Annotated in this window: 50 protein-coding genes (2 of these 50 cut by a window edge); 21 read left to right on the forward strand and 29 right to left on the reverse strand. The window is 51.0% G+C overall.

Annotated elements, in window-relative coordinates:
- The 3 genes from gatB to H8K47_RS02460 form a co-directional block, all read left to right on the forward strand.
- Positions 1-321: the final stretch of an Asp-tRNA(Asn)/Glu-tRNA(Gln) amidotransferase subunit GatB gene (gatB, locus tag H8K47_RS02450; RefSeq protein ID WP_408057814.1), read on the forward strand. The gene continues 1,146 nt to the left of window position 1, outside the view; 321 of the gene's 1,467 nt are visible here — the last part of the coding sequence; its start codon lies beyond the left edge, outside the window; the stop codon is at positions 319-321.
- A gap of 12 nt (positions 322-333) precedes the next feature.
- On the forward strand, positions 334-999 hold the full coding sequence (gene pyrE / locus H8K47_RS02455) for an orotate phosphoribosyltransferase (RefSeq protein ID WP_186879841.1): 666 nt from the start codon (positions 334-336) through the stop codon (positions 997-999).
- A 367-nt stretch (positions 1,000-1,366) separates the two neighbouring features.
- Positions 1,367-2,365, forward strand: a complete 999-nt coding sequence (locus H8K47_RS02460; RefSeq protein WP_186879842.1) for an acyltransferase family protein — start codon at positions 1,367-1,369, stop codon at positions 2,363-2,365.
- Positions 2,366-2,451: 86 nt separating this feature from the next.
- Here the strand turns inward: H8K47_RS02460 and H8K47_RS02465 are convergent, their stop codons facing one another.
- The 4 genes from H8K47_RS02465 to H8K47_RS02480 form a co-directional block, all read right to left on the reverse strand.
- Positions 2,452-3,498, reverse strand: a complete 1,047-nt coding sequence (locus tag H8K47_RS02465) for an acyltransferase family protein (protein ID WP_186879843.1) — start codon at positions 3,496-3,498, stop codon at positions 2,452-2,454.
- A 175-nt stretch (positions 3,499-3,673) separates the two neighbouring features.
- Positions 3,674-6,793: a glycosyltransferase gene (locus tag H8K47_RS02470; RefSeq protein WP_186879844.1), complete on the reverse strand. Its 3,120-nt coding sequence runs from the start codon at positions 6,791-6,793 to the stop codon at positions 3,674-3,676.
- Position 6,794: 1 nt separating this feature from the next.
- Positions 6,795-8,153 (reverse strand): ABC transporter ATP-binding protein, encoded by a 1,359-nt coding sequence (locus H8K47_RS02475; protein ID WP_186879845.1) that lies wholly within the window; start codon positions 8,151-8,153, stop codon positions 6,795-6,797.
- On the reverse strand, positions 8,143-8,973 hold the full coding sequence (locus tag H8K47_RS02480; protein ID WP_212681806.1) for an ABC transporter permease: 831 nt from the start codon (positions 8,971-8,973) through the stop codon (positions 8,143-8,145). Before H8K47_RS02480 ends, H8K47_RS02475 begins: the two co-directional genes overlap by 11 nt.
- Before the next feature lie 461 nt (positions 8,974-9,434).
- On the opposite strand from H8K47_RS02480, the gene H8K47_RS02485 reads away from it, so the two are divergent.
- Positions 9,435-10,211 carry an exodeoxyribonuclease III gene (locus tag H8K47_RS02485; RefSeq protein ID WP_186879846.1) on the forward strand — a complete coding sequence of 259 codons (777 nt, stop codon included), beginning with the start codon at positions 9,435-9,437 and terminating at the stop codon, positions 10,209-10,211.
- Positions 10,212-10,273: 62 nt separating this feature from the next.
- On the opposite strand, the gene H8K47_RS02490 is transcribed toward H8K47_RS02485, so the two are convergent.
- From H8K47_RS02490 to H8K47_RS02545, 12 genes are all read right to left on the reverse strand, one after another.
- Positions 10,274-11,944: a bifunctional metallophosphatase/5'-nucleotidase gene (locus H8K47_RS02490; protein ID WP_186879847.1), complete on the reverse strand. Its 1,671-nt coding sequence runs from the start codon at positions 11,942-11,944 to the stop codon at positions 10,274-10,276.
- A 106-nt stretch (positions 11,945-12,050) separates the two neighbouring features.
- The gene (locus H8K47_RS02495) at positions 12,051-14,483 is read right to left on the reverse strand and encodes a TonB-dependent receptor (RefSeq protein ID WP_186879848.1); all 2,433 of its coding nucleotides are present in this window, start codon (positions 14,481-14,483) and stop codon (positions 12,051-12,053) included.
- Between the two features lie 643 nt (positions 14,484-15,126).
- Entirely contained in the window at positions 15,127-16,035 is a 909-nt protein-coding gene (locus H8K47_RS02500; RefSeq protein WP_186879849.1) for a M48 family metallopeptidase, read from the reverse strand.
- 131 nt (positions 16,036-16,166) lie between these two features.
- Positions 16,167-16,775: a methionine biosynthesis protein MetW gene (gene metW / locus H8K47_RS02505; RefSeq protein WP_186879850.1), complete on the reverse strand. Its 609-nt coding sequence runs from the start codon at positions 16,773-16,775 to the stop codon at positions 16,167-16,169.
- On the reverse strand, positions 16,772-17,923 hold the full coding sequence (gene metX / locus H8K47_RS02510; RefSeq protein ID WP_230410137.1) for a homoserine O-succinyltransferase MetX: 1,152 nt from the start codon (positions 17,921-17,923) through the stop codon (positions 16,772-16,774). Before metX ends, metW begins: the two co-directional genes overlap by 4 nt.
- A 244-nt stretch (positions 17,924-18,167) precedes the next feature.
- A complete protein-coding gene (gene ptsP / locus H8K47_RS02515; protein WP_186879852.1) occupies positions 18,168-19,922 on the reverse strand; it encodes a phosphoenolpyruvate--protein phosphotransferase in 1,755 nt (584 codons plus the stop codon).
- A 97-nt stretch (positions 19,923-20,019) separates the two neighbouring features.
- On the reverse strand, positions 20,020-20,289 hold the full coding sequence (locus H8K47_RS02520; RefSeq protein WP_162019144.1) for an HPr family phosphocarrier protein: 270 nt from the start codon (positions 20,287-20,289) through the stop codon (positions 20,020-20,022).
- Between the two features lie 36 nt (positions 20,290-20,325).
- Positions 20,326-20,724 carry a PTS sugar transporter subunit IIA gene (locus H8K47_RS02525; RefSeq protein ID WP_186879853.1) on the reverse strand — a complete coding sequence of 133 codons (399 nt, stop codon included), beginning with the start codon at positions 20,722-20,724 and terminating at the stop codon, positions 20,326-20,328.
- 114 nt (positions 20,725-20,838) lie between these two features.
- Positions 20,839-21,780 carry a glutathione synthase gene (gene gshB, locus H8K47_RS02530; RefSeq protein ID WP_186879854.1) on the reverse strand — a complete coding sequence of 314 codons (942 nt, stop codon included), beginning with the start codon at positions 21,778-21,780 and terminating at the stop codon, positions 20,839-20,841.
- A gap of 87 nt (positions 21,781-21,867) precedes the next feature.
- Entirely contained in the window at positions 21,868-23,166 is a 1,299-nt protein-coding gene (gshA, locus tag H8K47_RS02535; protein WP_186879855.1) for a glutamate--cysteine ligase, read from the reverse strand.
- A gap of 139 nt (positions 23,167-23,305) precedes the next feature.
- Positions 23,306-23,608: an antibiotic biosynthesis monooxygenase family protein gene (locus H8K47_RS02540; RefSeq protein ID WP_186879856.1), complete on the reverse strand. Its 303-nt coding sequence runs from the start codon at positions 23,606-23,608 to the stop codon at positions 23,306-23,308.
- A 135-nt stretch (positions 23,609-23,743) separates the two neighbouring features.
- A complete protein-coding gene (locus tag H8K47_RS02545) occupies positions 23,744-24,775 on the reverse strand; it encodes an AI-2E family transporter (protein ID WP_186879857.1) in 1,032 nt (343 codons plus the stop codon).
- 279 nt (positions 24,776-25,054) lie between these two features.
- Between H8K47_RS02545 and H8K47_RS02550 the strand changes: the two genes are divergently transcribed.
- A complete protein-coding gene (locus tag H8K47_RS02550; protein ID WP_230405230.1) occupies positions 25,055-25,621 on the forward strand; it encodes a glycine zipper 2TM domain-containing protein in 567 nt (188 codons plus the stop codon).
- A gap of 268 nt (positions 25,622-25,889) precedes the next feature.
- Positions 25,890-27,350 carry a sensor domain-containing diguanylate cyclase gene (locus H8K47_RS02555; RefSeq protein ID WP_230405231.1) on the forward strand — a complete coding sequence of 487 codons (1,461 nt, stop codon included), beginning with the start codon at positions 25,890-25,892 and terminating at the stop codon, positions 27,348-27,350.
- Here H8K47_RS02555 and H8K47_RS02560 read toward each other — a convergent pair.
- Positions 27,335-28,165, reverse strand: coding sequence for a Rossmann-like and DUF2520 domain-containing protein (locus H8K47_RS02560; protein ID WP_186879859.1), 831 nt, complete (start codon positions 28,163-28,165; stop codon positions 27,335-27,337). The two genes, H8K47_RS02555 and H8K47_RS02560, sit on opposite strands and share 16 nt — an antisense overlap.
- Positions 28,162-28,860 (reverse strand): Crp/Fnr family transcriptional regulator, encoded by a 699-nt coding sequence (locus tag H8K47_RS02565; protein ID WP_186879860.1) that lies wholly within the window; start codon positions 28,858-28,860, stop codon positions 28,162-28,164. The genes H8K47_RS02560 and H8K47_RS02565 overlap by 4 nt, the downstream gene beginning before the upstream one ends.
- A gap of 309 nt (positions 28,861-29,169) precedes the next feature.
- Between H8K47_RS02565 and H8K47_RS02570 the strand changes: the two genes are divergently transcribed.
- From H8K47_RS02570 to H8K47_RS02615, 10 genes are all read left to right on the forward strand, one after another.
- Positions 29,170-31,116: an AMP-binding protein gene (locus tag H8K47_RS02570; protein ID WP_186879861.1), complete on the forward strand. Its 1,947-nt coding sequence runs from the start codon at positions 29,170-29,172 to the stop codon at positions 31,114-31,116.
- A 9-nt stretch (positions 31,117-31,125) separates the two neighbouring features.
- Positions 31,126-31,914, forward strand: a complete 789-nt coding sequence (locus H8K47_RS02575; RefSeq protein ID WP_186879862.1) for an ABC transporter ATP-binding protein — start codon at positions 31,126-31,128, stop codon at positions 31,912-31,914.
- 27 nt (positions 31,915-31,941) lie between these two features.
- Positions 31,942-32,838, forward strand: coding sequence for a branched-chain amino acid ABC transporter permease (locus H8K47_RS02580; protein WP_186879993.1), 897 nt, complete (start codon positions 31,942-31,944; stop codon positions 32,836-32,838).
- 157 nt (positions 32,839-32,995) lie between these two features.
- A complete protein-coding gene (locus H8K47_RS02585) occupies positions 32,996-34,054 on the forward strand; it encodes a branched-chain amino acid ABC transporter permease (RefSeq protein WP_186879863.1) in 1,059 nt (352 codons plus the stop codon).
- A gap of 95 nt (positions 34,055-34,149) precedes the next feature.
- Entirely contained in the window at positions 34,150-35,451 is a 1,302-nt protein-coding gene (locus H8K47_RS02590; RefSeq protein WP_186879864.1) for an ABC transporter substrate-binding protein, read from the forward strand.
- A 111-nt stretch (positions 35,452-35,562) separates the two neighbouring features.
- Complete coding sequence (locus tag H8K47_RS02595) at positions 35,563-36,408, forward strand: ABC transporter ATP-binding protein (protein ID WP_230410138.1); 846 nt, start codon at positions 35,563-35,565, stop codon at positions 36,406-36,408.
- Between the two features lie 90 nt (positions 36,409-36,498).
- Positions 36,499-37,746, forward strand: a complete 1,248-nt coding sequence (locus tag H8K47_RS02600) for a phenylacetate--CoA ligase family protein (RefSeq protein WP_186879865.1) — start codon at positions 36,499-36,501, stop codon at positions 37,744-37,746.
- 353 nt (positions 37,747-38,099) lie between these two features.
- Positions 38,100-38,558 (forward strand): (2Fe-2S)-binding protein, encoded by a 459-nt coding sequence (locus H8K47_RS02605; protein WP_329604132.1) that lies wholly within the window; start codon positions 38,100-38,102, stop codon positions 38,556-38,558.
- Positions 38,559-38,568: 10 nt separating this feature from the next.
- Positions 38,569-40,809, forward strand: coding sequence for a xanthine dehydrogenase family protein molybdopterin-binding subunit (locus H8K47_RS02610; protein ID WP_186879867.1), 2,241 nt, complete (start codon positions 38,569-38,571; stop codon positions 40,807-40,809).
- A gap of 123 nt (positions 40,810-40,932) precedes the next feature.
- Positions 40,933-41,274, forward strand: coding sequence for a hypothetical protein (locus tag H8K47_RS02615; RefSeq protein ID WP_186879868.1), 342 nt, complete (start codon positions 40,933-40,935; stop codon positions 41,272-41,274).
- Positions 41,275-41,449: 175 nt separating this feature from the next.
- On the opposite strand, the gene H8K47_RS02620 is transcribed toward H8K47_RS02615, so the two are convergent.
- Both H8K47_RS02620 and H8K47_RS02625 read right to left on the reverse strand, forming a co-directional pair.
- Positions 41,450-41,923, reverse strand: coding sequence for a hypothetical protein (locus H8K47_RS02620; RefSeq protein ID WP_186879869.1), 474 nt, complete (start codon positions 41,921-41,923; stop codon positions 41,450-41,452).
- 356 nt (positions 41,924-42,279) lie between these two features.
- Entirely contained in the window at positions 42,280-43,347 is a 1,068-nt protein-coding gene (locus H8K47_RS02625; RefSeq protein ID WP_186879870.1) for a carbonic anhydrase, read from the reverse strand.
- Positions 43,348-43,674: 327 nt separating this feature from the next.
- Between H8K47_RS02625 and H8K47_RS02630 the strand changes: the two genes are divergently transcribed.
- On the forward strand, positions 43,675-44,529 hold the full coding sequence (locus H8K47_RS02630; protein ID WP_186879871.1) for an enoyl-CoA hydratase-related protein: 855 nt from the start codon (positions 43,675-43,677) through the stop codon (positions 44,527-44,529).
- A gap of 58 nt (positions 44,530-44,587) precedes the next feature.
- Here the strand turns inward: H8K47_RS02630 and H8K47_RS02635 are convergent, their stop codons facing one another.
- The 9 genes from H8K47_RS02635 to H8K47_RS02675 all read right to left on the reverse strand — a co-directional run bounded on the left by H8K47_RS02635 (position 44,588) and on the right by H8K47_RS02675 (position 51,887).
- On the reverse strand, positions 44,588-44,878 hold the full coding sequence (locus tag H8K47_RS02635) for a hypothetical protein (protein WP_186879872.1): 291 nt from the start codon (positions 44,876-44,878) through the stop codon (positions 44,588-44,590).
- A gap of 61 nt (positions 44,879-44,939) precedes the next feature.
- Positions 44,940-45,881: a hypothetical protein gene (locus H8K47_RS02640; protein WP_186879873.1), complete on the reverse strand. Its 942-nt coding sequence runs from the start codon at positions 45,879-45,881 to the stop codon at positions 44,940-44,942.
- Between the two features lie 232 nt (positions 45,882-46,113).
- Entirely contained in the window at positions 46,114-47,052 is a 939-nt protein-coding gene (locus tag H8K47_RS02645; RefSeq protein WP_186879874.1) for an MBL fold metallo-hydrolase, read from the reverse strand.
- 11 nt (positions 47,053-47,063) lie between these two features.
- Positions 47,064-47,270, reverse strand: a complete 207-nt coding sequence (locus tag H8K47_RS02650; protein WP_186879875.1) for a DUF1289 domain-containing protein — start codon at positions 47,268-47,270, stop codon at positions 47,064-47,066.
- 5 nt (positions 47,271-47,275) lie between these two features.
- Complete coding sequence (locus H8K47_RS02655; RefSeq protein ID WP_186879876.1) at positions 47,276-47,770, reverse strand: YbaK/EbsC family protein; 495 nt, start codon at positions 47,768-47,770, stop codon at positions 47,276-47,278.
- 73 nt (positions 47,771-47,843) lie between these two features.
- Positions 47,844-48,170 carry a PilZ domain-containing protein gene (locus H8K47_RS02660; RefSeq protein WP_186879877.1) on the reverse strand — a complete coding sequence of 109 codons (327 nt, stop codon included), beginning with the start codon at positions 48,168-48,170 and terminating at the stop codon, positions 47,844-47,846.
- 132 nt (positions 48,171-48,302) lie between these two features.
- A complete protein-coding gene (locus H8K47_RS02665) occupies positions 48,303-49,556 on the reverse strand; it encodes a TIGR03862 family flavoprotein (RefSeq protein WP_186879878.1) in 1,254 nt (417 codons plus the stop codon).
- 283 nt (positions 49,557-49,839) lie between these two features.
- Positions 49,840-51,216 carry an ATP-binding protein gene (locus tag H8K47_RS02670; protein ID WP_186879879.1) on the reverse strand — a complete coding sequence of 459 codons (1,377 nt, stop codon included), beginning with the start codon at positions 51,214-51,216 and terminating at the stop codon, positions 49,840-49,842.
- The gene (locus H8K47_RS02675) at positions 51,213-51,887 is read right to left on the reverse strand and encodes a response regulator transcription factor (protein ID WP_186879880.1); all 675 of its coding nucleotides are present in this window, start codon (positions 51,885-51,887) and stop codon (positions 51,213-51,215) included. Before H8K47_RS02675 ends, H8K47_RS02670 begins: the two co-directional genes overlap by 4 nt.
- Positions 51,888-52,067: 180 nt before the next feature.
- Here H8K47_RS02675 and H8K47_RS02680 point away from each other — a divergent pair, with 180 nt between their 5' ends.
- The 4 genes in view from H8K47_RS02680 to H8K47_RS02695 are tightly spaced (at most 2 nt apart) and all read left to right on the forward strand, a layout consistent with a single transcriptional unit that may run on beyond the window.
- Positions 52,068-53,216 (forward strand): efflux RND transporter periplasmic adaptor subunit, encoded by a 1,149-nt coding sequence (locus tag H8K47_RS02680; protein ID WP_186879881.1) that lies wholly within the window; start codon positions 52,068-52,070, stop codon positions 53,214-53,216.
- Positions 53,216-56,302 carry an efflux RND transporter permease subunit gene (locus H8K47_RS02685; RefSeq protein ID WP_186879882.1) on the forward strand — a complete coding sequence of 1,029 codons (3,087 nt, stop codon included), beginning with the start codon at positions 53,216-53,218 and terminating at the stop codon, positions 56,300-56,302. The genes H8K47_RS02680 and H8K47_RS02685 overlap by 1 nt, the downstream gene beginning before the upstream one ends.
- A gap of 2 nt (positions 56,303-56,304) precedes the next feature.
- The gene (locus tag H8K47_RS02690) at positions 56,305-56,625 is read left to right on the forward strand and encodes a DUF3240 family protein (RefSeq protein ID WP_186879883.1); all 321 of its coding nucleotides are present in this window, start codon (positions 56,305-56,307) and stop codon (positions 56,623-56,625) included.
- Positions 56,622-57,671, forward strand: the 5' portion of a protein-coding gene (locus H8K47_RS02695; RefSeq protein ID WP_186879884.1) for a TolC family protein. Its footprint extends 207 nt past the window's final position; only the first 1,050 of its 1,257 coding nucleotides appear in the window; the start codon lies at positions 56,622-56,624; its stop codon lies beyond the right edge, outside the window. The genes H8K47_RS02690 and H8K47_RS02695 overlap by 4 nt, the downstream gene beginning before the upstream one ends.

Below are 57,671 nucleotides of genomic sequence, written 5' to 3' on the forward strand. Positions count from 1 at the left end.
CTGCAACGTATTGCCGATGGCACGATCTCCAATAAGATCGCCAAAGAAGTGTTTGCCGGTATGTGGCAGGCTGGCAGTACTGACCTGAACCTGGCCGATCAGATTATCGACGCCAAAGGTCTCAAGCAGATTTCTGATGTCGGCGCGCTGGAAAAAATTATTGATGAAGTCATGGCGGCGAATCAGCAATCGGTCGATGAATTCCGCGCTGGTAAAGAGAAGGCATTTAATGCACTGGTCGGTCAGGCCATGAAAGCGACTAAAGGCAAAGGGAATCCTGCCCAGGTCAATGAATTACTGCGTAAGAAACTCGCAGGTTAAGAGGAGATATTGATGAGTCACTTACGTCAGGAATTTATTCGTTTTTCTGTTGATGCTGGTGTAATCCGCTTTGGCGAATTCGTCACTAAGGCAGGTCGCCTGTCGCCGTATTTTTTTAATGCCGGACTATTCAATGATGGCGCGAATCTGGGTAAGCTCGCGGCCTTCTATGCCGATACGCTGATTAACTCCGGCGTGGAATTCGACATGCTGTTTGGCCCGGCCTATAAAGGCATCACGCTGGCCAGCGCGACCGCTGTCGCACTGGCCGCACGGGGCCGCAATGTGCCTTTCGCGTACAACCGCAAAGAAGCCAAAGACCATGGCGAAGGCGGCACTATCGTCGGCGCCCAGTTACAGGGCAGGGTCGTGATTATCGACGACGTGATTTCCGCCGGAACCTCGGTACGTGAATCGGTAGACATGATACGTGCTGCCGGTGCCACGCCAGCAGCTGTACTGATCGCACTCGACCGCATGGAACGGTCGGGTAAGGACGATGCGCTGTCGGCACACTCAGCGGTGCAGGAAGTCAGCCAGACCTACAACATGCCTGTTGTTTCCATCGGCAATCTGAACGATCTGTTTGACTACCTGTCCGCAGCAGGTGCCGGCGCAGAATTGACCCAGCATAAGGATGCGGTAGCGGCGTACAGGGATAGGTACGGCTCGAAATAATTGAGCGATCTGTTTGCCGGGTCAACTTCACGCAGAGTTTAGAAATTGAATTTCAGCCCTGTCTGGATGTGTGTATGGGCAAGCTACTTAATTGTGGACCGTTCGGTGTAAAAATTAAGTAGCTGCCTTACCTGACTTTCGTGGCTGATAGTTGGCCTTACATCTATCTGCGTGTTAGTCTGGTTTTATCTATTAATCGAATAATGCCTGGTTCACAGGCATTACCAAAGTTTCCAGAAATTCAAATATGTAGCAGATATGTCTATATAGCATCTGTATGTATTTTGTTTTACCTGGTTACAGTAAATATCTCTCACTCATTCTGAGTAGCGAAATAAGTCGATCAATTACAATTTGGACGTTTCTTGTGAATCATTACAATAATTTAACTGCACTCCGGTGGTTTTCAGCAGGACTGGTGCTGTTTGGCCACAGCTTCACCTTATTGGGATTGCCTGAACCCGTTTTCATGAATTACACGAGACTAGGTCCTTTAGGCGTTTCGATATTTTTTGCCGTGAGCGGATATCTGGTCACCCAGAGCTGGGAACGTGACCCTCATCTTTATCGTTTTTTAGTGCGCAGGGCACTGCGGATATTCCCCGGACTAGCCGTTTGTCTTGCTGTCACCACTTTTATCTTAGGGCCGCTGTTAAGCACATTACGTTTCACTGACTACTTCACGCACTCGCAACCATTTCGTTATTTTTTTGAAAATTTATTTTTATACATAACGTTTAGCTTACCAGAAGTATTTACAACAAATATTTATCCGCATGCAGTCAATGGGTCCATTTGGAGCTTGCCCGTTGAATTTTTTATGTACCTGATCGTTGCACTGATAGGCATCACAAAATTACCACGTTTCTTTTGGCTAATTATTGTGGCGCTGTTAATGTATTTTTCAGCGAGCTGGTCGACAGTCTCGGTCGATCCAATAATTGTTTATCGCTCCGATCTGAGGGCCGTCGTTACTTGCGGCGTCTATTTCTGGATCGGCTCTGCATTGTGCCGTTATAAATTTAATCCCTCATCGGTCACCACACTTGGTGTCACGATGATAGCGTGGATCAGTATGACTCGATGGCCAGAAGTGTTTGCAATAGGTGCAGGACTCGCAATTCCCATACTGGCTTTAGGCTTTGGGCTCGCCACCAGCAATTGGCTAGGTAAGCTTTCGAAATACGATTACTCGTACGGAATTTATATCTATGCATTCCCAGTTCAACAGACCATTGCGCATTTCTTCCCAAAGATGAGCATACTGCCGTATTTACTTGTCGTCAGTGCAATCACGCTCGTACTGGCGGCCGTATCATGGCACTTAATTGAAAAGAAAGCTTTAGCGTTAAAACCTAAGCGTTAGATCAATGAAGAGATGATGCCATTTTTGGTGTGGCATCATCAATCAAACTCCGCTTTGTACCGCGTGTCTGTAACTTTGAACGCGGTTTATTGTGCTTGTTTAATTTTTCCAACATAGGCTGGAAAATATTCCGATAAAAATTTAACCACAAAATAATTACACAGCAGTAAGCACAGGAAAGAAAAGATTATTGTTAATAAAGGGTTGGCTAAATTAATTTTCAAACCGACCAACACTAACAATTGAGTCAATACTATTTTAAAAATATTTTCAGTTCCGCAAAATATCAGTGTCTCCCGCCCCAATTTTTGCAGAAGAGAAATTTTCTGCAGAAGCATAGCAAGCAAAATATTTCCAAAAATCAACACCAATATCGTAAAAATATAGATCACTTCAGTTAATGGCTTAAATGTCTGCAGTGAAGGAGCTACGGTGCCAATTATTCGTATTAACCAGTCACTTCCATTGAAATAATTAGCAAGTACAAATAATACTGTTATTAAAATTAATATTTTTTTAAGCCAGCATTCAGAAAAGAATAGACTCTGCTCTTTCAGCAAAGGAAACATGGCCTTACCGAGCACGTAATATAAATAATAATACATTGCGCTGTCGATATTCATTATCCATGATGGATTCACAACTGGATTGTTTGGCAAAATGGTTTGACTGGCAACATATGCTAGCAGTGCCAGTAAATATGTTGCTACGCGCGACTTAAAAAGAACCAGGAACAGATAATCTATAACGACGACGATGTATAGACAGGGAATGAACCAAAGCGATGCTGCATATACTTTATTTCTGATCCCCAAAATAAACGACTTGAATGCTTCGCGAAAATCGATAAATCCCCAGTCATTTAATATCGTAAAAACGAGCAATGCAATCAAACTAAAAAAAACATACGGAAGCAATAACTGGGCCGTCTTTTTCTGTGCAAACGTAAGAAATTTTTCATCTGCTTTGCCCGGCGCAAAAAAACCAGCCGCAAAAAAAAACATTGGTACATGATAAGTAAATACAAACGGATATAATTTCCCTGCAGAATTACCAAAATGTCCTATGTAAATTGCAAATATCCCTAAAAATTTAAGTACATCAACCCAAGCAACCCTTGCTTTATTATTCATTTCTTATTTCTTTCTTAATTGGTGTCAAGCAATGTTTCTATTATAGCTATTTAACATTTGACCATTAAGAATTGCTTCAATTTAAATTTTTAGTATGTCTTTTTTCAGCTCCTATTTAGCATCAAATTTCCTGTGCAAATTTGATATTAGTGGTGCGATACTATCAAACACACCTTCATACATTTAACTTACTCTTATCTACGCCGAACTGCTCGTCAAATATCTGTGTCCTCGAAATATTGCGGGCTAAAGCAACTGGATAGGCCGCGCTAAATGCGTCACTTCTCCTCTTTATTTGCTCTGGATCTACTGGAGTCCGATACATAGATGTCAGTTTCGGAACGTAGACAAATTCATTATTGTGTGCGTAGCGTACCCATAAGGTCCAATCTTCCAACGCTTCCATATCCTCGTCAAATCCACCGCGTTGCTCAAATAATGAACGCTCAAATAGAACTGACTGTATCGGAAAAAAGTTATGGTGACGCAAAACCTGATAGTCGTAGTTTTGGCGCAAAGCATCTGGCACTTGGTAAGTACACTCTTTGTATCTACCGTCCTGAATCTGACTACTATCGGTCATTATTTCCCATGCCAGACTGTAGGCAGCACAGGCCTTAGGCTGCTCCGTCAACGCATGCATCAAAACTTCGACATGATCAGCAAAAAGTAAGTCATCGTCATCTAAGAATAAGCACCAACGCCCATTTGCCTGTTGTAATCCATAGTTACCAGTAGCCGAACGTCCGCACTTTCCCAATCCAAAATAACGCAAAGGCAAATGGACGTAATCACGCATACTTGTGACCAACTCCTCCTGAGTTTGACCTCCATCCTCAACAATAATATGTTCTAAGTTGGGATAGGTCTGGCGCGCTACAGAAACAATTGCCTGACGCAGATAGTTTTCACGACCACGATAAGTACGGGTAATAATACTGACCAAGGGCGGTGGCTCTGGCAGGGCATGTTGTTCAATAAAAGCACCGTCACGTATCATTTCAAAATCCCATGCGCGAAAAGGGAAGTTGACCTTACTCGAAGAACGGGACAATAAAACTTTTGGCGTTAGTAACACCAAACGCAAGATATTTTTGAATACGTCAAAGCGCGATCCGGGATAGGCCTCATTTGCCATCAATAATCTCAGGCTTAATATGGGAACTGCCATCACGTCCCAAAAATTCCCATACTTCAACCTTAAATACAAATTAGCAAAAGTACTGCCCGTGTATTGCAATTTTTTAACTTGACCAGCACTTTCATAGGTGTAATGCCAAACAACTGCTTGAGGGCAATATCGCAATACGTAACCAGCCCTGCGCAAACGATAAGATAATTCTACGTCCTCTCCATACATAAACAGAGTTTCATCGTAACCTTTGATGCGTTCCAACGCAGAGCGGCGCAGTAACACACAGGCATGGGAATTCCAACTGGTACTACCGGTAATCGGGTCGTAGTACTTGGGGTGTTCATAAGGCTTTTGCCTCAATTCCCAGGCTGCAGCACTATCGGTATCAGCCTGTGCTGACGAGACAATATTCAATAAAGCATTTGACTCAAAGGTTAAGTCAATGTTTGTAACCAGACAGTAAGGCGCTTTGCCAGCACGAATACCCGCATTATGTCCAGCACCAAATCCTTTGTTTTCCCGCTCTAAAATTTCAACTGTCAGGCCTTGCTCTACCAATTTCCTTGAGAAAATATGTAGTTGCTTAACGGTATCATCCGTCGACGCATTGTCGACAAAATACAAATTAATGAGCTTTTTGTCGTAATTGAGTGCTAGTAGTGAATTGGTAAACGCCTCTATCCATCGGCCATTATTATGGGTAACGATACTGATATCGACACGTGGTAACTGTTCCGGTTTAAGCTTAGGGGGCAGGCAAATTGTCAGTGGTTGTTGCATCGCTTCGCAACGTTCTTTGACGATATCGGCAATTGTTCCCTGATTCATACTTGAATGCGGCACAACTGCAGTTAAGTTCATCAGCTTAGACCAAGACTCATCCATCAGTTTATAAATTGGCTTGGGTATTAAGTTACTCGCACGGCTACCAATAAACTTAATGCCATTCCAAAGAGGAGTGACATCTCCTTTGATCAACTGCATTAACCAGCGTAGGGGAGCAGTTAATTTCCAGGCTGTACTGGCACGAATTTTAACTATTTGCGCGAAAGCAGCATCTCTTTCAGTTTTTATAGATAGTAAGCTACGCTGCAATTCTTCACTTTGTTCAGTCAGAAGTGAGACCTGTGCAAGTGCCGCATCTCTCTCACTTTGTAGCGATGAGAGACTACGTTGTATATCGTTAATTTGTTCAGTTAGGAGAGAAATTTGTTCTAACACTGCGTCTTTTTCTTTCTTTGATAATGAAAGATTATCCTTTAGCTTCTCATTTTGACTTATCTGTACTGAAATTTCATTTTTGTGCTCTTCCAACCTGGATTCCAGCTGCCGATTGAGTGCTGCAATATCCTGCTCCAGATGAGCTACCCAGTTCTTGTGGAGAACAATATCTTCCACACGATGATCCAAAGCTATTTTTATAGACTGATAGGCATCAGAATGCTCAACTTCTTGCTCAAGGAAACTTGCTGCAAATTCAGGGAGACTCGCATCGGAAGCCAATGCGATCCAATACAGTGGACCTTGCATGCCACTTTGAGCCTGCAACACACCATCTTCCCGACGATGACTGATCAGACCAGTACTGTCTGACTCAGAGAAAATCCCAGAACCATAAATAAGCTTCTGTCCAAAAAATCTGCTATGCGTAAAATGCTTACCTAATAACGCTTTAAATTCATGTTCATATAATTCTTTAACATGGTATTCATTCTGGATACCAGTCAAATCAGTGTAGAAATGCTTGTCAGGGCTAGAAATCAATAGAAGACCGCCTGGACGCAGAACCCGCCGAATTTCAAGCATCATCTCTTCATGCTGATCATGGTGTTCTATAGTCTCGAAGCTGACGACCATGTCAACGCTGGCATCGTTCAGTGGGATTGCAGCACAACTTCCTACACGGTACTCCAGATTCCCTTTGTGGTATCGCGCACTGGCGTGCTGAATCGCTTCACTGGATATATCAACACCATATACCTGTTGTGCGTGGTCAGCCAGCAGAGCAGATCCATACCCCTCTCCACTGGCAATATCAAGCACAATTTTTCCCTGCACCAGTGTGCTGGCTTGTATATATCGATGTACATGTTCCAACTCAATATTGCCGTTCACTTCAGGCACATACCGCTCACCAGTAAATTTAAGAATATTTTCCATTTCATTCTTCTCTGGTCGTCAATTTGATATCTTGCATGGGAATTCCCATCAAGCCAGTTGCCACTGAGCTCGCTTCCGATTTAAAAATCAGCGCATCATGCAGCCAATGGTGCTGTACATGCATTTCCTGGGTCCCAGTTGCAATTGCAACACCCACGCTATAATCGCCGGCAGGCAGTATAGGCATAGCGAACCTGAATTCAGCGTCCAGACCACTTCCCGCTTCACAAGAAAGAGATGCGTCTGCGTAGCTCAAATAGGTGTTATCGCCGAACAACGCCTGCCCTCTGTGATCTTTAATGGAAAACCCTATGATAGGGTTGACTAATTCCTGATGCGCCTGCGCAAATATTTTTAAAGTGACGACTTCGCCACCCACTACCCAATTTAACGGATTGCCATGCACATCATTAAACTCGACATTCTTTATTTGTGCTCCACCTTGCCCAAACGCAGATGCATCATGATCAAAAGTAAATATACGCAAGTCGTTTCTCAAATTACTGGCGTTGACTAAATCCTGACGCTGATCACGAAACAATACAGGTTCTGCTTTTCGTTCTGCTTTCAGTTTTTTTACATCACTCTTTCCCTGCTGTGCCTCATAAAAAGCCTGTAGATAAGACGCGCAGACTTTTTTTGGATTACCTTCCTCTATCAATCTGCCTTTTTCCAGCCAGATTACCCGGTTACAAAGGTTCTTCACAGCACCGGTATCGTGACTGACAAATAAGACCGTACCCTTTTTCATAAAATCACGCAGAAAACGCATACACTTCTGCGTGAAGAATGCGTCACCCACGGCGAGCGCCTCATCGATGATCAGAATCTCTGCATCCACATGAGCAATGACAGCAAATGCCAGTCGCACCATCATGCCGCTGGAATATGTGCGTACTGGTTGCTCGATGAATTCCCCTATGTCAGCAAAGGCTTCGATATCGTTGAATCGTGCTTGGATTTGCTCTGCGGTCAGACCAAGTACAGCAGCATTCATATGTACATTTTCGCGCCCGGTAAATTCCGGATTAAATCCAGACCCAAGCTCAAGTAATGCAGCTATACGTCCATTGGTGCGAACCTGGCCTGTACTGGGCGTCAGCGTTCCGCAGATGATTTGCAATAAAGTAGACTTACCAGATCCATTGCGTCCGATAATACCGACGGTCTCACCTTTTTTTATCTCGAAATTAATATCTGTTAAAGACCAATATTCACGAAAATAATTTTCTGACCTGACGCCAAGCAGTTTTTTAATTTTGGGAAAAATAAATTGTTTTAACCTGTCAGCCGGCGTGCCATACATTTGATAGTACTTGCCCAGTCCGCTAACACTGATTGCATTACTATCAGAGTACATCTGCAAATCCTTTTCTGGTTTTCTGAAACCAAACAAATCCCATCCATGCGATGGCACTGGCAAGCACTGTATATAAACCCAAACCTGTCCATTCTGGCATCAAGCCCCAATAAATCACATTTCTCGCTTGTTCAATAATAAAAGTCAGCGGATTGAGCATTAACCACTTTTGAAAAATTGGCGGGACAGCACTGACGGGATAAAAAATTGGAGAGAGGAACATCAAAACCATGGCAATGATGCCTACGGTCTGTCCAACATCCCGCAGAAAAACACCCAATGAAGCGAGAAACCAAGCTACGCCCAAAGAAACTATAACAAGTGGCAGTAAAACAACTGGCAGAAATATAATTGTCCAATGCCAAAAACCATTGAAAAGTAAATATGCCAACAATAAGACAGCAACACTGATTACGCTATGAAACAATGCAGCGCCCAACGTAATAACGGGTAAAATTTCTAAGGGGAATATCACTCGTTTGACGAAATTTGTATTTGATGTAATTGCAGCATGCGAGCGATTGATTACATCCGCAAACAAACCATGCACAATCATCCCAGTAAAGAGCAAAATAGCGAACTCAGTCTGACTTTGTGACCCACCATTACCCCAGCGAGACTTAAATACCACCGAAAAAACGAAGGTATAAACCACCAACAGTATAGCGGGATGCAAAAATGACCATGCCAACCCCATAGAGGAGCCTTTGTAGCGTCCAATTACTTCTCGCTGAGTCATTTGCAAAATCAAGCGGCGATTTTTCCAAATGCTGATAAATGGTGACCTGAAGTCGCATGGATGTGTTTCATGCGGATTCATATGCTAGCGTGACCTTCTCGAGCGGGGGAGGTGTTAAATTGAAGCTCAACTTTGGAAAACATGAACAATACTAATTAGATAAGATATTTTGATGTAAAAGAATTAACTTTTATCAAAAGACAAGGCGTTATTATACATTCAGCTCTTCAACTAAATGTAGAATTAGCGTTATTAGGTAAATATGTCTTGATGCTACCGTAAACCAACGAAATTCTTTTACTACGTTACAATTTGAATTAACTAAAAATCACAAACGAAAAAATTTAACCCTCAATTAAATTTGGCATTATTTTATTTAGTCTCAAAAAGACTCATCTGACCAGGTTCAACATTTTATTTGAATCAATGTACTGTCAGTCGCAATTACAACCATCGGCGAAAGATAGAATGAGCGCTCCGAATTCGCTTAATTTTTATTCCAGTGCTCTTTCGCTTTCTCATTCCTATCTGCCCTTTTCTATATGAAAAAAATCATCTCCGCCAATCTAAACGGCATCCGCTCCGCTGCTAAAAAAGGTTTTTTTGAATGGATGAAGAAAGAGGATCCTGACTTTCTTTGCGTTCAGGAACTCAAAGCACAGGCTCCGGATATGACAGTAGATTTTTTAAATCCCCATGGGTTTCACGGCCATTTCCACTACGCCGAGAAAAAAGGCTACTCCGGTGCCGGTGTGTACAGCAAGCAGCAGCCGGATAAAGTCCACATAGGTTTTGGCAGCGTGGAGTTCGATGCTGAGGGACGCTATGTGCGCTGCGACTTTGGCAATCTGTCTGTCATTTCGGTCTATTGTCCATCCGGCTCCTCGTCTCCTGAAAGACAGGAAGCGAAGTTCCGTTTTATGGAAGAATTCCTGCCGCATCTGGCCGCACTGAAAGCGGAAGGACGCGAACTGGTGATCTGTGGCGACTGGAATATCGCGCACAAAGAAATTGATTTGAAAAACTGGAAGAGCAATCAGAAAAATTCCGGCTTTTTGCCTGAAGAGCGTGCCTGGATGACGCAGGTGTTTGATGAATTGGGTTGGGTCGACGCCTACCGGCGGCTGCATCCGGATACCACCAGCGAATGCTATACATGGTGGAGCAACCGCGGTCAGGCTTGGGCCAACAACGTAGGCTGGCGTATTGACTATCAGGTGGCAACACCGGGTATTGCAGAAAAAGCGCACGCAGCCAGTATTTACAAGGACGAACGCTTTTCAGACCACTCGCCGCTGATTATTCATTATGAGGACTGAACAATTCACTCCTCAAGCAACTAACTGTTGAAAAAAATGGCTGGAAAATTCCAGCCATTTTTTTATTTCAGGATTACCCGGTTGACCGGTATTTGCTCAATTTTTCGACCAGCTTCGCGGATGTAAGACTCCATCGTATCGAGGTCACGTCCGATCAGTGCTCGTTCACTGGCCTGCCGGAATACGGTAAATCCATCTCCACCTTCAGCCAAAAAGCTGTTCACAATAACTGTGTACAGTTTATCCTTAGCAATCGGCTCACCATGCAAACGCAGGTTCTGAAGCTGCTCAGCAGCACTGGCATTTTGATGCCACTCATAGCTAAAACCATCCGAAACAAACAATTTTTTCACATCGCCAGCGGGCCGGTTTTGCCATTGCTGCTGTAACACATTACGGATTTGTTCACCTGTCATCTTTAAACGGATAACGCCGTTACCAAAAGGCTGCACAGCGTACAGATCACCAAAATTGACTTGTACCGGACCGGCATTCGCCCCCGAAGGTAAGTCATTACGTATTCCACCAGAATTCATGAACGCGACATCCGCCTGACCGATATGCTGAGCATGATGCAATTGCGCGTCAGCGATCAGATTACCCAGCGTACTATCGAACACCTTGTCCTGACTAAAACGCAGCAATGGTTTATTCAGGCTAATCACCGACCGAGAGCGCATCGATGCTGTCAGGCGCGAGACTTCAGCCACCAGCTTTTGCGCAGCAGCGTCCGGCACAATTTGCTGCTGATCGATCAGATGGTTGACTGCTTCCGCCTTGACTACACGTCGGTTAGCCTTGTCGATACTCAGCGTTGACTCTGTTAGAAACGCCCCATAACTGCGCCCCTGCACCACCAGCTTGTCGCCGATTTTACAGGTGTAGCCCTGATGTGAGTGTCCGGACACAATCAGACTCACTGCTGGATCGATGCGATTGGCTATGCCTATGATAGGTCCCTGCAAACCTTCGCAGCGATAAGTCGGATCATTCTCTGAACCTTTGAAATTGGCGCCTTCATGGATCAGCACAACGATTGCGTCTACACCTTGCTTTTGCAGTTCAGGCACATAGCGATTAATCGCCTTTGCTTCATCTTCAAATTCCAGTTGCTTCACTGCGTCGCCTGCAACCAGGTTAGGCACATCCGCAGTCACAGCACCGATAAAACCTATTTTCAGATTACCAACCTGGCGTACTACATAAGGCGGCAACCAGGCTTGTCTGGTCGTTTTGTCGATTACATTCGCGCCCAGATAAGCGTAGCGTGCGCCGCTGAAGTCGCTAAAAGCACAACCAATCTGCGGGCAGTTGCCCTGAATACGACGCATCAGATCTGCGGTACCGGAATCAAACTCATGATTACCAACGGCCGTCACACTTAAATCGATACGATTAAGTGCCTCGACTACGGGCTCATCCTTGAGCAAAGCGGATCCCATCGGGGACGCGCCCATCAAATCGCCTGCCCCCACCAGAATACTGGCACCGACCGCAGCACGCCGCTCCTTCAGTTTTGCAGCCAGATACGCATAGCCACCGGCCGCACCGTTTACGACTTTGCCATTCAGGTTCTGTGTGAACTGATACGGTACGGGTTGTTCTGACTGCAAGTTCCCATGGAAATCATTGATACTGAATATAGTCACCTGTTCAGGTGCTGCAGGCTTCAACGCGCAAGCTGGTAAGAGTAAGGCTAACAAGCTCACTGAAATAAATTTGGATGAATACATCTTGACTCCGGAATAGCAAGAAAAAAGGTCTGCAAACCCTGAGATTTGCAGACCTTCTGAATTGTCTGCTGCTAGAGACAGCAGCAGGATACTGACTCAGAACAGATTAGAAATCTGCGGAGAAAGTAACAGATGCGAAACGTGGTGCACCGAGGTAATAAGTTGGCGCACGACCAATAATATTATTTACAGTTGTCGCATTAGTAAATGTTGATGAAGAGGCATTCCGGAACTCTTTGTTTAACAAATTACTTACATTCAATCGAATGGTCGGCTTTTTCATCCATGTTGTGTTTGCGAACTGATAGCCGGCGTCAAATCCAAGCAGGGTGTAAGCAGGAACTTTTTCATCGTTAACCAATGTTGCCCACTGTGAACCAGTATATTTCGCCTTCAAGCGCGCATACCAGACACCTGTTTCATATTGAGCACTCAATCCAGCTTTCCAGCTTGGCGTATTAGTCAGCTCTTTGCCATTCAATGGCAAAGGAGCTGTTCTGTTTGTACCTGCCGGTGCAGAACTGTCTTTCAACCACAAATCGTTTTGAGCAATTGAACTAGCATATCCCAGCGAGCTATAGAAAGACCAGCCATTTACTGGTGTATTACCTAATTCAATCTCAAACCCTTTGGTCTTCACTTTACCTACGTTAATAAGGTATGAGTTGCCAGTGATAATATCAAAAGAAGAAAGCTGACGATTGCGATAGTCTACAGCGTACAAGGAGATCTGACCTGTCAATTGATCAGTCTGATGGCGCAGACCAATATCCAAATTATAAGACGTCTCCGCTGGAACTTCAGTAAATGTCAATGCACCGGTAGTCTTATCCAAGTTTACGTTGGAAGTTGTGGAATAAATGAAGTTAGCAGGCGCCTTCATGTTTTTCGCAAGGCTTGCGAAAATTTGATTGCTATTATCTAATTGATAACGGATGCCCACCTGAGGCAAAATCTCTGAATACGATTTAGTGATATTGTAATTCCAGCCAGAACCTGTACCAACGGAACCTTCATTAGCATAGTTAGTGAAATCACGCTTCAATGTTGGAGCGCGCATCCCTACGTTAACAGTCAGCTTATCCTGCATGAGGCTGATCGTATCTTGAGCAAAGAACTGATATCCTGTACTGATTGTCTTCCAATCACGATTCTGGAACAGTGTGCCATCTGGACGAGTGATCAGATTTGTTTTAAACCAAATATCTTCAACCCCACCATTATTGTTGACAAGCTGCATAGGCGCATACTGCTGATGAGAAGCGCGTTCGAACCAGAAACCAGCTAATACTTGGTGATTGTCAAAATTATGTGTTACTGATGCAGTAACACCTGGACGATTGGTACGAGTCACACTAGAACTAGCTACGATAACTTTATCTTTGGTATCGCCATCACCATTTAAATCAACGCCTGCTGTTGTTAAGTGAGTCGCTTGATTGAGGAAAGCACTTTCAGTCTGTAAGCGCTGCTGAGTACCACCAGTACCATAGCCATACCAGAAATAAGGAATAATTTTAATGTCTGTATCTTCGCCGATCCGCATTTTAATCGTTGCGGAGGCAATAACATTCTCAAACGGGTTTTGAGTCAGACCGTAGAAAACAGGCCCATATCCTGGCTGTTTAGAGTCGTCGCCAGATGTGCCTGGAGTTTTTGCAGCATGACCTGAAAACTGAGTCGCATAGTCAAAGAAGTAACCATTTTTCTTTATATCGTCCAGAGTGACGATAGAAATATTCTGGTTTACTGCGCGGTTATATAAAATCGTACCAGACACAGAATTGAATCGGTCAAAATCTGTACGGAATCCCATGTCTACGTGGTCACGGCGTGCAGCGCCCTCGCCTTTCCATTTGTCAGCTTCAGCATGGGAAATCGAAATGAACATGCGTGTTTTACCGTCGTTCCACAGACCAGAATCAAAACGACCATAAGTTTTATGCATATGCAAACTACCAAATGTCTGCATAAAACGGTAACGTTTTTCCTTGGATGGGTCGCAAGTAGTGATACCGAAGTTACCACCTGTTGCACCAACTTGCGGGGAATCTACATCCGTAGAACCTTGCGTCACAAATTGCGTACAAGTATTTTCCTGGTCAACAAATTCTTGCGGATAAACAGAAAAACTACCAGAGTCATTAACTGGCACGCCATTGATAGTTGCACCGATCTGGTCGCTGTTAAAACCACGCAGTGTCAGACCGCCGCCGAACAAACCGGTTGCGTCGTAGTTGTAGCTGTTAACTGCTGGCATCAATTCCAGTGCTTCGTACGGATTACCGGTTGGACGCTGTTTAGCCAGTTCTTCTGCGGTGATTGTGCTACGTGCTTTCGGCGCGTTTTCTTGCACCATCAGACCCATACCGACTTTTTTGCCAGTAATGGTCACTTGTTTAGAATCTACCGGATCATTGCTGGTAGTAGTGGCCTGCTGCGCATAAGCGGAAGACATGCCCAGGCATGCGATCTGGCATGCTACTGCGACCATCGACAAACGCGATGGAAACGCAGACGATTGCTTAGTTTGTTTCATTGACTGCTCCTGATCAGATTACAGATAAATAAAGATTGCGTTAAACCTTGTCTATCATCTCAAGCCTTCAACACAGCTTGATGACATCTCCATCACCACACTTTGTTTTCCCGAATGCCGGTTTTTGAAAACTATTGAGTCTGCTATAACTATTTCATTTCGGTGATAGCCCCTATCCCAAGGACCTGATCCGATCAGGCGCAAACGATTGCTATACTTTGTGCAACTGCGGAAAACAGCTACTTTTTCATATTGCGCAAACGATTGCTTTTCGGAACAAAAAAACAGACGATTTCTGACATCGTCTAATTCTGGGGACATCTTCAACAAAAAATTTGCTGCTTTGCAAACTTACTGAAACAGATATATTGATATGTGAAATAAGTCTAGCACAGAAATTTTTACACCTTACAAAGTGTTACACCCAATTATGAAAGGATGATGACAAAGTGGTGTTTCTGCAAAAAATCTGTCACATACACACCACAAAGTTAATAATTTTGTCATTATTTTGACGTATTACCGGGATTTTACCGACTTTTCATGAGAAAAGCCCTATGTCATGAAAATTAATTTTCATGACATAGGGCCAAAATCTGGCAAAAACCAAGCCGCAGGCTGCGCTCTGCCGCCTGTAGCTTCATTATGGATAGCTGATTGGGGCTATACCCTTTACATTGGTCTGATAAGCAGGAATCCGATCCAGAGGCAGCGATTTTGCACGTGCATATAAAGGCATCACTTCTGGGAAGTGCCGACGAATTTCGTCTATACGTGTTTTTCCCGCCGGATGGGTGGATAACCATTGTGGTGGTGCGTTTTTATTGACCATGCCCATCTTTTGCCATAAGGCGACACCCGCCCGTGGGTCATAGCCAGCACGGGCAGCAATTTCCAAACCAACGACGTCAGCCTCAGTTTCGTCGTCGCGTGAAAATTTGAGCATGCTGACATTCGCCACGCCGCCTGCCACAGAACCTGCGATAGAAGGATCATACCCCTTGGCTGCGGCAAAAATTTCTGCCAGTTTCACACCAAAATTAGCCACAGCTGCCTTGCCAGCACGCTCAGCCCCATGTTCACGCAAGGCGTGCGCGATTTCATGTCCCATCACGATCGCGACTTCATCGTCGGTCAGTTTCAGGATATCGAGGATACCGCTGTAAAAAGCAATTTTGCCGCCTGGCATGCAATACGCATTAATTTGCTTGGAGCCTAGCAAATTCACCTCCCACTTCCAGTCTTTGGCGCGTTCATTCCAAGGCAAGGCAAACGGAATCAGCTTTTTGGCAATACCGCGTAAACGTATGACTTGTGGATGATCATCCGGACCCAGTGCGCGTTGCTGCTGCGCTTGTTGCAACGTTTGTGCATATTGTGCAGCTGCCTGGGTTTCCAAAGCACCGGTCGGCGCAAATTTGCGCATGATAGACATACTGCCGACACTGACACCCTCATGTGGTGCATTGTCTTGCGCGAGCACGGGCACAGCCACGCCCATCGTGAGACTCAGGCATGCTGCCAGCAAAGATTTCAGGTAAGGCGGTTTCATAAGCTCAGGTTCATGGGAAATGAAAACAAGATGGTAACAGCCACACCGATTTTCAAGCAAAGTATGTCAAAGTTTTACATTTGACAAGCGCAGATCCCATGAATCCGTCCGACATCGCGACAGTGCAGATTTCAGCTGATTTTCTTACGCAAGCGGAAAACTGCCAGACTACCACGCCAGTTTGGGAAAAGATGGACAGGCTGCCCTTCATGCAAAGCCACGCATTGCATGACCTCCAGTCCAACTTCATTGGCCAAATCAGCAAAATCATAAATCGTGGCACAACGCACGTTAGGTGTGTCATACCACTGATACGGCAAAGATTTCGACACCGGCATTTTGCCGAGTAATAATGCGGTGCGATGCGGCCAGTAACCGAAGTTAGGAAACGAAACGATCGCTTCGCGCCCTACTCTGGCGATATCGCGCAATAAGGGCTCTACATGCTTCATCATTTGCAGCGAGGATAAACACAGCACGGTATCGAAGGCATTATCATTAAACATGCCCAGTCCATGCTCCATATCCTGCTGAATCACACTTACATGGCGCTTGGCGCTGGCCAGTACCTTGTCGTCGGCAATTTCTATACCATAACCGCTACATTGCTTATCCGTCTGCAGATAATCAAGCATCACACCATCACCGCAACCAACATCCAGCACTTGCGAGCCTGGTTGCACCCAATCGGCGATAAATGCCAGGTCTGGACGTAGCTGGTTCAATTCTGCGAAATTCATACTGTCCGTCCTTTCAACTCTGCATCTATCCGGTCAAAATAAGCGCCCACCAGATTGAGGTAACGCGCATCATCCAGCAGGAAGGCATCATGCCCATGCGGTGCATCAATTTCTGCATAGGTGACGGTGCGACGGTTGCTGACTAAGGCCCTAACGATCTCACGGCTGCGTTCAGGTGAGAAGCGCCAGTCTGTCGTAAACGAGGCCACCAGGAACTTCGCCTTCGTCTGCGCCAGAGCCCGTGCCAGATCACCACCGGTATGACGTGCCGGATCAAAGTAATCCAGTGCTTTAGTGATCAACAAATAAGTATTGGCATCAAAGTAATCTGAGAACTTATCGCCCTGATAGCGCAGATAGGATTCAATTTCAAAATCAACGCCGTAACCAAACTGGTAATCACCACTCTTCAGATCACGGCCAAATTTTTCCGCCATATCATCATCGGACAAATAAGTAATGTGGCCTATCATTCTGGCCACCCGCAAACCACGACGTGGCACCACCTGATGGGCATAAAAGTCACCACCATGAAAATCCGGGTCAGTCAGTATCGCCTGACGCGCCACATCATTGAATGCAATATTCTGGGCGGACAGTTTAGGCGTAGAAGCGATCACCACGCAATGTTGCAGACGATCCGGATACAAAATGCTCCAGGCCAGCGCCTGCATCCCCCCCAGAGAACCACCCATCACGGCAGCAAAACGTTGTATCCCAAACTGGTCAGCAACCCGTGCCTGCGCATTGACCCAGTCTTCCACGGTTATTACAGGAAAATCTGCGCCATAGGGCTTACCGGTCGCCGGGTTCTCATGCATAGGCCCGGTAGAGCCAAAACAGGAACCCAGGTTATTGATACCGATCACAAAAAAGCGCGTGGTGTCGACTGGTTTTCCGGGACCAACCATGTTATCCCACCAGCCCAAATTTTTTGGCTGATCCGCATACACACCGGCGACATGATGCGAGGCATTCAGGGCATGGCAAATTAAAACGGCATTGGATTTATCCGCGTTCAGTTCGCCATAGGCTTCCACCATCAAGGTGTAACCGGCGATACTGGCACCGCTTTGCAATGCCAAAGGCTGTTCGAAACGAAACGCTTGTGGCGTCACGACACCTACAGATCCGGGGGAGTCAGGCATACACTCTTCCATCGGGAATATCCCGTCAAAATTACTGTAAAGGAAGGCTAAAAGGTGGGCTGAATGGGGGAGGATAAGCTGCATTCAAGCTCGCTTTAGCCGTATTTATCATCCGGAAGGTATCCGGAAAGCGCCCGCAAGCTGATTCTCAAATCGGCGCTATCAGGTAAGGATAAACAAGTCCGGCGCTGCCGTCAAACGCCAATCACTAAGCAGCCGAACAAGTTCGCAAAGTTTTAGCCTGTTATCCGGCCTGTTCCATTGCCGCCAGAAGCTCCCGTATTTGCAAGGGATCAAAACTGCGTAGAATTCTCTTCAGGGGTGCCTGCAGATTTTCCAACCGGGTATTCAGAACCGCCTGTTTAATTTCGGGTAATAAGGCGGCAGGCATGGATAACTCGCGGTAGCCCATGGCGATCAGCAAGCGGGTCAGACGGATATCCCCCGCCATCCCACCACAAATCGAGACTGGTATCTCTGCTTTATCGGCAGTACTGACTATCATCTGCATCAACTGCAATATCGCCGGATGCAAATCGTCATATAAATGGGCGACTTCATGATCAGCCCGGTCTATCGCCAGCGTGTACTGAATCAGGTCATTGGTACCTATCGACAGAAAATCCAGTTTTTTGACAAACATAGGCAAGGACAGCGCTGCAGCGGGAATTTCTATCATGGCGCCAACCGGTATGGCTGCGTCAAAAGCGATGCCCTCTGCGCTCAGCTCAGCTTTAGCTTGGGTAATCAACGCCAGCGACTGTTCAATTTCCATACTGTGCGCCAGCATGGGAATCAGCATTTTCACTGGTCCGAATGCAGAAGCCCGCAAAATGGCGCGCAGCTGTGTCATGAATAACTGTGGTTCGGACAGGCAATAGCGTATCGCACGCAAACCCAGTGCCGGATTCAGAATCTGATGATCGCTCACCTCCAAAGGCTTATCGGCGCCGACATCGAGGGTGCGTATCGTGACTGGCCGTCCCTTCATGCCAGTCACGGCTGCCTTGTAAGCGGCAAACTGTTCATCTTCGGTAGGCAATTTATGCTCGTGCCCACTGCGCTCCATGAACAGGAACTCGGAACGGAACAAACCAACGCCACTGGCACCGGCATCCATTGCGTGGGCGGTGTCTTCGGGCAATTCGATATTAGCCAGCAGCTTGATTTCCACCCCATCCTGCGTGATGGCAGGCGTTTTCTTCAGTTTCGACAGCTTTTTCTTTTGCCGCAGTAACTGGCTCTGGCGTTCACGATACTGGTCCAGCACCTGGGTCGTCGGTGCTACGATCACCACGCCGGCATCGCTGTCGATAATCAGCCAGTCGTCCTGCTCAATCAGGCGCGACGCATTACCCATGCCGACCACGGCTGGGATGCCCAGACTGCGCGATACGATCGCGGTATGCGAATTTTGTCCGCCTTCATCCGTCACAAAACCAGTAAAGGCATCATCGCGGAATTGCATCATGTCAGCCGGAGAAATATCTCTGGCCACCACGATCATATTGGCACTGCGCTCATCAATACCATCCGAGCGCGGAACAGCATTGGCCGATCCAGTCAGTACCTTCAGCACACGTTCGGCTACCTGTTGGATATCAGCCTTACGTTCACGCAGATAGTCGTCTTCGATTTCATCGAACTGGGCCGACAATTCATCGACCTGACTGACTAAGGCCCACTCTGCGTTGTAATGACGGGTGCGGATAATATCGAGTGGTGCTTCTGATACCATGGGATCCGACAGAATCAACGCGTGGACATCGAGAAACGCACCCAGCTCAGTTGGTGCATCCTGAGGAAGATCGGCCCAGATGGCCTGTAATTCTTTATGAACCTGAGCAATCGCATCTTGCAGGCGTAGCACTTCGGCCTCAACCTGTTCCTGAGCGACCAGATAATGTTGTACATCCAAAGCAGCTGGCCGCAACAGATGCGCCCTGCCTATCGCAATACCACGCGAAACCGGGATGCCTTGCAATGTAAATGATGCCATGCTGTATCCCCCAAATCTTTGTTGTAGTTGCCCTGATGTGACCTCAGGTTAATGAGACAGACAGCCGGGCTGCCCGTGCCCTGTATATCTTGCGCTGTTATTCGCCTTCACCAAACTTATCGTTAATCAGAGCCAGCAGTCCATCAAAACAAGCCTGCTCTTCCGGGCCATCGGTTTCCAGCAGGATTTTGCTGCCTTTTCCAGCTGCCAGCATCATCACGCCCATAATAGACTTGCCATTCACACGGCGTCCATTGCGCGTGACCCAGACTTCGCTTTTGAATTTACTGGCGAGTTGAGTGAATTTTGCCGAAGCACGTGCATGCAAACCCAGCTTATTAACGATTTCAATTTCTTGTTGAATCATGCTAACTCTTTCTGTTTTTTATCTTTCTGTTTTTTGTCAGATACGTACCCGGTTATCGACCCGCATTGCCCCATTTTGTCCACCTGCCAATGCCATCTCCACCACCACATCCAACGCATCATGACGGTAAGTTAAGGCCCGCAACAGCATAGGTAAGCTGATACCCGCAATCACGGCGACCTGATCCGGCGCGCCCAGCTGGCCGCAACAATTTGACGGCGTACCACCCATCATATCGGTCAATACCAATACTCCGGCTCCGCTGTCCAGTCGTCGCACTGCTTCCAGCGCCAGCTGATGCACCTGATCTGTATTCTGATCGGCGATCACATCGATGGCTTCCAGCCGTTCAGGCATAGCACGGAATACATGAGCCGCCGCTTGCAAGAACGCCGAACCCAGCGGCGCATGTGTCATTAAAAGGATACCAACCATATTACCTGATTACCTGTAGTGAACGCGGAGTCCCTGGCGACTCTGCAAAAGCCCGAGTCTTCGTTGAGTCATCCTTGTTGTCAAGTCCAATGCTGTATCAGCATGACGCAAAGCCTATGCCAACGCCTGTTCCAGCGCATCAATAAACATCGCCGCCACATCAAAACCTTTTTGCTGCGTAATTTCCTGGAAGCAGGTCGGGCTAGTCACATTGACCTCTGTCAGGCAGGAACCGATCACGTCTAATCCTACCAGCAACAAACCACGTCGGTACAATTCGGGGGCCAGCGTCTGCGCAATCTCAAGATCACGCGCCGATAAGTCCTGCGCTACACCGATGCCGCCGGCAGCCAGATTGCCACGTACTTCACCATTCTGAGGAATGCGGGCCAGTGCAAACGGCACGACCTTGCCGCCAATCAACAAAATGCGTTTATCGCCATGTACGATTTCTGGAATATAGCGTTGCACCATGATAGTGCGCGTTCCCTGTAAAGTCAGGGTTTCAATCACGGACCCCAGATTCATGCCATCCGCGCCAATACGGAATATTCCGGCGCCACCCATGCCATCAAGTGGCTTCAGTATTACATCCTGATGCTCACGGTGAAATGCACGGATACGCTGCTCATCGCGTGTGACCAGGGTGGGTGCGGTGAATTGGCTGAACTGCGCGATACTGAGTTTTTCGTTGTGATTTCGGATCGCGGCAGGTTTATTAAAAACACGTGCACCCTTGGATTCAGCCAGCTCCAACAAATAGGTGGCGTAAATGTATTCCATATCAAACGGTGGATCTTTACGCTGTAACACCGCATCGAATGCGTGCAAAGGCAACGCTACTGGCGCGTCAGCGCGATACCAATCGTCCGCGTCACCAGTCAGCGTAATACGCATTACATTCGCCACCACCTGACCAGATTCCAGCGCCAGTTGCTCCGGCCCAAAGGCGTAAATCGTATAGCCACGCTTTGCCGCCTCGCGCATCATCGCGAAAGTAGAATCTTTGTAAGTTTTGAACTGCGACAAGGGATCGGTCAGAAATGCAATTTTCATAGCCTGTATTCCAGTTGAGACATCGTTGATGGTCTGCCACAGCACAATGCACAGCCGCATCAGAACCTTAGTGTTGCCTTCCTGAGATTAATAAATTTCAGGATTCGGATCTGTTCTTTCCAGCTCCAGCGATGCTGCTAATAGAGCCAGACGCGCCACCACACCATACATATAAAAACGGTTAGGGGCCGCAGTACCGGGTTTGGCACGCATATCAGGTACCGCATGTTGCTGCGCAAACGCGAGCGGAACAAAATGCATGCCCGGTGCATTCAGATTTTCATCCACGCCACGGTCTTCATGGAAGCGGTAAAAACCACCAACCACATAGCGGTCTATCATATACACCACCGGTTCCGCGACGGATTCATGCACTTGTTCAAAGGTGTACACGCCCTCCTGCACAATCACGTCACGCACTTCCACGCCGTCTTTAATCACCGACATCTTATTGCGTTGCTTACGATTCAGATCGCGTACCTCGTCCGAGCTGTGTACAGTCATCACGCCCATGCCATAGGTGCCGGCATCCGCTTTAACAATGACAAAGGGTTTTTCCTTGATACCGTATTCTTTATATTTTTTGCGTATCTTGGCCAGGATGGTATCAACCGCTGCGGCCAGCGCATCTTCGCCAGTGCGTTCATGAAAATTCACGTCCTTCACTTTCAGGAAAAACGGATTCAGCATCCATGGATCGATGTCTACCATCTTGGCGAATTTCTTCACGACTTCATCGTAAGCAGCAAAGTGATTGCTCTTGCGTCGCATCGCCCAGCCCGCGTGTAGCGGTGGCAGCAAAGTCTGCTCATTCAGCTCTTCTAAAATGGCGGGAATACCGGCTGATAAATCATTATTCAACACGATGGTGCACGGGTCAAAATTCTTCAGACCCAGCCGGCGCCCGTTGGCAGAACGTTCCAGCGGCTCCAGTATCAGTTGTTCACCATCGGGCAAATCGATGGTCACCGGCTCAGTCACTTCAGCTGACAAAGAACCTAGACGTACATTCAAGCCAGTTTGGCGGAAAATCTTGATCATCCTTGCCACATTCTGCAAATAGAACATGTTACGGGTATGATTTTCCGGAATCAGCAACAGATTTTTAGCGTCAGGGCAATATTTCTCTATCGCTGCCATCGCAGCCTGCACCGACAAGGGCAACATCTCCGTGGCCAGATTATTGAATCCACCAGGAAACAAATTGGTATCGACTGGTGCCAACTTAAACCCGGCATTGCGTAAGTCTACCGAGCAATAAAATGGCGGTGTATGCTCCTGCCACTCGAGCCGGAACCAACGCTCGATAGCGGGCGTTGCCTCCAGAATCTTTTTTTCGAGATCGTGCAGGGGCCCATTGAGAGCCGTGACCAGATGCGGAACCATAGTGACCTTTGCGTTTGAGCTGCCTGTGATCCGGTCACATAGCAAAAATACTATGAAATACACCGAATCAATAAAGATAGAACTAACTTGGGACGAAACCCTAAGAATCAAGTCAATTCCACCAATATCCCTACAAGTTTCAGGATGATTTGGTCAGCAGATTAAAATGCTCCACGACTGGCGGGGCTGCAAAATAAGGGCCGACGATGGCACGCCACTGCAGAAATGCCGCAGACTCCCGGAAATCAACCGTGTGATTTTCCAGGGTTTCCCAAAATATCGTCAAGATATAACGCTCAGGGGATTCTATGCCTTTATTGACTTTATAGCCTGCAAAGCCCTTGGCTTGGGAAATCACCTCAGTCAGACCACGCTGTATAGCCTGGTCGAATTCAGCTTGCTGGCCTGGATGGATACGGATATCGGCGAGTTCTAAGATCATGGTGCGCTCTCTGGAAAATGGAGGAAAGTAGAAGATTATCTTTGCTCTCCATTATGGCATTACTCGTCGCAATGTTACATCGGACTCCGTCCACACCAAGCCGGGAATATGGCTGTGATGAATTATTTTCAGGCTTTATACCAACTCGCGCTGACTCAGTTCCAGTTTGAGGTAGGCATAAAATACCGGTGCCACAACCAATCCGGGCACGCCGAACAAGGTCTCCATCACCAATATCGCTGTCAGTAACTCCCAGGCACGCGCATTAATTTGCGCACCGATAATTTTTGCATTAAGAAAATATTCTGCCTTATGGATCACCACCATAAACAATAGAGACCCCATTGCCACATGCAAAGAATGAGACAGGGCCACAATCACAATCAGCGTGTTGGAAATGATATTACCGGCGACAGGTATCAAACCGGCCACAAAAGTTATCGCGATCATGGTTTTCACCAGCGGCAGGTGAATCCCGCACAAGGGCAATACCAGCGCCAGATAAATCGCGGTCATGACCGTATTGATCAGCGAAATCTGCACCTGCGCAAACACGATCTTATGAAACACATTCCCCAGATTGCTGACACGCCGTAACAGCGCCGCAGCAAAGGGTTTATGTTGTGCGTCATCACTGACATCACGCAAAGCCACCATGCTGCCTATAATGAGGCCGAGCAATAAATGCACCAGCATATGACCGGCTTCAGGCACCAGTAATTTGGCTTCGCCAGCGTGCTCTCTAAGCCAATGTATCAGCATTTCCTGCAATGCAGCGACGCCTTCCGGCAAGTTGGCACTTACCCACTCCGGAACTTGATGACGCGAAGCCTCAATAATATCCGCCAGTTTTTGCAAGAGATTATGTAAATTACCGGCATCGCTGCGGAAAAATACATGCAGGCCCCAGGATGCTGCCAATATCGCGCTGATCAATATGAAGGACAGCAACACCACGGCGATCATACGCGGTTGTCGGTGACTGAAACGGCGCGCGATGCCCGGCGTCATCACATGGATCAGGGAATACACCAGCAAACCTGCAAACAAGGCCAGTACCAGACCTGCCTTTAATGCCAGCAACAGACCCAGACCTGCCAATATATAAGAAGCATATTCGCAGGAATTCAGCGCTGGCAACGCTGGTGTCAAAGGCTTAGCAGCCATACTTGTCCTTTCAAAAGTGACCGATTGCGACGGCAAAAATCAGGCGCTCATTTAAGCATAAAGCCTGGCCCTTATGCGACGGTAATAACGCACTTGATTTACTCCGGCAGTCATAAGAAGACAGCAATGACTTTTCCCAACGGCAAGACGCCGATAATGGCAATACCAAAGGTAGCGGGATATGCGCCGTCAAACTAAGTTACACTAAGTTTGTATTCCTTTTCGGAACTTCTGGCGTTTAATACTAACTAATTCGTGACAATTCGCAACGAGGCTAATATGAAAACGACACGTAAAACGACAAGTAAACACTGGATGATACTGAGCACACTGGTCGCAATGGGTGGCGCTGTGCACACTGCACATGCAGCCGACTTTGAAGATTTTGCACGTGTAATCAGCGTTACGCCGCAAATGGAACAAATTAATGTACCGCGCCAGGATTGCCGTACTGAATACGAAACCACCCAGCGCTATCGTCAGCCCGAACGTCAGGCAGAACGTAGCAATGGTGGCGCTATCCTTGGTGGTGTTGCAGGTGGTTTATTAGGCAGCCAGGTCGGCGGTGGCAATGGCCGTATTGCAGCAGCCGCGGCCGGTGCCATTGCTGGCGCCCTGGTCGGTGACCGCATGGATAACAATAACGGCAATAACAACAACTATAACAACCAGCCTGCCTACGAAACCCGCCCTGTGCGTCAATGCCGCAATGTAGACAGCTGGGAAACGCGTACCAACGGCTATGCGGTGACCTACGAGTACCATAACCGTACTTACACCACGGTCATGCCGTATGACCCAGGTTCACGTCTGCGCCTGCATGTTGCACTGACGCCGCGTCCTTGAACGACTAAACGTGACAAGCTGCCTGTGGTTTGATGACTTTTTGCTTATTTCCTCAGCAACAGTGGTTATTTTGCATCATTCCTTTACCCCAAAAAACTGACAAAACAGTTAAAAATGATCCGAAATGAAAAAAATGCCGCAATTTGCGGCATTTTTTTCGTCAATATTTCCAGAAAACAAGTTGCATAAGCCACAGAAAGCGTGGCGCTTTATAGTATGATTTGCGGCAAACCCATCGCTTACGCTCCGTCTCCAGTCCATGAAAAACATGTTTAAAAAATACGGTCTGCTGGTATGGCTATCTCTTATCCTGATTGCCGGTTTTGTCTTCACGACCTTTGCTGGCTATATCGTCTCACGCGACACGATACATCAGAGCATCTCCGAACAAACCTTGCCGCTAACTGGGGACAATGTCTACTCCGAAATCCAGCGAGATATCCTGCGCCCGGTTTTCGTTTCGTCGCAGATGGCGCACGATACGTTTCTACGCGACTGGATACTGAATGGCGAAGAAGATCAGGAACTGATCACCAAATATCTGAAAGAAATCAAACAAAAAAACAATGCGGTATCCAGCTTCCTGATTTCAGAAAAAAGCCGCAATTACTATCATTCCGAAGGTCTGCTCAAAAAAATTAAAGAAGGCGACCCACGTGATTCCTGGTTTTTTCGTGTCAAAAATCTCAAGACCCAGTATGAAACCAATGTCGATCAGGACCAGGCCAATCATGATGCGGTCACGATTTTTGTCAATTACCGCATATTCGATTATCAGGGGGAATTTCTCGGCGCGACCGGAATAGGACTGACTCTTGACACGCTTAAGCATCTGATCGATAGCTATCAACAGCGTTTTGACCGGAAAATATTTTTCGTCGATCAGAAAGGCAAAGTGACGCTCAATGGTAGTAATTTCGGTAAAACCGGCGGCAGCCTGCAAGCAATGAGCGGCATACAAAGTATCAGCGATAAGATACTCAGCAATCGCGGTACCGACTCCTCTCACCTGGAGTACATGGGTAATAATGGCAAGGTCTTACTGAATTCACGCTACATTCCGGAACTGGGCTGGTATTTGTTGGTCGAGCAGGAAACCAATGTCGATATCAAACCTGTGCAAAACGTCTACCTGCTCAATATCGGCATCAGTGCTGGTGTCACGCTTCTGATTGCGGGTATGGTGCTGATCACTGTGCGGCGTTATCAGACACGCCTGGAAAAATCAGCATCAACTGATGCACTCACGAATTTGTTGAACAGGCATGCGTTTGACTTCGTATTTCAGCAGGCGCTGCTCGACAGTGAACGTACACGCCAACCTATGTGTGTGATCCTGCTTGATGTTGACTTCTTTAAAAAAATCAATGACAAACAAGGTCATCTGGTCGGTGATCACGTTTTGAAAGAAGTCGCAGCGATTGCCAAACGTTCATTGCGGGAAAGCGACATCATCTGTCGCTGGGGCGGTGAAGAATTTTTAGTATTACTCAAAAACTGCACGCTGGAAAAATCCACATCGATTGCAGAAAATCTGCGCAATACCATCGCTAATAATGACTTTTCACGCACCACCGACTTAACCCGTGGCCGCTTGTCAGTAACGGTCAGTATGGGCGTCGCACAATGCCGTGAAAACGAGAGCGAAGATAGCGTATTCGAAAGAGCCGATCTGGCGCTATATCAGGCAAAAGAAAACGGCCGTAACAGCGTTTACTTCTCTGAGTGAATACGGCGGGCTGCCAGTGCCTGTGTCGGCGCGATCAGCGCCTGATACAGCGCACCGGCCTCAGGCAAGGCTTGTTTCAGTGCGGCGGCCTGCTGCTCCACTAACACCATGTCACCGCGTGCGATCGGCCCGGTCAGTGCGCGCTCTGCACCTAAGCTAAACACATTCTCCAGCGACAGCCGCGCCAGCGGTGCCGCCATTGCCTGCGCCATCTCAAGAGGAATGCCCGCTGCCTGATACGTCGCTAAGACCGTATCCATCAGCGTCACCAGATAATTACTGGCCATCACGGCTGCCGCGTGATACACCAGCTTGTGTTCTGCTTCTATCCGCACAGTATGGGCTGCGACGGCCTGCAAGGCGGTTTCTAACAGCGTCAGTGCCTGCACATCGCCTTCCAGACTGCATATGGTGCCCGCAAAATCGGCCGCCACTTGCACCGGATCAGCAAAGCTGCGCACCGGATGCAGGCTGGCAGTGCATGCACCTGCTTGTGCCGCCGGTGCCAGCAACAACGAGGCTTTGGCACCGCTACAATGAAACACCACATCACCAGGCCGCAACACCGCACCAGCCACCAATTGTGTGACGGTTTGACTAATCTGATCATCGGCCACACTCAGCATCCAGATATCGGCTGGCTGCATATCAGGCCAGCTGGCCGCCGTGCCGGCACCAATCACAGTCAGCGCGTGAGCCGTGCTGGCCAGACTACGATTCATGACTTGGCCAATGCGAAATACCGCCTGCTGATGCCAGACCCGCGCCAGCGTCTGACCGACCCGGCCAGCACCGATGATGGACAGTGTTTTCACCGTTCAGTCTCCTGCGGAAAACTGCGCAAGCCATCCAGATTGAGTATCGTGATCCCGCCATAATCAACCCGCAGTAACTGTTTTTTTTCCAACAGCTGCAGCGCCTGATTGGCACGCTGACGCGACACGCTGCTGATATAACCGATCTCTTCCTGAGAAATCTGCAGTTGCATACTGCTGGCAGGATTCAGGTAGGGATGAAACATCGCTGCCAGGCAGCGCGCCACCCGGGTATCGGGATCGAGCATACGATCGTATTCCACCAACGAGATAAACAAACCCAACCGTGCATTGAGCTGATGCAGCAGGAAGCGGTTAAACGGGATGCTGTGATCAAGCAAATAGTTGAAGGTCGTGCGCGGCATGAAGGCGACGCGGGTGTCGCGCAAGGCCACCACATCGTAGCGCCGTGGCTCAGTCTTGAGCAGCGAACCTTCACCGAACCAGCCGCCCGCCAGCATACAGCTGAAGGTCACGGTTTTCCCTTCCGGCGAGATACTGCTCATTTTTAAAAAACCGTCGATCACGCCCATCCAATGATCCACAGGATCGCCTTTACGACACACAAACGCACCGGCCGGTACAAAGCGCTCTGTCACTTCGTCCCTGACTTTTTGCATATGTTCCGGCGCCAGCATACTGGCCCACATGGTGTGCTGAAAACGCAGTTCTGGATCGCTGTTGGATGTAGTCATGTTTGTGCAACGCACCACCGAAAGTTGTCTCAATTACTCAGATTGTCAGTCAAACGACAGCAGTGATATGAAGAACACCGCTAGACTCAGCCCCTGACTGTCACAGAGCAATATTGTAAGCCCTAGTCTGCACACATGCGCTGTTGTTTGATGTCCGGTCCGCTCTGTGTACACACGTAAGACTGTCGTAAGTAAAGCTCAGGACACTTCCAAAACAACTTGAGTAAACAATACAAACCTGAACGCAAGGATGACCGGTACACAGAAACCGGAATCTGAGCGCTATGCCTGAGGGCAGATGGTGGAGACATGACAAGTACAACGAACAAGACCTTTCCGGCCTTGTTGCTGGCGCATGGCAAGCTGCGTCCGCATCATCCGGCTTTTCGTGAGAAAGATCTGGGCATCTGGCAAACCTGGAGCTGGCAGCAGGTCAATACGGAAGTACGTGCCCTCGCCTGTGGCCTGGCCGCACGTGGCTTTCAGCGTGGCATGCATCTGGCCATCATCGGCGATAACCGGCCACGTCTGTATTGGGCCATGCTGGCCGCGCAATGCCTGGGCGGTATCGCCGTGCCGCTGTACCAGGATGCGCCCGCTGCCGACATGGCCTATGTCCTCGAAAACGCCGAGATCACCTACGCGATAGTGGAAGATCAGGAACAGGTCGACAAGCTGCTGGAAATCCGCAGCCACTATGCAGGCATCGCCCACATTTGCTATGAAGACGAACGTGGCATGCGTCATTATCAGCAACCTGAGTTGGTGTCTTATGCCAGTCTGCAGCAGGCCGGACGGGATTATGATGCAGCCCACCCTGATTTTTATCTGCAGCAGATTGCAGCCGGCACGGCAGAAGACACCGCCGTCATGCTCTACACCTCCGGCACCACTGGCAAGCCCAAAGGCGTGTGCCAGAGCCACCGCGCGTTTATGACGGCAGCGGAAGGCGGCGTGGCCTTCGACCACTTAAGCGAACACGAAGACATCCTGTCTTATCTGCCCATGGCCTGGGTCGGTGACCATCTGTTTTCATTTGCGCAGGCGCTGGTATGCGGCTTTACGGTGAATTGCCCGGAATCGGGCGAAACGGTATTAAGCGACTTGCGCGAAGTCGGCCCCACCTATTATTTCGCCCCGCCACGGGTGTTTGAAAACATGCTGACCACGGTCATGATACGGATGGAAGATGCCGGTCAGTTCAAGCAAAAACTGTTTCAGCATTTTATGGACCTCGCGCGCCGCTGTGGCGCAGACATCCTCGATGGCAAACCGGTCACCCTGAGCGACAGGCTGCACTACCAGCTTGGTGAATTCCTGATTTACGGACCACTCAAAAACGTACTGGGCCTGTCACGCGTGCGCGTGGCTTACACCGCCGGTGCTGCCATCGGACCCGACCTGTTCCGCTTTTACCGTTCTATCGGCGTCAACCTCAAACAACTATACGGTTCGACCGAAACCTGTGCCTATGTCTGCCTGCAACCGGATGGAAAAATCCAGTTTGACAGCGTGGGCCGCGCCGCACCCGGCGTTGATTTACGGCTGGCAGACAATGGAGAAGTGCTGGTGAAGTCAGCAGCCATGCTGACTGGCTATTACAAACGGCCAGACGCGACAGCAGAAGTGATAGACAGTGCGGGCTACTTCCATACCGGCGACGCTGGCATCCTGGATCAGGATGGCAATTTGAAAATCATAGACCGTGCAGCCGATGTCGGTAAGCTGCAGTCGGGTGCCATGTTTGCACCCAACTATATCGAAAATAAGCTCAAATTTTTCCCCTATATCAAAGAGGCTGTGGCCTTCGGTCATGAACGCGCGCATGTGTGTGCCTTCATCAATATCGATATGGAAGCGGTCGGCAACTGGGCCGAACGGCGCGGCATTGCGTATTCCGGCTATACCGATCTGGCCGCCAAGGCCGAAACCTATCAACTGATCCTGTCCTGCATAGAAAAAGTGAATGCTGGTCTGGCCAGTGAGGCAGGTATGGCCGACACCCAGATACAACGCTTCCTGGTGCTGCATAAGGAACTGGATCCGGATGATGATGAACTGACCCGCACCCGCAAAGTACGACGCCGCTTTGTGGCCGATAAATATGCGGTCCTGATCGATGCGATGTATGCGGGGCTGCGTTCGCAATACATAGAAACCCAGGTCAAATTTGAAGATGGCCGTCAGGGCAAAGTCTGTGCTGATCTGCACATCAGCGATGCCACCACTTTCGCTGCCCGTCAGCACGCCGCCTGAGGAGAGCGCATGAATCACAACAGACAAACCGGCGATGTCATCCTCGACCTGCAGGGCATCTCCCTTGCATTTGGCGGGGTGAAGGCGCTCACCAATATTTCATTCAATGTCAGGGAACACGAAATCCGCGCCATCATCGGACCGAATGGCGCTGGCAAAAGCTCTATGCTGAATGTGATCAATGGCGTATACCGTCCGCAGCAGGGTCAGATCACGTATCGTGGACAAGTGCGTAAAGACATGAATACCTATGCCGCTGCGCGCAGTGGTATCGCACGCACCTTCCAGAACATCGCGCTGTTCAAAGGCATGAGTGTGCTCGACAACATCATGACCGGACGCAATCTGAAAATGCACAGCAATTTTCTGCTGCAAGCGCTGTACTGGGGACCGGCGCAAAAAGAAGAAATCGCACATCGACATAAGGTCGAACAAATCATCGATTTTCTGGAAATTCAGCACATCCGTAAAACGCCGGTAGGTCGCCTGTCCTATGGTTTGCAAAAACGCGTGGAGCTGGGCCGGGCACTGGCAGCAGAGCCGGAAATCCTGTTGCTGGACGAACCAATGGCGGGCATGAATGTGGAAGAAAAGCAGGACATGAGCCGCTTCATCCTGGATGTGAATGATCAGTTCGGCACCACCATCGTCCTGATCGAACATGATATGGGCGTCGTGATGGATATTTCCGACCGCGTGGTAGTGCTCGACTATGGCAAAAAAATCGGCGATGGCACACCGGCAGAAGTGCTGGCCAACCAGGAAGTGATTAACGCCTATCTGGGCGTGGCGCACTGAGACTGTCATTAAGGGCAAATCATGAATCTGAATTTTTTCTTTGAAGTGCTGATCGGCGGTTTGTTATCCGGTGTGATGTATGCACTGGTGGCGCTCGGCTTTGTACTGATTTACAAGGCATCCGGCGTGTTCAATTTCGCTCAGGGTGCGATGGTGTTTTTTGCGGCGCTGACCTGTGTCGGGCTCAGCGAAAAATTCCAGTTATCGATGTGGCTCGCGATCCCGCTGACCATGCTGGTGATGGTGCTGCTGGGTCTGGCGATAGAACGCGTGGTATTGCGGCCGCTGGTCAATCAGCCAGAGATTACGCTGTTCATGGCGACCATAGGACTGACGTTTTTCATCGAAGGATTAGCGCAGCTGCTCTGGGGTTCCCAACCGCATAAACTCACTCTGCCGATAGAAGATGTGCCTATCGAATATGTGATGGAACACTACAACATTCTGGTTTCGCAGTTTGATGTGATCGCGGCGCTGATCTGCGCCTTACTGGTCACGGCACTGGCGTTGCTGTTTTCCAAAACCAAAATCGGCCGTGCTTTACGCGCAGTGGCTGACGACCATCAGGCCGCGCTCGCAGTTGGTATTCCATTGCAGCAGATCTGGGCCATCGTCTGGACCGTGGCTGGCTTTGTGGCACTGGTGGCTGGCTTGCTGTGGGGTGCGCGTAATGGTGTGCAATTTGCACTGACCTTTGTCGCCCTCAAAGCTTTGCCAGTGCTGATCCTGGGCGGATTTACCTCAGTGCCGGGCGCGATTGTGGGCGGACTCATCATCGGTGCATCAGAAAAGCTGGCCGAGGTGTATATCGGCCCGCTGGTGGGCGGCGGGATTGAGGGCTGGTTCCCGTATGTACTGGCACTGTTGTTCCTGCTGGTCAGACCTGAGGGGCTGTTCGGTGAAAAAATTATCCGGCGTATTTAAGCCGCACACAGTTGGTTTGGCTGGTGAAATGACATTTGAAATGCGCTTTGTACAGCTTCGAACTGGACTATTAAAACAGCACACCCGTAGCGGGATTGCCTTTCCAGCCAAAATCGCCCTGTAAGCCGCATCCGTATTGAGACTATAAGGACAGACTATGTTTTATCGTGAAGCCGGACAATTTAAAACCAGCTACCAGTCGGATAGTCAGATTTTCCCGCTGCGTCAGGATCGTATAGGGATCACGATCCTGCTCTTGCTCGCCTTGATCGCCGTACCCTGGCTGGCGTCGGATTATGCATTTTCGGCGATCTTCATCCCCTTCCTGATTTTTTCGCTCGCGGCACTCGGCCTCAATATCCTGACCGGCTATGCGGGTCAGCTCTCGCTAGGCACGGCCGCCTTCATGGCGGTCGGCGCCTTTGCTTCGTATAACTTCATGCTGCGTCTGCCCGGCATACCAGTGTTACTGGCTTTCGTACTGGGCGGTATCTGCGCCGCACTGGTCGGCATCGCTTTTGGTCTGCCCTCGCTGCGTATCCGTGGCTTTTATCTGGCGGCAGCGACGCTGGCAACCCAGTTTTTTGTGGTCTGGTGTCTGACTAAAATCCAGTGGTTCACCAACTACAGTGCTTCCGGCGTGATCACTGCACAGGAAATCGTGATTGCAGGCTATGCCTTCAACACGCCGCTCAAAAAATATTTGCTGACTCTGCTGATCGTCGCTGTGCTGGCCCTGCTGGCGAAGAATATGGTGCGCTCGAATGTGGGGCGCTCGTGGATGGCGGTGCGTGACATGGACGTGGCAGCCGAAGTAATCGGCTTCCGGCTGATGCGTACCAAGCTGCTGGCGTTTGCGGTGTCCTCGTTTTACTGCGGCATCGCCGGTGCTTTGTACGCGTATGCCTATCTGGGCACCGTAGAGCCTGAAGCCTATAACCTTGATCTGTCTTTCCGCATCCTGTTCATGATCATTATCGGTGGCGTCGGCTCTATTCTGGGTTCCTTTCTGGGGGCGGCCTTCATCGTGCTGCTGCCAGTGGTACTGAATCTGCTGGCGCATACCCTGGCGCTGCCTACTCATGTGGCGTCGAATCTGGAACTCATGGTGTTTGGCGCACTGATCATTTTCTTCCTGATCGTGGAGCCGCACGGACTGGCGCGCTTATGGCAAATCGCTAAAGAAAAATTAAGGCTGTGGCCTTTCCCACACTAAGGATGTGAGGCTTAACCGGTTTTATCCACAAAAGAGCCCGCTACCCAACCGGGTCAGGGCCGCAACGCAGTAACTGACAACACGAAGGAGACACCATGAAACTGATGAAATCTGTATTACTGGCTTCTGCACTATGTGGTCTGACTGTCACAGCGCAGGCTGATGAACAGTTTGTTCCTGTTCTTTCCTACCGCGTTGGACCGTATGCAGCGGGCGGTTCAGGCTTCTTTGGCGGCGCGATTGATTACTTCAATCTGATCAATGCCAAAGGCGGTCTGAACGGCGTCAAAATCAGCTGGGAAGAATGCGAAACCGAATACAACGCTTCACGCGGGGTGGAATGTTATGAACGTCTGAAAAAATCCCAGGGCGGTGCTTCGCTGGTAGAGCCGCTGTCCACCGGCATTGCCTATGGCATTCTGGATCGCGTCGGAGACGACAAAATCCCGATGACCACACTCGGTTATGGCCGTTCCGATGCGGCTAACGGCAAGGTGTTTCCCTATATTTTCCCACTCATCACCAGTTACTGGAATCAGGCTGCAGCGATGACCAAATACCTGGGCGATAAAGCGGGTGGACTGGACAAACTCAAAGGTAAAAAAATCGTTCACCTGTACCACGACTCAGCATTTGGTAAAGAACCGATTCCGGTACTGGAAGCCCAGGCCAAACAGTATGGCTTTGAACTCATCAAAATCCCGGTCGCGCATCCGGGCAATGAACAGCAATCGCAATGGCTGCAGATCCGTCAGGCCAATCCGGACTTCGTGATCCTGTGGGGCTGGGGCGTGATGAATGCGGTGGCGATCAAAACCGCGCAGCGCAATGGCTATTCGCGTGAAAAAATGCTGGGCGTGTGGTGGGCAGGTTCGGAAGAAGATGCCGTACCGGCTGGTGATGCCGCCAAAGGGTATACCGCGATGACCTTTAATACCCCAGGCAATTATCCTGTACTCGATGAAATCCGCAGCAAAGTCTATGCCGCCGGCAAGGGCAATCTGAGCGACAAAGCGCGTATAGGCTCGGTCTATCACATGCGCGGTGTGACTGCCGCCATCTTGTGGACTGAAGCCATCCTGAAGGCGCAGGAAAAATTCGGCAAGGGCAAAACCATGAGTGCGGAACAGATACGCTGGGGCTTTGAAAATCTGAATGTGGATGAAGCACGTCAAAAAGCGCTGGGTGCACTGAACATGTTTCCTCCGGTGAAAACCTCGTGTGAAGACCATGAGGGCTCAGGCGCAGTCAAGGTGCAGCAATGGACCGGCGATCAGTGGAAAGCGATTACGCCAAACTGGATTACCGGTGACAAGGCACTCACCCGTGCGATGTTGGAAGAATCATCGAATAAATATGCGGCTGAAAAGAAAATCACACCAGCCTGCCTGAAGTAAGACCAGCAGTACTCCGGCTGCGCGGAATGACAAGCTGCGTAGCCGGAGCCAGAACCTGAGCCAATTTTCCCGCTGTATCAATCTGATCAGCGTGGTATGACAGAAGAGCAGATGATGAGTATCTCCGCATTGCGACCAGAAGCCACTGCAGATAACCCAGCTTATCTGAGTGTGAACAATATCGAAGTGATTTACGACCATGTGATCCTGGTCTTAAAAGGGATATCGCTGCAAGTCCCGCAAGGAAAAATCGTGGCGCTGCTGGGCGCCAACGGTGCTGGAAAATCCACCACGCTGAAAGCGATTTCCACTCTGCTGAAAAATGAACGCGGCGATATCACCAAGGGCGATATTCATTTTCGCGGCGAACGCGTCGATCAGCTCACGCCCAATGAGCTGGTCAAACGCGGTCTGTCGCAAGTGATGGAAGGCCGCCATTGTTTCGCCCACCTGAGTGTGGAAGAAAATCTGCTGACCGGTGCCTATACCCGTCACCTGAGCCGCAGCGAACTGAAAGCCGAGCTGGACAAGGTGTATCACTATTTTCCGCGACTGCGCGAACGGCGGCAGTCGCTGGCCGGCTATACCTCAGGCGGTGAACAACAGATGTGCGCCATCGGCCGCGCGCTGATGGCCAGACCCAGCATGATTTTGCTGGACGAGCCGTCAATGGGTATCGCGCCTCAGCTGGTGGAAGAGATTTTTGAGATCGTCAAAAATCTGAATCAGCAAGAGCAGGTCTCATTCCTGCTGGCGGAACAGAATACCAATATCGCTTTGCGTTACGCCGATTTCGGCTACATCCTGGAGAATGGCCGCGTCGTGATGGAAGGTGAAGCCCAGGACCTGGCCAGTAATGAAGACGTGAAGGAATTTTATCTGGGCGTCTCCGGCGCTGGCCGCAAGAGTTTCCGCGAATTGAAATTTTACCGGCGTCGCAAGCGCTGGCTGGCCTGAGGCGCGACCTTTTTTATCAGCGCCCACCATGCTCCCCTGAAGCACAACCACGTCTGACCAGCAGTGATTTTTCTAAAGGAAGTCTGCACCATGCATGATTATCTGGATGCTCTGGAAACCCGTAATCCGCTTAGCCGCGAACAGGCGCTGATGAACCGGCTGCCGCAACTGATCGCCCATGCGCAGCAGGCACCCGGCTGGAGCCGCATACTGCAAGGTGTGCACGCGCCCGAGATCCGCAACCGGGCCGCACTGGCCAGCCTGCCAGTCACGCGCAAATCGGAGTTAAAAACGCTGCAAAGCGTGCTGCGCCCATTCGGCGGACTGAGTACCGCCGCACCGCATGAACTGGCGCGCATCTTCATGTCGCCCGGCCCTATCTTCGATCCGGAAGGCCGTGGCGCCGACTGGTGGCGCTTTGCGCGTCCGCTGCACGCAGTCGGTCTGCGTAAAGGCCAGCTGATACAAAACTGTTTTTCCTACCATTTCACACCCGCCGCTTTCATGGTCGAGAGCGCTGCCGCCAGACTGGGTTGCACTGTGATACCTGCCGGTACCGGGCAGACAGAAATGCAGGTGCAGGCGATGGCGGAACTCAAGCCGGATGCTTACATAGGCACACCAAGCTTCCTCAAAATCATCATAGAAAAAGCCCAGGACAGCGGTGCCGATATCTCCAGCCTGCAAAAGGCAGTAGTCGGTGCCGAAGCATTGCCGCCATCCTTACGGTTGTGGCTGCAACAACACGGGGTACCGCATGTGCTGCAATTGTATGCGAGTGCCGATGTCGGCAATATCGCCTATGAAACCATGACTGAGGGTGAGGTTCATCCCGGCATGGTGTTGGATGAAGAGCTGATACTGGAAATCGTACGCCCCGGAACTGGCGATGTCCTGCCTGAAGGTGAAGTCGGGGAAGTGGTGCTGACTTCCTTCAATCCCGATTATCCGCTGATACGCTTTGCGACTGGTGATTTGTCCGCCATCCTGCCAGGTATCTCGCCCTGTGGCCGTACTAACCAGCGTATCCGTGGCTGGCTGGGCCGCGCCGATCAGACCACCAAGGTGAAAGGCATGTTTGTGCATCCCTCACAGATTGCCGAAGTACAAAAACGCCATCCCGACATTCTCAAAGCCAGACTGGTAGTCAGCGGTGAAATGGGAAATGACAGTATGAGTCTGCACTGCGAAACCCTGACCCCGTCTGAACACCTGCAGCAGGCCATCGTCGCCAGCTTGCGTGACATCACCAAACTGCGTGGCGAAGTTGCGTTCGTGAGCCCGGCCAGCTTGCCGAATGACGGTAAGGTAATCGCGGATATGCGCAGCTATCAGTAGTCAATTTATTGGGCTCAGCCTTCTGCAGCGTACAGAATAATGCGCAGCCTGCCCGCTTCTCCTCGTGTTTGTGGACGCTGACCAGCGTCCATTTTTTTGTGCTCCAACAAGGGGCGATACACTGTGTCGCCGATTTCCGACAGCGGCCTGCTGTGCACAGCAGTAATCTCCATTTTGGCCTATAGTTCTAGCTTCGTAGGACTGACGCAAAATTGTCCCGGCAAGGCTTGGCGATGCAGGCAGTATGGTCTGTACCTGGCATACGAAGGCGAGCGATAACACCGCTGGGTGATTTTGCGTCAGTTTTGCTATTTATCCAACCGATCCGGCAGGAGACATCAGCGATGACACAAATCAGCCAGTTAAGTATTAATCAACAAACCCATCAGCTTGATGTGGACCCATCCACCCCGGTACTGTGGGCCTTGCGCGATGCGCTGGGGCTGACCGGTACCAAGTTTGGCTGCGGTGCGGCTTTGTGCGGTGCCTGCACCGTGCATATCAATGGCCAGGCCACCCGTTCTTGCGTGACGCCGGTTTCGGCAGTCGCCGGACAACAGATTTCGACCATAGAAGGCATGGAAAACGATGCGGTTGGACGCGTGGTGCAAGCCGCCTGGATACAGCATGATGTGGCGCAATGCGGCTATTGCCAGAGCGGTCAGATCATGAGCGCAACCGCGCTGCTGAAAACCAATAAAAAACCCAGCGATGCTGACATCGACGCCGCCATGGCAGGCAATATCTGCCGCTGTGGCACGTATCAACGTATCCGCGCTGCGATACATGATGCTGCGCGTCAGTTAGCCTGAGGGGAACAGCATGCTATTCAATCATCAAAGACTGAATTTGCCACCCGTGCTGCAAAACCGTCTGCAAGCCGCCCCAACAGGCTTGAGCCGCCGCCGTTTTTTGAAAGTCACGGCCAGTTCCGGTTTTGCGCTGGCTTGTTATTCACTGTTGCCAGACAACGCACAGGCACAGGGGACTGAGGCGAATCAGAAGGCCGGTCTGAAACCGACTCAGCAGCCTTCGGCCTTTGTGCAGATTGCAGAAGATGGCATCGTCACGGTGACCATTAACCGTCTGGATTTCGGTCAGGGTGTGCAGACTGGTTTGCCGCTGATACTGGCGGAAGAACTGGATGCGGACTGGAGTCTGGTACGCAGCGTACATGGCAGCAATTCGCCCGCCTATGCCGATCCTTTATTTGGCATCCATCTGACCGGCGGCTCGAATTCCATCAAGAACTCGTATATGCAGTACCGCGAACTCGGTGCGCGCACCCGTGCCATGCTGATCCAGGCCGCGGCGCAACAATGGAAAGCAGATCCGGCCAGCCTGAGCACCAAGGCCGGGTTTGTAATCAGCGCCGAGGGCCAAAAACTGAGCTATGGTCAGCTGGCCAAAGCTGCCATGCAATTGCCGGTGCCTGAGCAAGTGACGCTGAAAGATCCGGCCAGCTTCCGCCTGATCGGCCATGCCACCAAGCGGCTGGATGCGGCAGCGAAATCGCGCGGTCAGCAACAATATGGCATCGACGTGCGCTTGCCTGGCATGCTGACTGCCGTGGTGGCAAGACCACCGGTATTTGGTGCCCGCCTGCGCAGCCTGGATGATGCGGCAGCGAAAGCCATGCCTGGCGTCAAAGCGGTACGCCGTATCGCGCTTGATCGCGGTGCCGAAGGTGTGGCGATTATCGCGACCGGCTACTGGCAAGCCAAGCAGGCGCGCGATGCGCTGAACGTCGAATGGGATATCGCCTCAACAGAAAAAACTGACAGCCAGGCGCAGTTAGCCGCTTATCGCCAGTTGGCTCGCCAGCCGGGTTCACAGTATTACAAAGACGATGTCGCTGGCATCGCCAACGCCACGCATCAGATCAAGGCCGAATTCGTCTTTCCGTATCTGGCGCATGCGCCGATGGAACCGCTGAATTGCACTGTTGCGCTCAAAGGCGACAGCGCTGAACTCTGGTGCGGCACCCAGATGGCCGGTATGGATGGGCTGGCAGCCGCACGTACGCTGGGTTTGAAGCCAGAAAATATTCTGGTGCATACCCAGGCTGCAGGCGGTGGTTTCGGCCGCCGTGCAGTGCCCAGCAATGATTACGTGGTGGAAGCCTGTCAGGTCGCCAAAGCCGCGCTGGATGCGGGCTTGCAGGCACCGGTACGCACTGTCTGGAGCCGTGAAGATGATATCCGTGGTGGCTATTACCGCCCTATGCATCTGCACACTGCCCATATCGGCTTCGATGCGCAGGGCAAAATCCTGGGCTGGGATCATGTGATCGTCGGTCAGTCTATCGTGGCCGGTACCCTGTTTGAAGGCATGATGATCAAGGATGGTATCGATGCGACCGCAGTGGAAGGCATGAAAGAACCGTATGCACTGCCGATGCGGCTCACCGTGCATCATCCCAAAGTGAATGTGCCGGTACTATGGTGGCGCAGCGTAGGCTCTACCCATACCGCGTTTGTGATGGAAACCCTGATCGATGAAATCGCGCAGAAAACGAAACAGGACCCGGTTGCCTACCGCCTGAGTTTAATCGGCGATCAGCATCCGCGTCACCGCGCTGCACTGATGCTGGCTGTCGAGCAATCCGGCTACGGCAAACGCAAGCTGGCAAAAGGTCAGGCCTGGGGTGTGGCAGTGCATGAATCCTTTGAATCGGTAGTGGCCTATGTCGTGGTAGCATCGCTGCAGAAAACGCAGCCTAAACTGCTGGAAGTGACGGCGGGCGTGCATTGCAATCTGGCCGTCAATCCGGAAAGCGTACGCGCACAAGTTGAAGGCGCAGCATTGATGGGTCTGGGCATGTGCCTGCCGGGCGCAGCCATCAGCCTGCGTCAGGGCGTGGTCGAGCAAAGTAATTTCTCTGACTACGTCGTACCACGCATCACCGATATGCCCAAAGTCGCGGTACACATCGTGCCCAGTGCCGATGCACCGAAAGGCATGGGCGAACCCGGTCTGCCACCACTGGCACCCGCCTTCGCCAATGCCTTAGCACGCCTGCAACCCAAACGCCTGCGCGCCCTGCCGTTCAAACTGGCCTAAGCGCAGTACTTACAGACAGATGCTGGCGGCCAGCCAGCAAACCAGCCCCACCCGGCTCAGACAGCGGGTGGCGGCTTCCAATTCAGATAACTCACACAAGGCCTGATGAGCATGAAGGTATGGATGAAAATCATTGGAATAACAAGCTGGATCTTGTCCCTGTTTTTTTTCCTTACAGGTGCATGGACGGCCAGTACAAATGAATCAAACCTCGGCTTGCTGTTTCTTGTAGCAATCTTTTTCGTGATGCCTGTCACCTTGTACAACTGGCAGTTTGGACGCCATAAAAACACACCAGAAACATTGACGGTCGTCGCCAGTCTATTGCCTTTGGCAATTGTCACGGCGTTTAGACATGCTTTCGAACCCTGGCTAGTCGGCTTTGTCGTTTTAGTCTGCCTGATGGTGAATGGCAGCGCTGTCATAAAATTGCGTCGCAAATTCCCGCAAGATTTTCGACGATAAACCAGCATCACACGCCTCGCACAGCGGCAGAGGCCAGACAGTTCAGACTCAGGCATACTGAATGGTGTGAATCACTGGAATTTTCGGTGATGCAAACGCAGGCGTTGTACAGTACAAGGATGTGTGGGGGTCTTGTTTCAACCTGGAGTTTGTACCTCCCGGTTAACATGCTTTGTTACTCATGCCGATCAAACTTCCACTGCCCATCCACCTTAATAAAAATAAAATTCTCGTCAATCGCGCGTTTATCTCGCAACAGAGTATTCAGTTCAGCACTGAGTTGTATCGTATTTGCATCCATCACAGACCATTTCCAAATTTTGCTAAAACCGTATCTGTTCATTTCATTTTGCATCGGTGGGTAGCGCAGCACCCGTCTACCATTTTCTGTGGTGCGTAATTCTAAAGTTTCTTTGCGAAACTCTTTTTGAGTCAGGCTATAAAAAAACTGCATGATGGGGTTGATTGCATCGCGAACTATCGCAACTTCATCTTTATTATTCAACTCACTGAGATCGACTCTTTGCTTCCCCTTACGATAAGGATCCTCTTTTAAAAAGCTCAGATCCCAGCCACCATTGTCGGCAAGAAGATGGCCAGGGAAGCATTGCAGTAATGTGACGATCACTAGCTGGCAAAGAATTTTCATGTGAATACGCAGATATATCTATCTTAAATTGAGACAATTTTTCGGCAGCAGCCCAGGCTAAGTAACATATCTTGTCGACACTTGACGAATTTAAATCCAACTTTTCTTTATCGGCCGACATAGAAACCAAACACTTAAATTTCATCATGCCTGACTGACCAGCGTAGTTCTGACTCGGTATCAATTCTCGGTATCATATAAAGCACTTAGCTATGTTTCATTCTCGACATGAAACATCTCTTTCCCTGATACCGAAGGTACTGTAGTGACTGTTTTGTATCACACTGTCGCAATCCCCAAAAAAATACCCGGCTGATACGCCGGGTAAACTGGATAGACAAACTGATGCGCGCCGCTTAACTCGATTCTTTAATCATGCGGCCAAAACTTTTTTGTACCGGTCTGGCATTCATCGGATATAGCCGATGGAAAATGCCTATCTGTTCTGCCGACAATTCTATCGGCTCTTTCATCACCATCCATAACACGCCTTCACTGCAAGGTGGGGTGGTGAGTGAACCCATATAGGTGTAATAGCCGCGTTTGAGTGGCAGGATATTGCTGAGGTCCATGGCGCTCAGCGCAGAGACCGCTTCATTTTTTTCGAGTGGCAAATTATTCCAGACCAGCTGTACCAGTGCATGCGCTTTGCCACGTTCGATCAGCACCGCCACGACCGCCAGCTTGCCATCGGCGTCTTTGTGCACCAGATGTACCACCATCTCAAAACTCTTGCCATTGATGCGTTCTTCCGACGGTTTGTGAAAGTGGAATTGCATCAGTTCATAACTGCGGCCCATCACGGTGATGAAGTTACCGGCAGCGACATTGACTTGTATCGTATGGCCGTTATCGATCACATTAAAGCCAGATAATTTGTAATCAAAATTGATGGGATCGAGATCGACCTTGATGCCGTCGCGGATATCGATCGGCGACTGACGATCGCCGTTGTCGCATTTAGCATTAGAGGGATTCATTTTTCCCCAGTTGAGCGGACTGCCCTCACCCTGATATCCCCAATGCAGCGCGCCATGACCACCCATCGCAGCAACAATTGCCGCCGTGCCGTGCTCGGCTTCTTTTTTAGGTTCTGCTTTTTTCACTACCGGAGGCGCATAGCTACGCACTACAGGACGGGCTTTGGGCGCTTCCTCACGTTCTTTGTCTTTGCGTAAAACAGCTAAGCGTTCGGCGATTTTTGCGGCGAGTTCGTCAGCCTGCAAGGCTTCTTTGGCAGCCGCGTCTTTTGTGTCTTTTTCTTTGTCTTTGGATGACTTTTTCGTGTCTTTTTTCTCAGACGCACCGTCTTCCTTGGCCGATGCCTGCTTGATCGGTTTGGAAGGCGACGAGGCTGGGCCGTCATTTGCGTGAGCAAAGCTCGCCAGCAGCAGGGTCAACAGGAGGGCGGGATAGCGGCGCATAATCGGAGCATTTCTGATGGGGAATAGTTCGGTTACGGCAATTCCGGTGACAAACTTGAGTCTGAGCGCAAAGTTTGCCGAATTCCGCTTAACTCCGCAGATACCAGGGCCTGTTAACATTTAAATTACGAGATGCGGAATCTGAATGTAAGCAGGCCCTAAGGTATCCTGGCACGCTTTTCGCCGCAAAGCGCGCCTGGGTCGGCAGGTAATTAGATGATATTGTGCAAAACAGCTGCGCTGAGCTGGGTTAAGCTTGACGCCGGATTGATGGCCTCAACGATGCAGGCCACTGTGCTGATTTCCCCATAACAACCAGGAGACACGATGACTTATCAATGCTTTGACTTCGAACTCAGCGACAAAATCGCACATCTGCGCTTTAAGCGCCCGGATAGCATGAACACCATGCAGCCAGTGTTTTTCCGTGAGCTGAGTGCGATACTGCGTCAGTTACAACAGGAAGCCGCGGCGCGGGTGCTGATCCTGTCTTCGACGGGTAAGCATTTCACGGCAGGCATGGCGCTGGATGTGTTCACCAGTGGCAGCTTCAGCCTGGACGATCAGCAAGCGACCGGACGCGCCAATATCGGTCTCGTGCTGCAAGACATGCATCAATGTTTTAACCAGCTGGAAGCCTTACGCATGCCCGTCATAGCAGCAATCCAGGGTGGTTGTATCGGTGGCGGTGTCGATCTGGTCTGCGCCACCGATATCCGGCTGGCCAGCCAGGATGCGTTTTTCTGTATTCAGGAAATCAATATCGGGATGACCGCCGACCTCGGTACCTTACAGCGTCTGCCTAAGCTGATCCCCGAAGGCATCGTGCATGAGATGGCCTATACCGGCCGCCGCTTACCGGCTGGGCGCGCCATGGCGGTCGGGCTGGTCAATGAAGTGTTTGATACACAGGAAGAGATGCTGGCAGCAGCGCTGCAAATGGCGACAGAAATCGCCGCCAAACCGCCAATAGCAATCTGGGGCAGCAAGCAGGCTATCCATTATGCACGTGACCACAGCACGCATGACGCTTTACAGCAAATGAGCTGGCTACAATCCGGCATCTGGCAAAGCAGTAATCTGCTCGAAGCCTTCATGGCAAAACAACAGGGCCGCGCCACCCAGTTTGCCGACCTGGCACCGCTGAAACCTTTTACGGATGCGGCTTATACGCTGAAATAAACGATCTCAACGAGCGCCCGTGGCCCGGCGTTTGCTCAGGCTAAGGGCGCGATATAGTTCAGCGGTAAGCCTTGACTGCGGTATTCGCCCCGCTGACCAGAATGACGCCTGCCCACAGCAGTTTTTTCCCGGCTGGCGCAGCGGCTTTTTCTGCCAAAAAGAGGATTTGCGGCGTCGGGCGCTTACCGGGAGGCAGATCATTGAAGGTCACCAAATTGGTGATACGGTTTTCGTGAAATGACAGTGCGACCCGCTGAAATTCTGCACCGGTCGCCTCTTCACCGGCGATGGCGAGGCTGATGTCGTCCAGCGTCAATTGCGGATCGACTTCGACGATGTAAGTGAACATTATTTTTTCCTTCTCAGTTCGCTATGCGTAACAAGCAAAAAATCAATCAAACAGGCTGAGTTTAAAAACCCTGCGCTTTAAAGGCCGCGTTCAGCGCACGTATGGCGACTTCACGATCCGTATCATCAGCCAGATTCTTCGCTGCGCGAATCTGCGTTTTCAGCAACTGCAAGGCCCCTGTTTTACCGTCGCTGCCATCCAGTGTGGCAGGTAATGCATCGGGCTTAACGCCCAAGGCAGTCAGTATGGCTTTCGCCTTATCCGGCGTCATCGCTGGCGAGCCCACCGCATCGGTCAGACTGCCTAGGCTAATGATTTGCGGCTGACTAGGAACCGGCACTTTATATAGCACGGCCAGTGCTTTATCGCTCTGCGCACTGCTCTCAGCTGCCTGCGAATTAATGAATTGCAGTGCGCCATTCAGGGTGCCGGCCAGATAGTATTCATTCAGATCGGTGACTGCTCGTTCGAAAGGATAGTTCTCTGTCGAGGCCGACAGGCCCAGCAGAATTTTGTAGAGCACTTCCTTACGTTTGGCATTCATGGTCGCCACCAACGCCTGTATGCTTTTTTCGTAGTAAAAATCTTTGTCTATGGTGGTTTTAGCACCGCTGATACCGGCTGCGGCGACTGCCAGATTGGATTTCGCCTGTAAGCCGCCAACCAGCGTACCGGCCAGATTCAGGCTCATATTGACCACGTCAGTAGCGGCATCCAGTTGCTGTTTGTCGGAAGTCAGAGTGCGGATAAATTTCAGATATTGCAGATCCATTTGCACCAGGCGTCCTGATACAAAACGGTTACGCGCATCCTGCCGTTTTTCTGCATCGAGTTTGTAATATTCGCTGATGTTGGTGGCGCTCGCGAATTCTTTAGAAAGCTGCTCCAGATCCTGATCGATATTGAAGGAAGGCTCGGGCGCACCGCCACTGCGAATGCTGTGACAAGCTGAGAGCTGCAAACCAAATACCGTTATCGTGATGATGAGTAGAAATTTACGCATGATAATCCCCCAAATTGCTCGCTGTTTTGCATCGCTTTATGTGCGTTCTCGCACTTTGTGTATTTTGTGTACATTAGCACTATTTAATTTTCTGAAAAAGAAAGTGTTAAAAATTATTGAGCACTGATGTATCTAAGCGACAAAAAATTCATTTACGGAAATTTTGTTTCCGTACATTTCTATCTAGAATGGATATAAATTTTCTGAGCCGATCAAAAAAATCCAGAATTTCTCAGCAACTGATGAGGTAGTCCGCCTCCAGTTTTGCGACGCCGGCACCAACCAGTTCAGCAGCAAGCTGACTCAGTAAATCCTGTACCCAGGCGGCATCGAGTATTTGATCTGCAGGCAGTAACTGACAGGCGGCAGCCTGCATCAGCCGGCTGCGGAATAGCTGCAGATTCAGTTGTGCCAGCGTGATCTGCCGCTGATCGAGCAACATGAAGGCGATCAGCACTTTGAGTGCATTACGTGCATTGCGCTGCGGCTGGGACGACAGATAATCAAGTCTGCCGCGGGCGCGTGCCAAGGCACTGCTGACATCGTTAAAAGGCGCCCCGTGGCCGGGTATCACGATACGAGGATTGAGCTCTGCAATCAGTGCTAATACCTGTGCCTGTTCAGCAAAACCGGAACCGCCTTCAAGCTCAGGAAAAATCACGCCAAAACCGTTTTCCCATAAGGCGTCAGCAGAAATCAATATGCCTTCCTGCGCGCAATACAGCATGATGGAGTGAGGATCATGGCCAGGTGCCTGTATCACTTCCCATGTCAGTCCTGCCAGTTGCCAGCGCTGCCCATGCTGCAATCCGCCATCACACTGAAAGCGCGCGCACTGCTGACCGGTCGCCAGAAAACTCAGGCGTTGTTCATCCCACTGCTGTACGGCATCCATTTCCTGCGCTGGTACCCAGGTCTGACTGGCGTATTTTTTCTGCAATAATGCATTGCCGCCACAATGATCGGAATGCAAATGGGTATTGAGCAGCAGGTCAAGTTGGCGGCCCTGTAAGGCGTGACTCAGCAAAGCCAGCGTTTGCGGCGCATGCGTCAGATAGCCGGAATCGACCAGGACACAACGCTCTGCATCCTGTAACACGATATTATTGGACGACAGCCAACCACGTTCCAACACTTGTATGCCCGGGGGGAAGCGCAGCGTGGTGGTCATCGCGAATGCGCTCAGAACATGCGTTCTTTGACCTGATGCCAGATCTGGATTTTACGTTCATTGCTGGCATTGCTCCAGCCGGTCAGCTCAGGGACGGTACGGAAGCAGCCAGCACACCAGGCATTTTTTTCATCCATGCGGCAAACACCAACGCAAGGTGAAGGCACGGCTTGTGCAGGGTCGGCCAGCGCCGGATCAAAATCGTAAAGTATGCTCATAGTGCTTAGTCAGGGTTAAGTGCAATATCTGCCAGTGGTGCACCGGTCATCGCCTGCAACTGCTGCGGCGTCATCGCAAACACCGCATGCGGATGGCCGGCGGCGGCCCAGACAGTCTGGTATTGCATTAAATCGCGGTCGATCAGCAGGATCACTTTTTCCACGTGCCCGATCGGACACACGCCACCTATCGCATAGCCAGTTTTTTCACGCACAAAACGCGCATCGGCTTTGGCCAGCGGGCCGGTGATAGCAGCGACTTTGCGCTCATCGACGCGGTTATTACCACTGGCGATCACCATCACGGCGGCATCATCGGACTGACGGCGGAATACGATGGATTTGGCAATTTCAGCTACGCTGCAGCCTAGACCGGCAGCGGCTTCGGCCGAGGTTTTGCCAGTCTCAGGCAAGAGCACAATCTGGCGATCATGTCCTGCTGCCTGCAGTAAGCGCGCCACGGCAGCGGCGGATTCGGGTAATACCTGTTCCTGATGCATAGTTCACCTTCAGAAAATGCAGACAAAAATCCTGTGGGATGGCTGCCATCATACAGCCTTCCTGCCACCTGGTTCAGCCACCCCAGCTTTGCAGCAATTCCTTGTGTTCAGGCGGGTAATTACCGATTCTCAGACCGGCGCGGTATTCGCTGCCGCTCAGTATGGTGTAAACACAAGTGGCCTTGCAGACCACCTGGGTGCGTGCAGAAGCATCTTTGTGGCTGGGCACTTCCATCATCATCTGATATTCCTGCTTTTCCTTGAGCATGACGCCAGACTGCATCTGTATGCCAGAAGCAGAAAAATTAACTACTTTAGCCGGCACAATGCGCCCCGGAGCTACCTGGATGGCAGCCCGCCATGCAACAGGAAGACGCGCAGAATTACGGGAATCACTCATAAAGCTAGCTCAGAAAACGACGAAAAACGAAGATATAGGCGATGCAAACCCAGAATTGTAACAAGATCTTGCGCTGCCGTAAGAAATGATATCGATATTCATACAAATTCTGTTAATTCTACGAATCTCCACTTAATTTTCACTGTTTAACCAGTCTAACGCCGCCTGCGCCGCCTGTTTTCCAGTCGCGAAGCAAGCCGTCAGCAAATAGCCGCCGGTCGGCGCTTCCCAGTCCATCATCTCACCGGCACAAAACACGCCGGCACGCGCTGTCAGCATGCCACGTGCATCGATTGCACTGAAACGCACGCCACCAGCGCTGCTGATCGCCTCATCTAAAGGACGGGTAGCCATTAAAGGCAGCGGCAATTGCTTGATCGCCAGCGCCAGCGCATTGGTATCAGCCAGTTGCGCTTTACTCAGCAATTCGTACAACAAGGCGATCTTTAATTTATCCAGACCCAGCCGGGTTTGTAAAAAACTGCTCAGCGAGCGTGCGCCACGTCCTGACTGCAACTCATGCAATACCCTTTCGGCCGATTTGTCGGGCAAGAGATCCAGCTCCAGCACGGCGCTGCCCTGTGTCAAAATCTGGTCGCGCAATGCGGCAGATAAGGCATAGATCAGGCTGCCTTCCACACCACTGGCGGTGATCACAAACTGCCCCTGACGCATGGGCTGCTCACTATGCTGCACACGCGCAGCGACGGTCAGCAGCGGCTGACCGGCAAATTTTTCCTGGAAAAATGGTGTCCACGGGCGCTCAAAGCCACAGTTAGACGGCAGTAAAGGGCTCAACGCCACACCCTGCTGGGCGAGCAGCGGCATCCAGCTGCCATCCGAACCCAGCCGCGCCCAGCTACCACCACCCAAGGCCAGAATCAGCACATCGGCCTCAACCGGAATTTCAGCATCGGCATGCGCAAAGCGACAGCGTCCCTGTGCATCCCAGCCCAGCCAGCGATGACGCATGTGAAAGCGCACACCCTGTTCACGCAAACGGTGCAGCCAGGCACGCAGCAAAGGCGCCGCCTTCATATCGGTCGGAAACACACGGCCAGAGCTGCCGATAAACGTAGCAATACCCAGTCCCTGCGCCCAATCGCGCAAGGCCTGATTATCAAAAGCCGCCAATGCCGCTTGCAAGTAATCAGCCGCTTTGCCATAGCGTTGCACAAAACGGTCCATGGGTTCGGAATGGGTCAGGTTCATTCCCCCCTTACCGGCCAGCAGAAACTTGCGGCCTACCGAAGGCATGGCGTCATACAAATCGACTTGCAGACCTTGCTGCGACAGGGTTTCAGCCGCCATCAGTCCAGCCGGACCACCACCGACCACCACGGCACGGCGGAATGCAGGAACAGGTAAAGAAGATGGCTGAGTCATGGTGTTTCCGGTAAAAAGCTAAATGAGGACTTACGCAAAAATTGTCCCGGCAAGGCTAAAATCCCTTTGGTGCTATAGGAAACATCGCTGGTAAGCGATGTCCGTTACACCATGGCGACGCAGGCAGTACGCAGTGTACGACAAGGAGCCATAACGCAGCTGGGGCGGTTTTGCGTAAGTCCTAAATACAGGTTACTGCCACAGTCAGGTTATTGGCTATGGCAATCAGGGGCGTAATGATACGCTGCTTCAGTCGGTTCAGCCGATTTAGTCTGCCAGGAATTCAGCCCCAGGCCGGGAATTCCAGTCTGACCCGCAAACCCTGCCCCTCATCGCCGGCTGACAATTGAAGGCTGGCCGCATGGGCATCAGCAATATTTTTCACGATGGACAGCCCCAGTCCGCTACCGGGCTGATCAGCGCCGGCCAGCCGGAAGAAACGCTGCAGGACTTGCTCACGGTATTGCTCGGGAATGCCGGGGCCACTATCCTCGACTTCCAGCCATGCCCGGCCTGAATGACTGCCACAGGACAGCCTCAACCGCCCGGGGGCGGGCGTATAGCGTAATGCATTTTCTATGAGATTTCTGACCAGGATGTGCAATTCGGCGGCATCCACCCTCGCCCAGGCTTGTTGTAAGTCCTGTTGCCAGGCCAGTCCGACAGCTTCCGCTTCTGCTTGCCAGTGGATGCAAACTGACTGCAGACTGGCCGCCAGATCACAGACCGGATGCTGTGCGTTCAGGTGGCTTTCCGGCTCGCTGCGCGCCAGACTCATCAGTTGTGCAACCAGGCGGCTTGCCCTTTCCACACCGGCGCGCAATCCGGCAATCGCTTCGGCACTTTCTTCCGGATTGCGCGCACGCTGCAAAACCTGCAGATTGGTTTTCAGACCAGCCAGCGGCGTGCGCAATTCGTGCGCGGCATCAGCGGTGAAACGCTGTTCACGTTGCAGGGTTTGGGCGACCCGTTCAAACAAGCGGTTCAACGCATGCAATAAAGGATTGATCTCCATCGGTGCATCCGCCGCACTGAGCGGCTGCAAATCGCCGGGTTGGCGTTGTGATACCTGACTCGCGTAATCTTGCAGGCTGCGGAATACCCGGTTCACCGCCCACCAGATGGCCAGCACCAGCAAGGGGATGATCAGCAGCGCCAGCGCCGCCAGCCGGTAGGCAAAGCGACTGCTGATTTCCTTACGGTGGCTGATCGGTTCCACCACCTGAATCTGCACCGTACGGGGCTGATTCCAAATCGAGTAATGACGCCATTGACTGGATTGCAGGTTCAGCCAGCTGTAACCATCGGCTGCCTGTTGCCGAAACGGGGTTTCCGGCGCTCCTGAATTTTTATAGAGCAAACGACCATCGGCACTCCATATTTGGAATAGCAGGTATTCCTCATGATGAGCCGCAGTGGATTCACCGAGCCGGTGCGCCTGATGCCAGCTACCTTCGCCAAATTCGTGTTCAGCCAGTGACAACAGGATATGTGCAGTTTCTGCCAGCGACTGATCGAATAATTCGCGACTCTCGCGGTCCGCATCCAGATACACCAATACGGCGCTGACGCTCCAGATACCGATGGTCAGACTCAGCAAAATACCGAGCAGGGTGCGGCGTAAAGACCATTGTCGCGGCGCTTCAGCGGTCGCACTCATGACGGGGCTCCTGGCAATTTATCCATCATATAGCCAACCGCATGCACGGTACGTATCAAAGATTTGCCGAGTTTCTTGCGCAAGTGGTGGATGTGAACCTGAATCGCATTACTCTCTACTTCTTCGCCCCAGCCGTAGACCGTGCTTTCCAGTTGTTCACGGCTCACGATCTGGCCCTGATGCTCAATCAGCATCAACAAGACGCTGAATTCTTTTGCGGTCAGTGCCACCGGCTGGCCATCCAGCTGCACGCTGCGCGCCGATACATCAATCAGCAATCCCGCATAGCGGATCAGTTCCTGGATACGGCCATGTACCCGGCGGCTGGCGGCCCGTAAGCGCGCCGATAATTCATCCAGATCAAAGGGTTTGATCACAAAATCATCCGCACCCGCGTCCAGCCCTGCGATGCGGTCCGGAATCTGATCACGCGCCGTGATCACCAGCACCGGATGATGGTAATCACGCTGTCGCAACTGGCGCAGGATCTGCATGCCATCCATGCCCGGCAAACTCAGGTCCAACAGTATCGCCTCGTAATCATGCTGCAACACCGTCGTGACCACACTGTCGCCGCGCTGCAGCCAGTCCACCGTATAGCCAAGCTGATCCAGCCCCAGCTGGGTTGCACGTCCTAACTGCGGATCATCCTCAACTAACAAGATACGCATACTGTTTTCCCTGAGTTTTTTCGGTCTGGTTTTGGATTGTAACGCCGCTTTGTTAAGAACTCCTTAAGTTCTGGCCTGCATCATGTCGCTCACAGTTCAGTATGCACCCGTGGTGTGTGCTGCATGATTAGCTCCACTATCTCAACCCAAATCATCACCTACTCACAGCGAGCATCCACTATGACTAAGCTAACCCTGACCTGTCTGCTGCCCTTGCTCGGCATGCCACTGGCCAGCCTTGCCAGCGAACCGGCCCAGATCACGCTGAACAGCGCACAAATACAACGCGCAAATATCGCCACCACAGCCCTGATCAGCAGTGAAGCCTCCGCCAAAACCACGACCGGCACACCACAGGGCCTGCATTTATCCGGCACTGTCATCAGCCCACCCAATGGTCAGGTGATCGTCAGCAGCATGGTCAGCGGTATAGTGCAGGAAGTTCAGCACAATGCGCTGCAAGCGGTGCATCAGGGACAGCCCATCGTGGTCTTGCATAGTCCACAGTTAATGGAAATGCAGCGCGAATATCTGCAACTGGCAACCTCGGCGCGGCTCGCGGCTGAAAAACGCGAACGTGATGAAAAGCTGCTACAGGAAGGCATCATCGCGCGCAGCCGCTGGCAGGAAAGCAGCGGCGCCGCGGTCCAGGCCGAGGTGGCGGCGCGTGAACGTTACCAAAGCTTGCGCAGCGCAGGCCTTAGCGATGCGCGCATCAACCAGTTACTGAATAAGCAGCAGTTATCACCGGTGCTCAGTATCAGCGCCAGTGCCAGCGGCACGTTAAGCGAACTCAGTGTCAAACCAGGTCAGCGTATTGAGGCCGGAACCCCGATTGCAGCTATCAGCAAATCCGGTCCTTACTGGGTAGAGTTACAGGCCTCGGCCCAGCAGGCAGCCCAGGTACGTATCGGTGACAGCGTGAGCATCAACCAGTGTGCACCGTTGAAAGTGATTGCGATCGCCAATCAGGTTCAAAGCCAGAATCAGACTAGCCTGATCCGGGCAGCACAAAGTAAGCGCGAAGATTGTCTGCAACTGAACCAGTATGTGGAGGCGCGCATACAGAACAGCCAGATACCTGCTGCCTCCGTCGCTGTGCCTTTAAGCGCAATCGTCCAAAATCAGCAGCGCAGCCACGTGTTTATCCGCAATGACAAAGGCTTTCAGGTAATACCGGTGCAAGTACTCAGCAAACAGGGCGAGCTGGCGTGGCTGCAAGCCAGTCATCCTGCGCTGCGCGCAGGTAATCAGGTGGCGAACCGTGGCATAGGCATACTCAAAGGCGCCTGGCTGGGACTGGGCGCGGAAGAAGGCGGAGAAAAATAATGCTGGCCAAACTGATTGCATTTTCACTGGCGCAGCGCTTGCTGATGCTGGTACTGACACTACTGCTGGCAGCGGCTGGCTATCAGGCGTTTCAAAGCCTGCCTATCGATGCCTTTCCCGATGTATCCAGCACCCAGGTCAAAATTATTCTGAAAGCACCCGGTATGACGCCGGAAGAAGTCGAGGCGCGCATTGTGGCGCCGGTTGAGCAGGAATTGCTGGGCATACCGCGCCAGGCCATCCTGCGCTCGCAATCCAAATATGCGATTGCCGATATTACGCTGGATTTTCAGGAAGGCACGGACGTATTCTGGGCGCGCCAGCAAGTCAGCGAACGCCTGAGCAATGTGTTAAAAGACTTACCGCCTACCATCAGCGGTGGTCTGGCACCGATCACGACACCACTCGGTGAAGTATTTATGTTCACCATCGAAGGCCCGCTCTCGCTGATGGAAAAACGCAGTCTGCTGGAATGGACCATACGTCCGCAGTTGCGCAACATCCCCGGTGTGGCCGATGTCAACTCACTCGGTGGTCTGGTCAAAAGTTTTGAAGTGGTACCCAATCCGGATGCACTCAGCGCTCGCGGCCTGACGCTGGCGCAATTACGCGCTGCGCTGGAAAGCAATAACCGTAATGACGGTGCCGGGCGCTTATCTTCTGGCGAAGAATCGCTGCTGGTCAGAAGCGACGGCAATATCCGCACACTGGATGATGTCGGTGCAATTGCAATAGCTGAACAAAACGGCGTCGCGATTCGCATCCGCGATGTGGCACAAGTCAACATCGGCGCGCTCAGTCGCTATGGCACAGTAACCAAAGATGGTCAGGGCGAAGCGGTGGAAGCACTGGTGCTGGCCATGCGTGGTGCCAATGCACGTCAGCTGGTGCAGCAAGTGCGCGAACGCCTGAACAACCTACAGGCGAGTCTGCCAGCCGGCACCACCATCAATACCTTTTATGATCGCGGTCATCTGGTTGAACGTGCAGTTCAAACTGTCAGCAAAGCGCTGGCAGAGGCCAGCATCCTGGTCGTGATCCTGCTGTATCTTTTCCTCGGCAATCTGCGCTCAGCACTGGTAGTGGCCTGTATCCTGCCTTTGTCAGCACTTGGCACTTTCATCCTGATGCAATACTTCGGCCTCACTGCCAATCTGATGTCGCTAGGCGGATTAGCGATTGCCATCGGTATGCTGGTCGATGCGGCGGTGGTGGTGGTCGAAAACATAGAAGCGCACAGCGGACACCAACAAAGTGCCTTGCTGCCACGCCTGCATGTGATCTACCGTGCAGTGAAAGAAGTCGCCTTACCGGTCAGCGCCGGTATCTCGGTCATCATGATCGTATTTCTGCCGCTGCTGTCGCTGCAAGGACTGGAAGGCAAGCTGTTTGCACCAGTCGCGCTGACGATCATTTTTGCGCTGGCCAGTTCGCTGATCCTCTCGTTTACCGTCATCCCCGTGCTGTGCTCGTGGTTGCTGCCAGCCAGCCATAGTGATAACCCACGCCTGGTGCAATGGATGGAGCAGCGTTATCAGGCGCTGTTAAGCCGTGCACTGCAAAACGGCAAACTGCTGGCCGGCATCGCAGGCCTGATCTTAGTGGCCTGTGCAGCGCTGTTCCCGTTCATCGGTAAATCCTTTATGCCGGTGCTTGATGAAGGCGATATCATTTTGCAGATAGAAAAACTGCCATCTGTGAATTTGCAGGAATCAGCCCGCATTGATCAGGCGGTACAACAACGTATCCTGGAAAAAGTGCCGGATGTCGCCAGTATCGTGGCGCGTGCAGGCTCCGATGAGCTGGGACTCGATCCTATGGGATTGAATGAAACCGACAGTTTCCTGGTACTGAAACCACGCGAACAATGGAAAGCCGCGAACAAAGACGCCTTAATGGCACAGTTACGCGCAGTGACTGCTGAATTTGCCGGTGTCAATTTCAGTTTTACCCAGCCGATAGAAATGCGGACGTCGGAAATGCTGTCCGGTGTACGCGGTGATCTGGCGGTCAAAGTGTATGGGCCGAATGCCGAGATACTCAATCAGCTGGCGGAACAAATCGTGCAGGTACTCAATGGCATCCAGGGTAGCCAGGATGTGCTGAAAGTACAGAACGAGGGTGTGCAGTATCTGCAACTCGATATTCAGCGCGAAGCAGCCGGTCGTCTGGGCATGAGCGTGGAACAGATACAGAACGATGTACGGACTATGGTGGAAGGCAATGTAGCCGGCGTGGTGGTAAAGGAAGGCCAGCGTCTCCCTTTACTGGTGCGTGGCAGCGAGCAAACCCGTTTGTCGCCGGAGTTGTTCAGCCAGTTGCGCTTAACGCCGCGTGAAGGTGTATCCGTGCCCTTGTCGCAGGTGGCGCAATTACGCACGGTGGAGGGCCCGGTCAAAGTCGAGCGTGAAAACGCATCGCGCCTGACCGTGGTGCGTGCCAATGTGCATGGCCGTGATCTGGTGTCCTTTGTGGAAGAAGCGCGGCAGCAGGTGGCAGCTAAAGTGAAATTACCGGCCGGTTATCAGATCGGTTGGGGTGGACAGTTTGAAAATCAGCAGCGTGCTGCGCAACGTCTGATGCTGGTGGTGCCAGTGGCCTTGGCACTGATTTTCCTGCTGTTGTTTTCCAGCTTGCAAAGCCTGCGTCAGGCCTTGCTGGTACTGGCGAATATCCCGTTTGCCTTGTGCGGCGGCGTGGTGGCACTGGCAATCAGCGGTGAATACCTGTCAGTACCCGCCTCCGTCGGATTCATCGCACTGATGGGTATTGCAGTGCTGAATGGCCTGGTGATGATCAGCTACTTCAATCAATTGCTGGCGCGTGGCGTGGCGATGGTTGAAGTGGTCAGCAGCGGCGCGCTGCGTCGCTTCCGTCCTGTCATGATGACCGCCAGTATCACCGCCTTCGGCCTGGTACCGCTGTTACTGGCGACTGGCCCCGGCTCCGAAATTCAGCGCCCGCTGGCCATCGTGGTGATTGGTGGTCTGGTCAGCGCAACCGCCTTGACGCTGATTTTGTTACCGGTTTTATTTGCACGCTTCGGGCTGGCCAGCCAGCCGGGCGGCACTGCTGAGAAAGTCTGATCATGATTCATAACTTAGAACAAAACGCCGTGCTGCAGCTGGCCATTCCGCGCACGCTGGATGAAGACATCGCCGATTTGCTGCTGGCGCATCCTGAACTCGCATCCGGCTTCACGCTGCTGCCAGCACAAGGTATGGGACAACATACCCGCCTGTTGAGCGCCATGGAACAGGTGCAAGGCCGCAGCCAGCGTCAGTTATTTCTGGTCTGTGGCGCACTGGCTCAGTTACGCGCCTTGCTACAACTGCTTAATCAACATTTTCCGGGTGCCGATATCCATTACTGGATCACGCCTGTGATCGAATCAGGGAGTCTGCAATGAACACCATGTATGTCCGCCTCAGCCTTGCCGGTCTGGTGCTGTTGAGTCCGCTGAGTTTCGCGAATTCCGGTCATCCGCTGGCACCGCCATTTGCTGCCATCCTGCCTGCTGAAGCGCAGGTCAGACTGGCCCTACATCAGCTACCCGAGCTGCGCACCGGAAAACTGCAACAGGAACTGGCAGTCGCCCAACAACAAAAACTCAACAGCGGCTCCCACGAATGGCAATTGAAGCTGGCGCAGACTCAGCGTAAAGATGCCGCTGCCGTCGTCACACGTGATCAGGAAATCAGTGTAGAGCGTGCGGTACGCTGGTTTGGCAAAGCCAGCCAGGATCAGGCGCTCGGTGAGAAAGGCAAAGAAATCGCACGCATCGCGCATGCCGATATCTGGCATGAAGCTGCGCGTGGCTTGTTGACTGACTGGTTTGATACCTTGCGTGCGATACGCTATCGCCAGCAAGTGGAGGAGCAATGTGTGGTGCTGCAGGAAGTGGTGAGCATCGCCAGCAAACGCGTCAAAGCCGGCGAAGCGGCAAGGCTGGAACAACAACTGGCCGAAACCGAACTACAACGTCAGACTGCTCTATTGCAGCAGGCACAGCTGCGTGAAGAACAGCTGCTGCGCAATTTGCAAACCCGTTATCCCGAATTACCGGCACCAACGCTGACCGTACTGCCGCAACCTTTACCGGCCGTGGCCAATAGCAAGGCAATAGAAGAAATCACTGAAGATAATCATGAGGTGGAATTGCTGGAACTGGAAGCCGAAATGGCCAAAATGCAGGCCAGCCGGGTGCGCGCCGACACCATGCCAGACCCTGTGCTTGGCATACGTGCGGCACGTGAACGCAATGGGCAGGATAGTCTGATTGGTTTCAGTATCTCGATACCGCTGTCAGGCACTGCGCGTCAGGCCGATGCGCAGGCTGCCGTCAGCAAAGCCGGTATCGCCCAGGCCAAGCTGGATCAGGTGCGCAGCAAGGTATTCCGCGATGCGCAACGAGTGGTGGCAGAGCGCGAACAATCCTATCGCATCTGGCAAACC

Origin of the sequence: Cognatundibacterium rugosum, from assembly GCF_014284365.1 — a bacterium.
Classification (GTDB): domain Bacteria; phylum Pseudomonadota; class Gammaproteobacteria; order Burkholderiales; family Burkholderiaceae_D; genus Undibacterium; species Undibacterium rugosum.

Coding starts and splice junctions, on each gene's coding strand:
- H8K47_RS02640 (WP_186879873.1), bottom strand. CDS start 45,881: ATGCGTAAATTTCTACTCATCATCACGATAACGGTATTTGGTTTGCAG.
- H8K47_RS02690 (WP_186879883.1), top strand. CDS start 56,305: ATGATTCATAACTTAGAACAAAACGCCGTGCTGCAGCTGGCCATTCCG.
- H8K47_RS02590 (WP_186879864.1), top strand. CDS start 34,150: ATGAAACTGATGAAATCTGTATTACTGGCTTCTGCACTATGTGGTCTG.
- pyrE (WP_186879841.1), top strand. CDS start 334: ATGAGTCACTTACGTCAGGAATTTATTCGTTTTTCTGTTGATGCTGGT.
- H8K47_RS02615 (WP_186879868.1), top strand. CDS start 40,933: ATGAAAATCATTGGAATAACAAGCTGGATCTTGTCCCTGTTTTTTTTC.
- H8K47_RS02635 (WP_186879872.1), bottom strand. CDS start 44,878: ATGTTCACTTACATCGTCGAAGTCGATCCGCAATTGACGCTGGACGAC.
- H8K47_RS02625 (WP_186879870.1), bottom strand. CDS start 43,347: ATGCGCCGCTATCCCGCCCTCCTGTTGACCCTGCTGCTGGCGAGCTTT.
- H8K47_RS02480 (WP_212681806.1), bottom strand. CDS start 8,973: ATGAATCCGCATGAAACACATCCATGCGACTTCAGGTCACCATTTATC.
- H8K47_RS02685 (WP_186879882.1), top strand. CDS start 53,216: ATGCTGGCCAAACTGATTGCATTTTCACTGGCGCAGCGCTTGCTGATG.
- H8K47_RS02655 (WP_186879876.1), bottom strand. CDS start 47,770: ATGCATCAGGAACAGGTATTACCCGAATCCGCCGCTGCCGTGGCGCGC.
- H8K47_RS02500 (WP_186879849.1), bottom strand. CDS start 16,035: ATGAAACCGCCTTACCTGAAATCTTTGCTGGCAGCATGCCTGAGTCTC.
- H8K47_RS02665 (WP_186879878.1), bottom strand. CDS start 49,556: ATGACTCAGCCATCTTCTTTACCTGTTCCTGCATTCCGCCGTGCCGTG.
- H8K47_RS02600 (WP_186879865.1), top strand. CDS start 36,499: ATGCATGATTATCTGGATGCTCTGGAAACCCGTAATCCGCTTAGCCGC.
- H8K47_RS02495 (WP_186879848.1), bottom strand. CDS start 14,483: ATGAAACAAACTAAGCAATCGTCTGCGTTTCCATCGCGTTTGTCGATG.
- H8K47_RS02485 (WP_186879846.1), top strand. CDS start 9,435: ATGAAAAAAATCATCTCCGCCAATCTAAACGGCATCCGCTCCGCTGCT.
- H8K47_RS02470 (WP_186879844.1), bottom strand. CDS start 6,793: ATGGAAAATATTCTTAAATTTACTGGTGAGCGGTATGTGCCTGAAGTG.
- H8K47_RS02570 (WP_186879861.1), top strand. CDS start 29,170: ATGACAAGTACAACGAACAAGACCTTTCCGGCCTTGTTGCTGGCGCAT.
- H8K47_RS02565 (WP_186879860.1), bottom strand. CDS start 28,860: ATGACTACATCCAACAGCGATCCAGAACTGCGTTTTCAGCACACCATG.
- H8K47_RS02550 (WP_230405230.1), top strand. CDS start 25,055: ATGAAAACGACACGTAAAACGACAAGTAAACACTGGATGATACTGAGC.
- H8K47_RS02670 (WP_186879879.1), bottom strand. CDS start 51,216: ATGAGTGCGACCGCTGAAGCGCCGCGACAATGGTCTTTACGCCGCACC.
- gshB (WP_186879854.1), bottom strand. CDS start 21,780: ATGAAAATTGCATTTCTGACCGATCCCTTGTCGCAGTTCAAAACTTAC.
- metW (WP_186879850.1), bottom strand. CDS start 16,775: ATGAATTTCGCAGAATTGAACCAGCTACGTCCAGACCTGGCATTTATC.
- H8K47_RS02475 (WP_186879845.1), bottom strand. CDS start 8,153: ATGTACTCTGATAGTAATGCAATCAGTGTTAGCGGACTGGGCAAGTAC.
- metX (WP_230410137.1), bottom strand. CDS start 17,923: ATGCCTGACTCCCCCGGATCTGTAGGTGTCGTGACGCCACAAGCGTTT.
- H8K47_RS02555 (WP_230405231.1), top strand. CDS start 25,890: ATGTTTAAAAAATACGGTCTGCTGGTATGGCTATCTCTTATCCTGATT.
- H8K47_RS02620 (WP_186879869.1), bottom strand. CDS start 41,923: ATGAAAATTCTTTGCCAGCTAGTGATCGTCACATTACTGCAATGCTTC.
- H8K47_RS02660 (WP_186879877.1), bottom strand. CDS start 48,170: ATGAGTGATTCCCGTAATTCTGCGCGTCTTCCTGTTGCATGGCGGGCT.
- H8K47_RS02675 (WP_186879880.1), bottom strand. CDS start 51,887: ATGCGTATCTTGTTAGTTGAGGATGATCCGCAGTTAGGACGTGCAACC.
- H8K47_RS02650 (WP_186879875.1), bottom strand. CDS start 47,270: ATGAGCATACTTTACGATTTTGATCCGGCGCTGGCCGACCCTGCACAA.
- H8K47_RS02585 (WP_186879863.1), top strand. CDS start 32,996: ATGTTTTATCGTGAAGCCGGACAATTTAAAACCAGCTACCAGTCGGAT.
- ptsP (WP_186879852.1), bottom strand. CDS start 19,922: ATGGCATCATTTACATTGCAAGGCATCCCGGTTTCGCGTGGTATTGCG.
- H8K47_RS02645 (WP_186879874.1), bottom strand. CDS start 47,052: ATGACCACCACGCTGCGCTTCCCCCCGGGCATACAAGTGTTGGAACGT.
- H8K47_RS02520 (WP_162019144.1), bottom strand. CDS start 20,289: ATGATTCAACAAGAAATTGAAATCGTTAATAAGCTGGGTTTGCATGCA.
- H8K47_RS02490 (WP_186879847.1), bottom strand. CDS start 11,944: ATGTATTCATCCAAATTTATTTCAGTGAGCTTGTTAGCCTTACTCTTA.
- H8K47_RS02540 (WP_186879856.1), bottom strand. CDS start 23,608: ATGATCTTAGAACTCGCCGATATCCGTATCCATCCAGGCCAGCAAGCT.
- H8K47_RS02630 (WP_186879871.1), top strand. CDS start 43,675: ATGACTTATCAATGCTTTGACTTCGAACTCAGCGACAAAATCGCACAT.
- H8K47_RS02545 (WP_186879857.1), bottom strand. CDS start 24,775: ATGGCTGCTAAGCCTTTGACACCAGCGTTGCCAGCGCTGAATTCCTGC.
- H8K47_RS02610 (WP_186879867.1), top strand. CDS start 38,569: ATGCTATTCAATCATCAAAGACTGAATTTGCCACCCGTGCTGCAAAAC.
- H8K47_RS02575 (WP_186879862.1), top strand. CDS start 31,126: ATGAATCACAACAGACAAACCGGCGATGTCATCCTCGACCTGCAGGGC.
- H8K47_RS02595 (WP_230410138.1), top strand. CDS start 35,563: ATGATGAGTATCTCCGCATTGCGACCAGAAGCCACTGCAGATAACCCA.
- H8K47_RS02680 (WP_186879881.1), top strand. CDS start 52,068: ATGACTAAGCTAACCCTGACCTGTCTGCTGCCCTTGCTCGGCATGCCA.
- H8K47_RS02465 (WP_186879843.1), bottom strand. CDS start 3,498: ATGAATAATAAAGCAAGGGTTGCTTGGGTTGATGTACTTAAATTTTTA.
- H8K47_RS02525 (WP_186879853.1), bottom strand. CDS start 20,724: ATGGTTGGTATCCTTTTAATGACACATGCGCCGCTGGGTTCGGCGTTC.
- gshA (WP_186879855.1), bottom strand. CDS start 23,166: ATGGTTCCGCATCTGGTCACGGCTCTCAATGGGCCCCTGCACGATCTC.